The sequence below is a fragment of the Pantoea dispersa genome (assembly GCF_035783935.1).
In the GTDB taxonomy this organism is placed as follows: domain Bacteria; phylum Pseudomonadota; class Gammaproteobacteria; order Enterobacterales; family Enterobacteriaceae; genus Pantoea; species Pantoea dispersa_C.
Genome location: NZ_JALKOV010000002.1, coordinates 228,993 through 283,818, shown reverse-complemented (window position 1 = coordinate 283,818; position 54,826 = coordinate 228,993). Strand labels below are relative to the sequence as shown.

Sequence of the window (54,826 nt, the reverse complement as noted above, 5' to 3'; positions counted from 1 at the left end):
TCGCCACCGATACCACGGTGAAGTAGAGCGTGCGCCCCAGCGAGGTCTGGAAATCCGCATCGGTAATGGCGTAGAGATAGTTTTCCAGGCCGATCCATTGCGGCGCTTCACCGCCGCTGCCAATTAGCGCAGCATCGGTAAAGCTCAGCCAGATAGTGCGCAGCAGCGGCCAGGCGGTGAGTAACAGCATCACCAGTAGCATGGGTGCCAGCAGCACCCACGCCTGCCGTTGTTCGCGTTGACGCAAACTCAGCATACTGACCCCTTAACGCAGACGCGCTGCACTTTTGTCTACCGCCTGCATGGCCGCTTCCGGTGTCGCGCTGCCGACCAGTACCTGTTGCAGCTGCTGCTGCAGGGTGTTGGACAGACGTGAATAATCGGCGGTTTCCGGGCGCGACAGCATGACATTCAGCGATTTGTCAGCCGCAGCGATCAGGCTCTCCTGATTCTTACTGACTGCGGGATCCTGGTAGGAGCTTTTCCAGATCGGCAGACTGAGCGTGGCGTATTTATTCTGTACCGGCTGCGAAGTCATGTAACTGATGTACTGCCACGCCTGTTCCGGATGGCTGCTGCCTTTAGCAATGCCCAGACCCATCGAACCGTTCACCGCGCCGAAACGATTTGGCGCATCGCCAGGTGCCGGCATGATGCCAACCTGGCCGGCGACTTTACTCTGTTTGGCATCGTTGGCCATGTTGTACATGTAGGTCCAGTTGAGCGCGAAAGCCGCATCGCCGTTGGAGAAGGCTTTGCGCACGTCTTCTTCCAGATATTCGCGCGAAGCCGGGTTGGTCAGGCCCTCATCGAGCGAGCTTTTCATCAGCTTCACCGCCTGCAGCGAGGCCGGCGTGGAGAAATCGAGCTTGCCGTTGTTATAGAATTTGCCGCCGAAGCCGGAGACCAGCGTGGTGTAGTCGCACACCAGCGCTTCTGCCTGTGACCAGCTCCACACCAGCGGATAGTTAACGATATTTTTCTGCTTGATGATGCGCGCATCATCCATCACCTGCTGCCAGGTTTGCGGCAAATCTTTAATGCCGGCTTTTTCCAGCATCGCTTTGTTGTAATAGAGATATTTGGTGTCGAGGATCCACGGCATGCCGAGGGTTTTGCCTTTGAACACCACGGTATTCATCGCACCGGGGAAGATCTTCTCTTTTTCATCTGCGCTGATGCGGCTGCTGACGTCCTGCAGCAGGTCAAACTTGCTGAATTCCGCCGGCCAGATGGCATCAAACAGCACCACATCGTAACCGTTACCGCCCGCGCCGCGAGCCGCCACAATTTTGTCGTGCAGCGCTTCATAGGGAACAAACTCCAGGTTGACCTGCACGTCCGGGTGCGCTGTCTGAAACGCCTGCGTCATGGCGCGGATATCATTTTCGCTGTAAGCCGCCTGCGTCATAAACAGCGCGTTGAGCGTGGTGGTGGCCGCTGCCGCGCTGCCCGCGCAGGCGAACAGTACGGCGGCAAAACATCCTTTCATCTGATTTTTCATTGCGTTCTCGCCTTCATGCAGTAGAGGGTGTTTAATTAAATCAATTTGATTGATTTAATATCGCGCACAGATTGCCAGCGCGCAGTGGCTGACAGCAGTGAGCTAAAGCAAGGGACGTGCCAGGGCAGAAAACAACGCAGCCGCTCGACACTACTTTGCACAGATTTTTGCCGCTGTCAGGTAAACAGGTTGTAAAATGTGTGGCCGATCATAGATATTGAGGCGGCGGTCCGCAGCGGATGTAAAAAAGAGGGAAGCGAGCAGGATGAAAACGTCGGGAACCAATCTGGAACATGCGCGCGCGCACAATCGCCGGGTGATTATCGAAGCGATTCGCCTGCACGGCGAGCTGACCCGTGCCGAGCTGGCGCGGCTGACGGCGCTGACACCGCAAACCGTCTCGAATATCGTCGCCGAACTTGAGCAGGCGGAGTTGCTTACCAGCCGCCAGCCGCGTAAGCAGGGCCGCGGTCAGCCGGCGATTCCGGTGACGCTGAATCCGGCCAGCGCGTTTTCCATCGGCATCCATCTTGATCATCAAACGCTACTGATTGTGCTGGTGGACCTCACCGGTGAAATCCATTTTCGCCGCCTTATTATGGTGCAAAAGCCACAGCCGGATGCCACATTAGCGCGCATTGCTGAGGTGCTGGCGGAGATCAAACAGCAGACCGGCGCGCGCTGGCAAAAAGTGCTGGGCATCGGCGTGGTGATGCCGGGGCCGTTTGGCGTGGAAGGTATCTCTTCCATGGGACCGACTACGCTGCACGGCTGGGAAGACGTCGATATCGCGGCGCGCCTCGCTGAGATGAGCGGCCTGCCGGTGACGCTGGAGAACGATGCTACAGTCGCGGCGATTGGTGAACGCTTTCACGGCGTGGCGCGCCATCTTAACTCCTTTATTTATCTGTATATTGGCACCGGACTGGGCGCGGGCATCATCATGGATGGCCATGTGTACAGCGGCCATGCACATAACGCCGGAGAAGTGGGGCACGTGGTGGTTGAACCGGGTGGACGTGAGTGTTACTGCGGTAATCACGGCTGCCTGGAGCGGTATGTCTCGCTACAGGCCGCTTACGAATTCTGCGGGCTCGACCCGATGAGCGCGCTGCCAGAGGATTTACTGCAGGTTGATCCGGCGCTGTTTGATCGCTGGATCGATACCGTGCTCACGCCGCTGCGGCAGGGCATCAATATGCTGGAGTGTATCTTTGATGCCGAGAGCGTGATTATCGGCGGTATGATGCCAGCCGTGTTGCTGGACAAAATTATCCAGCGCCTGCCGCCGTTGTATCAGTCCGTGCGCGGTCGCTATCTGACCGGTACGCGACTCAAAACTGGTATGACCGGCAGCGACACCGCCGCTCTGGGCGCAGCAGCACTGCCAATCTTTGATGAGTTTAATCCGCAGTTCCAGGTGCTGATGAAGTGAAAAACGCGGTCAGCGGTTGTTGCTGGCGCCCGCTATCATCCATGTTGTCTGGTGCCAGCCAGGCGGCGAGTGCCTGATGAACGGCAGGCCATTCGCCGTCAATCATTGAGAGCCAGTCGGTATCGCGATTGCGCTGTTTGCGCGTCATGGCCTGGCGAAAGCGCCCCTCAAAGGTAAAGCCCACGCGCTCGGCCGCGCGGCGTGAAGCCAGGTTTAGCGAATCACAGCGCCATGCAACGCGACGATAGCCCAGCGAGAATGCCTGGCGCAGCAGCAGGAATATGGCTTCTGTACCTATGACATTACGCTGCATAAGCGGTGACCAGGTGACGTGACCGATTTCTATCGCGCCATTTTGCATATCAATACTGGCAAAACAAACCACGCCCACGGCACGCTGATGCCTGTCAATTACGGCATAACTCACCAGCTGGCGATCGCTGATTTTATGCGCTATCCAGCTCTCCATTTCTAAGATCGACTGCGGCCGGCTGGCGCCCAGCCAGGTCCAGTCGCGGTCGTCCGCGGCGAGCGAAAAGGCCGTAAACAGCGCCTGGCTGTGGCTCAACAGCAGCGGCGTAAGCTGGCAAAAGCGTCCTGAAAGATTTTCTGCTGGTGGATAGTTTGCCGGTTGCCACTCCGGCAAGGCAAAACCGATGGGCTGACCATAATGGTTATAACGTGTCACGCTAATTTCCTTCGCCGTGGTGTCTGGCCTGATATCCGATAAATGCAGTCAGATTGTCTGCGGCACCTGCACCTGCGGTTTACCGCATCACAAAGTGTCCGGCGCTGACCTCCTGATAGTGCCGCGTTTCCGGCACAAAACCGTTGGCGCGCACCGGGCTTTTCAGCTCGCTCACCTCCACGTGCCGTTTCAGATGGCGGCGCGCCGGATCGGGCACCGGCACCGATGCGAGCAGTTTACGCGTATACGGGTGCTGCGGATTCTCAAAAATAGCCGCGCGCGGTCCAATCTCAACAATCTCTCCCAGCAGCATCACCGCCACGCGATGGCTGATGCGTTCCACTACCGCCATATCGTGTGAAATAAACAGGTAGGAAAGATTGAGGCTGTGCTGCAGATCAAGCAGCAGATTGATGATCTGCGCTTTCACGGTGACGTCCAGCGCGGAGACCGATTCGTCGGCAATGATCATTTTCGGATCGAGCATCAGCGCCCGGGCGATGCAGATGCGCTGACGCTGACCGCCGGAAAATTCGTGCGGATAGCGTTTCAGCATGGTTGCCGGCAGGCCAACGCGCGTCATCAACCCGGCCGCTTTGTGCTGTGCGTCGGCCTTACTGCCCAGCCGATGCTGTAAGAAAGGCTCGGTGAGGGCTTCGAGTACCGACATGCGCGGATTGAGGCTGGCAAACGGATCCTGAAAGATCATCTGCATGGCACAGCGTAGCTTGCGCAGTTCGCCGGGAGAGAGCGCCAGCACGTCGCTGCCGTCAAAGGCGATCTGCCCCGCAGCAGGCTGCACCAGCCGGGTAATTGAGCGTCCGGTGGTGGATTTACCACAGCCGGATTCACCGACCAGCGACAGCGTTTCTCCTGCCATCAGATCGAACGAAATATTCTCCACGGCGTGCACCGCCCCGGTTTTGCGGCTGAACAGCCCTTCATGAATGCTAAAGCGTGTGCTGAGGTTTTTCACCGATAATAGCGGCATTTGCGCTTGCTGCGGTCGCCGCGCAGGAATCACCGGTGCTTCGCCGTTAAGTGCAAACTGCCGCGGCCCATCGACGCTGCGCATCGCGCCCAGCTGCGGCACGGTCGCAATCAGCGTGCGGGTATACTCTGCCGCCGGGGCTGAAAAGATCGCGGCAGTACTGCCGGTTTCCACCACATCGCCCTGATACATTACCAAAGTACGATCGGCGACTTCTGCTACCACGCCCATATCGTGGGTGATGAACAGCACGGCGGTGCCTTCCTCCTCCTGCAGGGTCTTAATCAGGTCGAGAATTTGTCCCTGAATCGTGACGTCAAGCGCGGTGGTCGGCTCGTCGGCAATCAGCAGTTTTGGCCGCAGCGCCAGCGCCATGGCGATCATCACGCGCTGACGCATGCCGCCGGAAAAGTGGTGCGGATAATCGCTGAAACGTTTGGCGGCGTTGGGAATACGCACTTTCTCCAGCAGCCGGATAGTCTCTTCACGCGCGGCGCGTGGGCTGATTTTGCGATGCGCGATCAGCGCTTCAGCAATCTGGTGCCCAATGGTGAACGACGGATTGAGGCTGGTCATCGGCTCCTGGAAAATCATGGCGATGGCATTGCCGCGAATATCGCGCATCGCCCGCTCGCTCAGCGTGAGCAAATCCACGCCGTTGAGCAGCACCTTGCCGCTGATGCGCGCGTGGCGGTTATTCAGCAGTCGCATGATCGCCATTGAGGTAACGCTTTTGCCGGAGCCGGACTCGCCGACAATCGCCAGCGTTTCACCGGCCTCAAGGGTAAAAGAGACGTTTTTCACCACCTCGCGCCAGCGGTCATCGCGGCGAAACGCCACGGTAAGATTTTCGATGCTCAGCACCGGCGGGTCAGCGCGATTCATTGTGCCGCCACAAAGCGCGCCGAGCGGGTGCTGACCGGCACATAGGTAAAATCGGTATCGAACGGATACGCTGGCTGCAGCTTACGCTTGCGCACCAGCCGTTCAACATACTGATCGACCACACCCTCCGACAGCGCCATCAGGTTGGGATTGGCAATCGGTGCCAGTTCAGGCGACAAATAACCGGATTTCACTACCACAATTTTTGCCTGATGTGGATCGAGGCCGAGCAGGGCGAAATCCGCCAGGTTGTGGTAAGGACGACGACGATCGGCAACCACCACGGTAATGCCCGCGATCTTCAGCAGCGCCTGACGGGCAACCGATCGGGCATCATCGCTTAGCAGCAGCACGTCAAACTCGCCGCTGACTTTGCCGCCGGCAGGATCCAGCGTGGCACCAATAGTCAGGGAGAGCCGGGCGCCGACGCCCGCGGCGAAGGCCGCCTCAGTGGCCGGTTTGTCGGTAATGCCCGCGACGATGACATCCTGCGCCTGCTGCCGCAGCAGTTCGGCCAGCACATCGGCGCGATCGCCCACGCCGCCGCCGGTTGGGTTATCACCGGAGTCAGCGAGAATCACCGGCGCGGTATGACTGGAAATTGCCATGCGCACGCACTCTTCCGTACTGCCGGTCACGCAGCCAAACACAAATTGATCGCGCGCCTGCCAGTAAGCCAGCGCCAGTTTCGCTGCCTGTTCCGACATCACATCGGCATCGGTGCCGGTCATGATCGCGGCCGCCGTGGCGCGCGGTTCATCCGCCCAGACATAGCCCACCATCAGCGACGCATCCCAGATGTGTTCCAGCGCGTTAATGCCGGGCAGGCTGGCATATAGACTTTTGGCGGGTTCATCTTCGGTGCTGGTGCGTTCACCTGGCAGCACCACGGGGATCGGTGCCCACACCACGCCGGGCAGTACGCCGCTTTGCAGGCTATTAACCAGCATTGACACGGAACGACGCATGGTCTCTTCCACATCAATGTGCGGTGCCGTGCGGTAGGTCGAAAACATATCGATCGCGTCGATGATGCGCTGCGTGACATTGCCGTGCAGATCGTAGCTGACGCTAATCGGACAATCGGGCCCGACCAGCTCGCGCGTCGCGCTGATCCAGTCGCCTTCTGCGTCTTCCATGCCTTCGACATAGACCGCGCCGTGCATCGCCAGGTAAACGCCATCCACCGGCAAATACGCTTCGAGCCGACGAAGAAATTCCTGTTTAAAGGCATCATAGGTCACACGTGCCACCGGCCCGCCGGCAATGGCGCGGGCGTGAAAAGTCGGCAGAAATTCAGCCGCGTAATCCTGCAGAAAGGCGAAATAGGGATTCGCCGTCATCGCTTCACCGCGCACGATGCGGAAATCGTCGGCGTAATTGAGCACGGGATTCCAGGTACTGCATTCAGTATGAATTCCACCATAGGCAATGCGCATAACAGACTCCGCTAGTCGGGTAAGTGAACGATAAAACGGTAAGCCGCCACGCTGGCTGCGGCGCGGGCCCAGCTGAACTGATCAATCGCCATGCTGACGATGGGCGTCTTGCCCATGATTGAAGGCAACACGTGGCTATCGATCGCCTGCATCACCACGGTTCTCAGCAGGCCATCAAACGCATCCGGCTGATGGGCAATGACAATCATCTCCGGATCGTTCATCTGAATAATATTGGCGATGGCGAGGCCGAGTGCGTCGCCTGCCTGGTGCAGAAGGGCGATGGCGGCGCTATTGCCTTTCACCGCCAGCGCTTCCAGTCCGGCAACGCTGGTGCACGGCAGGTGTTTTTCGCGCATGCTTTCACGCATCGCGGTGAGCGACGCCAGCGTGTCGAGGCAGCCGCGCTTGCCGCAGCGGCACGGACGCCCGCCGGGCTCGACGGTACAGTGGGCGATTTCACCGGCACCGCCGTGTGCGCCACGGTGCAGCTGTCCCTGAAAGAAGTGCGCGGAGCCAATGCCGTCGCCGTGTGATATCAGGGTAAAATTGCGTGCCTTTTTCGCCACGCCGAAGATCTTTTCGCTGACCGCCAGGGCTTTGGCATCGTTTTCCAGCGACACCTCCAGTCCGGTTTGCGCGTTAAGCAGGGCCGCCAGCGGAACGTTTTTCCAGCCCAGCAGAGCAGACTGGACGCACACTGCCTGGTGCTCATCGACAAAGCCGGAAAGCGTGACGCCCAGACCAATTAGCTGATCGGCGGAAATGCCTTTTTGTGCAATCAGGTCCGGGATAGCGGCAGCCAGCGCGCCAGCCAGTTGCACAGGGTCGGGATTCAGCGGCATGTGGGTGCTGGCCAGGATGCGACCGTGCATATCCGTCAGCACCAGATACACATCGTCACCGAGCAATGACGCACCGAGAAAATAGGCGCTGTCGGCACGCATTTTTAATAATACCGAAGGACGACCCTGACCATTACTTTCCGGAATGCTCTCTTCCAGTAATCCTGCACTGAGCATCTCTTTGATTAATGTGCTGATTGCGGCTTTACTCAGCTTCATTTTTTCCGCAATTGCCGTGCGGCTCATGCCATGCGAAGCAAGTAATAAACGCAGGATTTGTTGCTGATGTGCATTAAGCATCAGAGTTCTCACGGCATAGGCTGTATCCAGCCGACAATAATCAGCGATGAAAATAAATTCAAGGATATTTAGTTAATTTTCTGAATGCAGATCGAGTTATAAGTAAAATATATGAACTAACGTCTTGGCTTTTGTTTGTGGAGTGTGCCTTATATAGCGTCGAGCCCGTTCTTCTGCTGCCGTTAACATGACCAAAGCGTATGGCAGGCGATGGCGCGCATTGACGGTCAGCTGCCTGCCGGGCAATGACTCTTTACTCTTAGTCACTGATTCACTGAGGCCTTCATGCAAAGCACATTTAAGCATTTCAGGGTACTGACGCTTGCCGCGGGAATTCTGGCGTCCTTTTCCAGCGCTTCGGTTTTGGCCGCTCAGCTGGTCATTATGCAAAACGAACCGCCGCGCAGCATGGACCCGGGCAATCAGACCGCGACCTTTACCGGCACGGTGCTGGACCCGATGTATGAAGGCCTGACGCGACTCGGTGACGATGGCAAAATCATGCCGGCACTGGCGCTCTCCTGGCATGCCGATGACAGTGGACTGCACTGGGAATTTACCCTGCGCCCCAACGTTAAATTCCACGATGGCACGCCGTTTAATGCCGATGCGGTAGTGGAAAACTTTCAGCGTCATCTGGATACGAAGCGCGGTCTGGCCGGAAGTGGTAAAATTCGCACCTTTATTCAGGACGTGCAGAAAAAAGATGACTTAACCGTCACCTTTACGCTGAAGAAAATCAATCCGGCTTTTTTAACCGTGCTGGCCTCCGGTCCGGGATTAATGGTGAGTCCGCAAGCTGACAAAGCCGGCACCATCAATAATAAAGCCGACGGTACCGGGCCATATAAACTGGCGCAGTATAAATCCGGTGAATTTGTCCTGGAGCAGAAGAATCCGGACTATTGGGGCAAATCTGCCGGGCCGGACGAAATAAAATGGACGTGGAGCAGTGAGCCGTCCGTCATGAATATGGCGCTGCAATCCGGTCAGGTCGATATTATTAATCCGGTGCCGCCGCAGTTTGCCGGCATGTTAAAAAATAACCCCAACGTGCAGCTGAAACAGTCGCCGGGCGCGGCGGTGTTCTGGATCGATCTCAATACGCAGAGTAAAGCCCTCAGCGATGTCAGAGTGCGCCAGGCGCTCAACTTTGCGACCGACCAGCAGGCGCTGGTAAAAGCGGTGATGTTTGGTTATGCGCAGCCGGCCAATTCCGCGCTGGCACCGGTTGATGCCAACTACGATAAAGCGTTGCATGACTATCCGTACGATGTGCAAAAAGCCAAAGACCTGCTGAAAGCAGCGGGCTATGCCGACGGTTTTGCTATGTCGATTGCCGTGCAGGCACCGGATGCGCGCACCGCACAGGTTCTGCAGGGCATGTGGAGCAAAATTGGCGTCAAACTCAGCGTACGCCAGATGGAGAGCGGCGTGTGGGCCAAAGCGGCATTTGCCGATGCCAAAGAGAAAGCCGCGCAGGGTACGGACGCGGTGCTGGCGTCGTGGTCCTCGGGGCTGTACGGCTCGGATCTGCAGTTGCGTCCGCTGTATCATAGCAGCAGCTTTGCGCCCGGCGGGGCCAACCTCGGCTTCTTCAGCGACAAACGTACCGATGAGCTGATCGACAGCGCCGCCTCCACGCTCGACGATGCCCAGCGCAAAGCGCTCTATTTCCAGGCACAGCAGCGGATCAGCGGACTCGCTCCGCAGGTGCTGCTCTACTATCAGGACGATCTGTATGCGACGCGCAAAAATATCAGCGGCGTGACGATGCAACCGGGCGGCCAGATTGTGGTCCGTGACGCCGTGAAGAAATAGTGCTGATGGCTGATTGATATGAAAGCGTATGTCGCAAAAAAGGTGCTCTCGCTGCCGTTAATTATCTTCGGTGTGTCGATCATCGTGTTTATCGCCATCCGCGCGCTGCCGGGCGATCCGGCACGCCTGATGGCCGGCCCGGAAGCGCCGCAGGAAGCCGTAGACAGCATGCGGGTGCGGCTCGGGCTGGATCAACCTTTGCCGTTGCAATATGTCAGGTTTGCTGGTGAAGCGCTGCAGGGCAATCTCGGGCTGTCACTGCAGTCGCAGCGCCCGGTGATGACCGAGATTGGTGAACGCCTGCCGTACACGCTGTCGCTGGCGGCGCTGGCCTATCTGCTGGCAATTGCCATCGGCGTGCCGGCAGGCATGACCGGTGCCATTTACCGGCAGCGCATTCCCGATCAAATCGTCATGGTACTGACCATTGCCGGTGCCTCGATTGCGAACTTCTGGCTGGCGTTGCTGGCGATGAACTATTTTGCGGTGCAGCTCGGCTGGTTGCCGCTGCTGGGCGCGGATTCGTGGCGCAACTATGTCATGCCGACCGTGACGCTGGCGATTCTGCCGATGGCGATGATCGCGCGGATGACGCGCTCCAGTATGCTGGATGTGCTCAGCCAGGACTACATCCGTACCGCCAGAGCCAAAGGGTTATCCCCGGCCAGCGTTAACTGGAAGCATGCGCTGCGCAACGCGCTGATACCCATCGTCACGATTGTCGCGCTGAATTTTGGCAGCCTGATCGGTGGCGCCGTGGTCACTGAGTCGGTATTTAACTGGCCCGGCATTGGCCGCCTGCTGGTGGATTCGGTGAAATACCGCGACTATCCGGTAATTCAGGGCGTGACGTTAGTGGCGGTAACCGGCGTGGTGTTAATGAATCTGGCGGGTGAGATAGTGATTGGCCTGCTCAACCCGAAAATAAGGTTCGACTGATGAACAGTTGCGACACATCTCTTCAGCCGCCGCCCGCACGCCGGCGCCAGATCGTGAGGTTTCTGCTGGGCAATCCTTCGATCACGACCGGCGGCGGGCTGGTGTTACTGGTGGTGCTGGCTGCGCTTTTCGCACCGCTGATTACCCACTGGGATCCCATCGAACAGGATTTGTTAAACACCCTGCAGGCGCCTTCCGCTGCACACTGGTTCGGCACCGATGATTACGGTCGCGATATTTTTGCCCGCGTCATCTATGGTGCGCGCATCACGCTGTTTGAAGTCAGCCTCAGCGTGGCTATCTCGATGGCGATCGGCATTCCTCTCGGCATCATTTCGGGGCTTGCCGGACGCAAAATTGATGCGCTGATCATGTGGCTGATGGATATTATTTTCGCCTTTCCCGGCATCGTACTGGCGATTCTGATTGTCAGCGTGCTCGGTGAAGGATTAACCAACATGCTGATCGCCATTTCCCTGTTTTCGATTCCGGTGTACGCGCGCCTGAGCCGCAACCTGACGCTGGGACTGAAAAATATGGAATATATCGAGGCGGCGCATATGCTTGGCGTGCGTTATCCGCGCATTATCACGCACTACATTCTGCGTAACGCCATTGGCCCGCTGATTGTGCAGTCGACGCTGACAGCGGGCGCGGTGGTGCTTTCTGCCGCCAGTCTGTCGTTTCTTGGGCTCGGCGTGCAGCCGCCGATGCCGGAGTGGGGCACCATGATGAGCGACGGCCGCAACTTTCTCGGGCTAAATATTTACGTCTCCCTATTTCCCGGACTGGCGATTTTGATTACCGTGCTCGGTTTTAATGTGCTGGGCGACGGCCTGCGCGATGTAATGGATAAACGTTTATGACTCACCCGCACTCAACCGTGATCTGCCTCGATTTGGGCGGTTCCTTTATCAAGCTTGGCGTGATGGATGCGCAGGATCGGCTAACCCTGCTCGATCAGCAAAAAATCCCGGCGACGGACTGGCAGGCATTTTGCGCCAGAGTCAGCGAGATGATCGCCGCACAGCATAACCATTTCAGCAGCCAGGCGGCTGTCGCCATCTCGACGGCGGGCATTGTGGCCCCGCAAACCGGCGAAATGTTTGCCAGCAACATCCCGGCTTTCCATCGACGTAATCTGGCGCGGGAACTGGGTGAGGTGCTGCAGCGGCCGGTGGTCGCGCATAACGATGCTGACTGCTTTGCACTGGCCGAAGCGCTGGCCGGCAGCGGCAAAGGGCACAAAGTGGTGTTTGGCGCGATTCTTGGTTCCGGCGTGGGCGGCGGTCTGGTGGCGGACGGGCGCATTATCACCGGACAAAACGGCCTGACCGGCGAATGGGGACACGGGCCGATTACCCTCACGGAAGTGACGCTGGCGAAAGGACGCGTGCGCGTGCCGCGCCAGGCTTGTCCCTGCGGCCAGACCGGGTGTCTGGACACCTACGGCGGTGCGCGCGGGCTGGAAACGCTGCATCAGGTGCTGCACGCTGAAAGCGCCAGCAGCGTAGAAGTGATTGCCCGCTGGCAGCAGGCTGAAACGCTGGCACAGCAGACGATTGACGCCTGGCTGCAACTGGTGAGCGAGCCGCTCGCCTACACCATTAATATCACCGGCGCGTCGCGGGTGGCGGTCGGCGGCGGACTGGCTTCGGTTACCCCGCTGATAGCGGCGCTTAACGAAGCGGTGCAGCGCTGCGTGCTGCGCAGTACAGCGCATGCGCTGGTGGTGCCGGGTGAGTTTGCCCATCAGGGCGGGATGGTTGGTGCGGCGCTGCTGGCGCGGCAGGCACTCAGCGCCGCCTGAGCTTTTCCGCTTTCGCCCGTTGCTGGCGCTTTTCGGTAACCGTGTCGCGCTCAAGGCTTCGTTGAATCCTATTCAACGTTAAATGCGCTAAGCTTGACGCGCTAAAACCCGCAGCAAAGAGGCTGGTGAGCAGACATGGTCGCCAGCCTCTTTGCTGTTTTTTTCACCTGCGGTACGGAAAAAATATGTCATCAGTACAACCTCAACTCTCTGAACTGCCGGACGAGGCCTCGCTGCCGCGTCACAGCGTGCCAAAAGCGCTGATCGCGCTGGGTACCGGCGGATTTGCCATCGGCACCGGTGAATTTGTCATCATGGGCCTGCTGCCCGACGCGGCGAAAGGCCTGAACGTCACGATTCCTGAGGCGGGCCATCTCATCAGTATTTATGCGCTCGGCGTAGTGATTGGCGCGCCGCTGCTGGCCATTCTCGGCGCGCGGGCTTCACGCCGTAATTTCCTGATGACGCTGATGGGCCTGTTTGCGCTGGGGAATCTGCTGAGCGCTGTCGTGCCGGGCTATCCGGCGATGCTGGTGGCACGCTTTCTGGCCGGCTTTCCCCACGGTACCTTCTTTGGCGTTGCGGCGCTGGTGGCGGCAGGACTGGTTGAGCGCGCGCGCCGCGCGCAGGCGGTGTCGATGGTGCTGCTGGGATTAACCATCGCCAATCTGGTTGGCGTGCCTGCCGTTACCGCCATCGGCCAGTGGTTTGGCTGGCGTGATGCGTTTGCTATCGTCGGCGGACTGGCGCTGCTGACGCTGCTCCTGGTTTGGCTTTGGGTACCCAATGTGGCCGGCGACAAGCAGGCGAGTCCGCTGCGTGAGCTCTCGGCGCTGACGCGCAAGCAGGTGTGGCTGACGCTGGCGATTGGCGCGATTGGCAGCGGCGGAATGTTTTCGGTGTTCAGTTACGTTAAACCCACCATGATGGAACTGGCTCATCTGTCGGAGAATCTGGTACCGGCGATACTGGCGCTGTTTGGTCTTGGCATGATTATCGGCAATCTTGTCGGCGGGCGCCTGGCCGATCGCGGGCTGGAAAAAACCATCCGCATCGTGCTGGTGTGGTCGCTGCTGGTGCTGAGCGCGTTTGTCTTTGCCGCGCATTATGCGCTGGCGGGGGCGCTTAACGTGATGCTGGTCGGTACCATGGTGGCGCTGGGCAGCGTGCTACAGATCCGCCTGATGGACGTGGCCGGGGATGCTCAAACCCTGGCGGCCGCGCTTAATCACTCGGCGTTTAATATTGCCAACGCGCTGGGCGCGTGGCTCGGCGGCATCACCATTTCCGCCGGGCTGGGCTGGCAGTCCACCGGCTGGGTTGGGGCCATTCTGTCGGTACTGGGGCTGCTGATTCATGCTATTGCGGTGCGCGATGCACGCCGCAATCCGGCGGTCGCAATAAAATAATTTTCACCGCGCGGGAATAAACGCCGCGCTGGTTCGTCTTATGCCCACTTTTCCTTACTGAGTTGGCTAAGATGAATCTTAAACCCACGGTCCGACATCTGCCGTTGTTATTGCTGGTCGCCATTGTTCCCGGATTACTGCTGTTGCTGTTTCTGGCTGCAGGCGGCTGGCTGACGCCGCAGCGCCTCAGCGCGCAAAGTCTGGTACAGGCGCTGCAGCAAAACAGCGGCGTACATCCGGGATTCCGCCGCAATCATGCCAAAGGTGTGTGCGTAACCGGCGATTTTACCTCTAATGGCAACGCGGCGTTTCTCTCGCGCGCCAGCGTTTTCCAGCCGGGCACGGTGCCGGTGATTGGCCGCTTTGCCATTGCTGGCGGTAATCCGCATGCGCCGGACTATGGCGTGCCGGTGCGCAGCCTGGCGCTGCAGTTTCAGCTGGCGCACGGTGAGCAGTGGCGCACCGGCATGAATGCGCTGCCGTTTTTCCCGGTCAGCACGCCGCAGGGTTTTTACGACCAGCAGCAGGCCAGCCGACCGCTGCCGCAGACCGGCAAGCCAGATGCGCAAAAGCTGATGGCGTTTACCCTTGCCCATCCTGAAGTTAAACCGTTCTTTGCCTGGGCGAAAACCCATGTGCTGGCCGCCAGCTGGGCGCAGGAGCAGTACAACAGCCTGAATGCTTTCCGCTTTACCAATGGGCAGGGTGAAACGCGCTTTGTGCGCTGGAGCCTGGTGCCGCGTACGCCGTGGCAGCCGATCAGCGCGGCACAGCAGCAGCAGCCGGATTATCTGCAGAGCGACCTGCACAACCGGCTGGCGGCCGCACCGCTGAAGTGGGATCTGGTGATCAGCGTGGCCCAGCCCGGCGATGCGGTGAACGATGCCAGCAAAGCATGGCCGGCCGATCGGCAACAGATCGTCGCCGGTACGCTGACGCTGCGCGACAGCAGCCCGCAACAGGGCGGCAGCTGCAATGACATCAATTACGATCCGCTGATTCTGCCACAGGGCATCAGCGGTTCGGACGATCCGCTGCTCAACGCGCGCTCCGCCGCTTACGCTAAATCCTTTAATCTGCGCACGGCTGAACAGGCGCGTCAGCAGGAGAAAAAATCATGAGCCACCCGACCACCCTGTTTCATCCGCTGCTGCGCATCGTACACTGGCTGATGGCGCTGGCCGTGCTGGCCATGCTATTTATCGGCGTGGCGATGGTGGCGGATATCTCGGCTGCCCATTCACTGCTGCTGGCGATACACAAGCCGCTGGGCGTTTTAATCGCTTTGCTGGTGGTCGTGCGCATCGGGCTGCGGCGTTACTATGGCGTGCCCGCCATGCCCGCGTCGGTGCCCGGCTGGCAGCAAACGGTGGCACATTTGACCCATCTGGCGCTCTATTTACTGATGCTGGCGCAGCCGCTGGTAGGCTGGGCGATGCTGTCGGCAGGCGGTTTTCCGGTGACGATCGGCGAGGGTCTGGTGCTGCCACCGCTGCTGCCGGCTAGCGTGGAAAGTTATGCCGTACTGCGTCCGTTACATACGCTGCTGGCGTTTAGCCTGTTCGCGCTGATTCTGGCCCATCTGGCTGCCGCGCTGCTGCACGGTTTGATTTTACGGGATGGCGTGCTGAGCAGCATGACCGGCCTGCGCCGGATGCGAGAGCAAAAATAATGTCTGCATTGAGCGATGACGAAATCCGCGCGTTACTGCCGCACTTGCAGCGTTTTGCGCTGGGGCTGACGCGTGAGCGCATGGCCGCTGAGGATCTGGTGCAAAACACGCTGGTCAAAGCACTGGACGCAGCGCGCGATGACACGCGCAGTCTGCGTGCGTGGCTGTTTTCCATTCTCTGGCATCAGTTCATTGATGGCGAACGCCGCCGCAAGCGCTGGCAGGCGATTATGACGCTGTTCAGCCGCGCCGAGCCGTTTGCCGAGTCGGCTGAGCATCATGCCATCGCCGATGAGATGCTGGCGCTGTTCGCCCGTCTGCCGGCTGACAGTCGCGCATTGCTGCTTTTAGTCAACGTTGAAGGCATGCGTTATCAGGAAGCGGCTGACACGCTGGAGATTCCGCTGGGCACCGTGATGTCACGGTTGTCGCGGGCGCGAAAACAGTTGCAGCACATGACCGAAGGCCTGCCTGCACCGGTGACGTTGAGGAGATTAAAATGAGTATCCCGCCCGATGAGAACCAGCTGCACGCCTGGCTGGATGGTGAACTGGATAGCGCCAGCCATCAGGCCATCAGCGCCTGGCTGGCGCAGCATCCTGACATTGCCGCTCAGGTAGAGGGCTGGCGTCAGGACAAGCTGCGCTTGCAACAAAGCCTGCAGCGCAACATGGCGCGAACCGCTTTTACGCCACTGCAGCCGGCACAGCTGCGCCAGCAGCGCGCGCGACAGCGTTATCAGCGGCTGGCGCTGGCCTGCTCGCTGGTGCTGGCGTTGGGGATCGGCAGCCTGTCCGGCTGGCAGATGACTGAACGCTTACAGAATCATCCGTTACCGATGGAGGATGCGGTACAGGCTTACCGGCTATTCGGCGATGGCGCGCAGCAGGCGACGATGGACATTAACACCCATCAGACAACACAGCTGGCCAGCTGGCTGGGCCGCTATTTTATCAACGGCCCGCTGCCGCCCAATCTGGAGCGCTTTGGCTATCAGCTCATCGGCGCGCGCCTGATGGCGAATGAGCATGGCGCCTCGGCGCTGGTGCTGTATCAGACCGCCAGCGGCACGCGCGTTGGCTGGTACATTCGCCCGCAAACCGTGCGGCTGGAAAAGGGTTCGCGCCAGGCGGACAATCTGGTGGCGCAGTACTGGAGCGATCGCCACTATAACTATGCGCTGGTCAGCCCGATGAGCGGGGAAGCGGCACCTGCACTGCGTGCTGCGATAGGCAGCGAAGTGGGCTGATCATTTGCCCGCCAGCTTCGCCTGCAGAAACGCCATGAAAACCCGATTGATTTCGCTGCGCTGGCGATGCTGCGGATAGAGTGCATTGAGGTGCAGCGAGGCCGGATGCCAGTCATCCAGTACCGTCACCAGCTCACCGCGCGCCAGCGCCGGAGCCACGATAAACTCCGGCAGCAGGATCAGGCCCAGCCCGGCGACGGCCGCATCACGCAGCATTTCCCCGTTGTTGCTGACCATCGGTCCCTGGACCGCCAGCACTTTGCGCGTGTCGCCCTGAAACAGCTCCCAGCCGGTCTGGCTTTCACGCCCATAGCGCAGACAGAGATGCTGCAGCAGATCCTCCGGCTCACGCGGTGCGCCCGCGCCCTGCAGGTACGCCGGGCTGGCACAAATCACGCGCCTGAATTCGCCCAGCCGTTTGGCGATCAGGCTGGAGTCCGGAAGCGTGCCGATGCGGATCGCCATATCGAAACCTTCTCCCACCATATCCACATGCCGATCGGCCAGTTCCACCTGAAACTGGATGCCGGGATGCTGGCTCAGGAATTCGGCGATATAAGGGGAAAGATGGCTGATGCCAAACGACATCGGCACGCTGAGACGAAAACTGCCGCGCAGCACCTGACGTTTACCTGATACCGCCAGCTCGGCTTCCTGCACATCATCCAGGATACGCTGCGCATGCTGGGCAAACAGCTGGCCGTTGTCGGTCACCGACAGTTTGCGCGTATTGCGATTCAGCAAACGCGCACCCAGCGACTCTTCCAGCGCGGCGATGCGCCGGCTGACGTACTGCTTGGAGAGCATCAGCTGTTCGGCGGCAGCGGTAAAGTTGCCCGCTTTGATTACGGCGACGTAAATCCGGAGATCTTCAATCTGCATATTGTCCACTTATTTGTGACAGTCATTGTCAGTCAGGCGCATTGTTGGGCAAATCAGTTTACGTATACTGGTCAGCAACGGGAAGGGCCTTCGCCCTCCAGTCAACAAATTTTAAGGAGCAGACCATGATTGAACAACGACTGTCCGAACAACGCGGCTTAGGCGATCACGGCTGGCTGCATTCACGCCACACCTTTTCGTTTGCCAGCTACTGGGATCCGCAACACACCGGTTTCTCCGATCTGCTGGTGATTAACGACGATCAAGTGGCACCGGGTCGCGGTTTTGGCGCGCATCCACACAACAACATGGAGATCATCTCTTACGTACTGGAAGGCGCGCTGGAGCATAAAGATTCCATGGGTACCGGTTCGGTTATCGTGCCCGGTGACGTACAGCTGATGAGCGCCGGCAGCGGCGTGACGCACAGCGAGTTTAACCACTCGAAACAGGACAATGTGCATTTTCTGCAGATCTGGATTGTGCCGGCGGAACGCGGTACCGAGCCAGGTTACCAGCAGGTATCGGTGGCAGAAGCCGACAAACGCGGCCAGCTGCGCCTGATTGTTTCGCCGCAGGGCGACAATGGCTCGCTGCGCGTGCGTCAGGATATGCGCATCTACGCAGGCCTGTTTGACGGGGCTGAGCAGCAGACGCTGGAACTGGCGAACGATCGCTACGCCTATATCCACGTGGCGCGCGGCAGCATCGAAGTGAATGGCGTGAGCTTTAAAGCTGGCGACGGTGCGCGCGTCCGTAACGAAACAGCGCTGCAGTTCGCTAACGGTAACAATGCTGAAGTGCTGGTGTTTGATTTACGTCCAGTAGAAGTCAATCATCCGCAGCGTTAATTGACTGCGCGGTAAATCATCGGGGCATGGCGTGAACCTTCACGCCATGCCTTTTTATTTGGCTTAAGGGACGAATAATAACCAGCGCCTGACAGGTCCGGCATAAAATAGGAATTTTTACCTTCCGCAAAAATGCAAAGCCCCTTAAATTTGCCTCCAGGATAAGCACGCTACGCCAGGTATTTGGCGGCTAAACAACAAACAAAGTTAACACTATTACATTCCATTAGAATTAATGGTAATGAGGATTTTGATGGTCTTAAAACGCAGCTTTAATATCGCAGTGGTATTGGTTTTAGCCTTTTCAGTAACGGCTTGTGGCATGTCTCATCGCGGCCGCAACACCGCCATCGGTGCGGGTGTGGGTGCCGTGGGCGGCGCCGTGCTGACCGGCGGCAGCACCTTCGGTACCCTTGGCGGCGCGGCTATCGGCGGCCTGATTGGTCATGAAGTCAGCCGTTAATTTCACCGGTACTCAGGATTTCGCCAGCGGGAATGCTGGCGAAATTTTAAACCATTTCATTTTTAAATTCTTATTCGTCCACTCTTCTTTTTTATCCATCGCCGGATAGCATCGTGGTTTATTTTGCTGCAATGATAAACACACCTAATCGCGATGCGAGATGTAAAACCTCGCCATAAGTATCTGAATCATCAATCAGGCTTAATGATTTATTAAGTGGCGTCAGCATGCCAGGCGAAATTCGATCGCCAAATAACATCACTGCCCGCGCTGAATCATCCTGACGGGATATCCATGAAAGGCCCTGCGCTGATTCGCTCTGATGATGCAGAGCAGCTGCCCAGCGTCGGGTGAGGGGATAGTGATGTTTTTCTGTATCGATAAGCTGCTTACGCGTGATACCTAACTTGCGCAATGCGATGCTGCTGAGGTCGATCAGCAGCATATCTTCATTAACTTTAAGACAGGAGTGAAGTTGATAATGTAATTTGTTCTTATCCAGTGTCTTAAGACCGGGTGCAAAAGGCACGTCATGAAATACCGTTTCCATTAATGCGCAGTCTCTGGTCGAACCGCCGTAAAGGGTCGGTATTGGCTGCCCATGTCTGGTTTTTATCGGACTGAAGCGGGCATTCCCTTTCACTCCGGGATTGAACTGGTTGGCGGCATAACGCGACAGATGGACCCGGTGCAGAATGCTTCCTGCTGAAAGCGTAATAAATGACAGCTGAAGCAAAGCGCCTGGCAATGGCGCACCTTCTCCGGCAGTAATAACAGGCAGAGTTGATAAATCATCAGGTTGCGCCGAAGTGCTGCGCTTATCCATGCGTTATTCCTTCCATTTCATCCAGAGCGGCGTCGATGACGCGTTGCGCTTCGGTTAGCAGTAGATCCTGTGGCCGTTTGCCCGCAAGGAAACTGTTATTCGACAGAAACCACAATGCAATAGCCCAACTGTCTTTGTGTCCGGCAAAAATCCTGAGTATTTGAGCCAGTGGTTTAACCGGGCGAAAGTGCGTGTCGCGATCCAGGCCATAATCGGGGAAATAATCTATCCCATTGTGATTGATGGCAAATATCTGGCCGCTTTTTTTCCATTTATTCGGCTGAGCGCTCGGATTTGTGGAACTCAACCCTGCCAGTTGCGCCACTTCTGCGGCGCTGAGCCAGTTTCCGCTCTCCAGCACGGCATTGCGCGCCTCAAGTAACATCGCCGCTTCTTTGAGTAAATGAGGCGAAGCTGGCACGCGCGGTAACATCGCACTGGCCAGTTGCTCCAGCGATTCCTGCCGCTGCCGCTGTTGAAAAATTGCAAACATGGATGAAGCGATTGCGGAAAGATTTTCTGACAGGTTGCGCAGCGTCAGGGCATCGCCTGGATGATCGAAAGTAATGGCAACAACGTGACTGGCATGTGATTTTGACAGCCGACCCTGAATCTCCTGCGGGGTGCCTGTCAGTGCAGAAACCCCGGTGTGATCTTTATCGCTAACCATCAGTTAACTCCCGCAAGGTTATTTGGGTTATCTGATTTTAAAGATATCCAGAATAACTTGCAATGGCATTGATGGTGCTGCTTTAAGTAAGCAAGAGGCGAGTGGTAAGAGGAAGCACACTGCAGGAAACGGATTGTTAAAAGTGGGAAAAACTAACAATCCGTTAGAGGTTCAGTCGATCGGCAGCTGATGAATCATCAGGGCGGCGCGGGCGGCTTCTTTGCCTTTTTTAATAAAATGTTCGGTATAAAACGATTCGATCACGTCGACCGGCTGAAAATTGTGCGGAGTGAGTGATACCGAAAACACCGGAACATTGGTGGCGAGCTGCACATTCATCAGGCCATCGACGACGGCCTGCGCGACAAAGTCATGGCGATAGATGCCACCGTCGACCACCAGCGCAGCGCAGACAATCGCATCAAATTTGCCGGTTTCGGCCAGGCGCTTGGCCAGCAGCGGCATTTCAAACGCGCCGGGTACGTCATAGCTTTTTACTGTATTTTCGACGCCTTGTTCTGCCAGTTCCTGCTCAAAGCCCACCAGCGCGTTGTTCACGATCGCCTGATGCCATCCTGCTTTAATAAAAGCCACACGAAACTTATTCATAATGCTTCCATGATTAGCTGAAAAATGTATAAGTGAATAATAAAAAAGTCTTTTTTATCATTTACCCGCTATCCGTCTGGTATACCATATGTTGCAATTTTGATCCACAACGCGGGCAGCGCGGTTAACGTGCTGCTTGACGCCAGCCAGCGCCTGCAATACAAATAGACGCGTCGGGGGAGTCTCGCCTGAGAGACTGAGAGGCTAAAAGCGCACTGCGCGGCTTAGCGACCCTTTGAACCTGACCCAGTTGATACTGGCGTAGGAAGACTGACGGCTTGATGTGCAAAGCCGTCTGGCGCAAAGGCGAGCCCGATCGCTGGCGTCGATTCCCTTCTCCTGTATCTGCGGGTCTCAGTTATCACTGAGAGGCCGATGTGAATTCCCCTGATTGTTTACCGGAACGTGATTCATGAGCCGCTGGAGCGTGCTCGGTAGCGGCGTGTCCGGGCTTTGTGTCGCCACGCTGCTGGCTGAGCGCGGCGAAGCCGTCGAGGTCATTGACGATCAAGCGCGTCAGCCTGCCTCGTGGTTTGCCGGTGGCATGCTGGCGCCGTGGTGTGAAGCTGAAAGCGCGCCGGCGGAGGTGATTACCCTCGGCCAGCATGCTGCGGCATGGTGGCAAACGCGCGTCAGCAGCGTGGTGCATCAGGGCACGTTAGTGCTGGCACCGCCGCGTGACAATCCGGAGTTAAACCGCTTCGCGCGCATGACGACTGAGCATCAATGGGTTGATCCGGCGTCGCTCGAACCGTCGCTGGAAAACCGTTTTGCGCGCGGACTGTTTTTCCCGCGCGAAGCGCATCTCGATCCGCGTCGCGCACTGGGTGAAATGCGTGACAAGCTGCTGCAGCGCGGCGTCCGCTTTGATGCGCGCCAGCCAGCGGGCCGGATCATCGACTGTCGCGGCATCCATGCCAGAGCGCAACTCTCCGGTCTGCGCGCGGTGCGCGGAGAAATGCTGATCCTGCAGAGTCATGAGGTGTCATTTTCCCGGCCGATTCGTCTGCTCCATCCACGCTTTCCCTGTTATCTGGTGCCGCGTCGCGACGGCCACTTCATGCTCGGCGCTACCATGATCGAAAGCGACGATGCCAGCGCGATCAGCGCGCGCGCCGTGATGGAACTGCTCAGCGCGGCCTACACCCTGCATCCGGCGCTGGCGGAAGCGCGCGTCATCGAAAGCGGCAGTGGTCTGCGACCGGCATGGCCGGCTAATCTGCCGGAAATCCACTATCACAACGGTATTTTTTATCTTAACGGCATGTATCGTCACGGTTTTCTGCTGGCACCAATGATGGCAGAACAGCTGATGCAGCGCCTGTCCGGGGAGGTTAGCCATGAATATTCAGCTTAACGGCCGCACCATCAGCACCGAGGCCAGCAGCCTCAGCGAATTGCTGATCGAACAGCATATCGACGCGGCCTGTGTTGCCACCGCCTGCAATGGCGATTTTGTGCCGAAAAGTCAGTATGCCAGCCTGCAGTTACAGGAAGGCTGGCAGCTGGAAGTCCTGTCACCGATGCAGGGAGGCTGAGCGATGTTTTACGATTTCACGCCGCAGTCACGCTTGCTGCTCGGCACCGCAGGCTACCCTTCACCGGCGATTTTGCAGCAGGCGATCGCTGCCTCCGGCAGCGAAATTATCACTGTCAGCCTGCGCCGCGAAGGTGCGGCGGGCGCGGCGTTTCGCGAACTGCTGACGGGCCTGGATGTGCGCGTGCTGCCCAATACCGCTGGCTGCCACACGGTTAAAGAGGCGGTCACCACCGCGCACATGGCGCGCGAGCTGTTCAACACGCCTTGGATCAAGCTGGAAGTGATTGGTCATGCCGACACGCTGCAGCCCGATCCGTTCGCGCTGGTCGAAGCGGCACGCATTTTGTGCGCCGATGGCTTCCAGGTATTTCCCTATACGACGGAGGATCTGATTGTCGGTGAAAAACTGCTAGCCGCCGGCTGTGAACTGCTGATGCCGTGGGGCGCGCCTATCGGCTCCGGCCAGGGATTGCGCAACATTGACGGGCTGCGGGCGATGCGAGCCTGGTTCAGCGATGTTCCTCTGATCATTGATGCTGGCATCGGCGCGCCGTCACAGGCGGCGCAGGCGATGGAGATGGGCTTCGATGCCATCCTGCTGAATACCGCCGTGGCCAAAGCGGGCGATCCGGTGGCGATGGCGCGCGCGTTCAGCCAGGCGATTGCTGCCGGGCAGGGCGCGCGCGATGCCGGGCTGATGGAGAAGCGTGATATGGCCGTGGCCTCAACGCCGATCTTCGGCCTGGCCAACCTGAACTAAGGGGCGCGCAATGGAACGCTATCAACGCCAGATGATGCTGCCGGAAATTGGCGTGGTCGGGCAGCAGAAACTGGCTCGCGCTCGCGTGCTGGTCGCCGGTGCCGGTGGGCTGGCTGCCACGCTGCTGCCTCAGCTGACGGGCGCGGGCGTCGGTCAGCTGTGTGTATATGATGACGATCGGGTCGCGCTGCATAACCTGCACCGTCAGACGCTGTTCACCCTGCAGGATGTGGGGCGCGGTAAAGCCGTTGCGGCACAGCAGGCGTTGCAGCAGCGCAATCCTGAAGTGCAGATCGACGCGGTGCCCGAGGCGCTGAGCGCCAGCAATATCACGCAGGCGCTGACCGGGTGCGATCTGGTGATCGATGCAGCGGATAACTTTGCGGTGACCTACCAACTGTCAGATGCCTGCTTTCAGGCTGGCATACCGCTGATCAGCGCCTCAGTGCTGGGACGTCAGGGCTACGTCGGTGGTTTTTGCGGCGGTGCGCCGAGCTATCGTGCGCTGTTTCCACAGCTGCCCACCTCCGCGGCTAACTGCAACACCGCCGGCGTGATGGGTCCGGCGGTGGCAGCGCTGGGGGCAATGCAGGCGCAGATGGCGCTCAGCGTGCTGCTCGGACTGCAACCCTCACCGCTCGGCTGCATGGTCAACTGTGACTTCGTCAGCTGGCACTTTCGTTCATTCCGCTTTGATGTGGCACAGGAACCGGCACAGCCCGGCGTGCCGTTTATCGATGCTCACCTGTTACAGCCCGAAGATTGCATTGTGGAACTGCGCAGCTGTGAAGAGGCGCCGGTCAGCGTGGCGGAACAGGTTGAGCGCGTGCTGCCACATCAACTGGCAGACTGGCAGCCACCGGCGGATCGCCGCATCGTCCTGGTTTGCGCCAGTGGCATGCGGGCGGCGCAGGCGGCCAGCACGCTGGCGCAGCGCGGGTTTAATCAGCTGGCGATTCTGGCGGCGCGGCGGCCATGATGCAGGACATCCGCTTTGACCAGGTAAGTTTTGCCTGGGGCGAAAAACAGCTGTGCGATCGGCTCAACCTGCTACTGCGCGGCGGCAAGACCACGGTGCTGCTGGGCTGCAGCGGTATTGGTAAAAGCACGCTGCTGCGTCTGGTGGCCGGTTTAGTGCAGCCGCAGCAGGGCAGCCTGCACGGTATTGCGCAGCACGTGGCGTGGATGGGGCAGCAGGATTTGCTCTATCCGTGGCTGACGGTGCTGGAGAATGTGATGCTGACGGCGCGTCTGAGCGGTGCGAAGCCGGACCGCGTGCGGGCGCACCATTTGCTGGCACAGGTGGGACTGGAAGACGAAGCGCAAGCCGCGCCGTCGCAGCTCTCGGGTGGCATGCGGCAGCGGGTGGCGCTGGCGCGCACGCTGTATGCGCAGCGCGAGCTGGTGCTGATGGATGAGCCGTTCGCCACGCTAGATGTTATGACCAAACACCAGCTGCAAACGCTGACCGCGACGCTGCTGCGCGGTAAAACGGTGCTGCTGGTGACGCACGATCCGCTGGAAGCCTGCCGCATGGCCGATGACATCCTGCTGTTGCACGGCCAGCCGCTGCAGGTGACGCACTGGCCTGTGCCGACCGGTACGGTGCCGCGCGCGCTTAATGATGCCGGACTGCTGCAGGCGCAGGCCGAACTCTTTTCCCGACTGAATTCCTATGAAAAAACTGAGTAGTGCTGTCTACCTGTTCGCGGTAGTGCTGGGCGTGTGGCTGCTGGCGCGGCACAACGGCGTTCCGGCATTTCTGCTGCCCGCGCCGCAAACGGTGCTGGAGGCTCTGTGGCAAAAGCGCCAACTGCTCGCGCACCACGCGCTGTTCACGCTGGCGGAAATCGTGCTGGCGCTGCTGCTGGGCGTCGGCGGCGGCGTAGTGCTGGCGGTGCTGATGGCCTCCAGCCCGCTATTGCGCCGGGTGCTGTTTCCGCTGGTGACGGCCAGCCAGACCATCCCGGTCTTTGCGCTGGCGCCGCTGCTGGTGCTGTGGCTGGGGTTTGGCATCGCGTCAAAAGTAGTGGTGGCGGCGCTGATTTTGTTTTTCCCGCTGTGCCTGTCGCTGTTCGATGGCTTGTGTCGTACGCCTGCCGGCTGGCTGGAGCTGGCGCAAACGCTGTATCCCTCGCGCTGGCGCATTTTCTGGCGCGTGCGCTGGCCGGCCGCGCTGCCGCAGTTTTTCGCCGGCCTGCAGATGGCGGTGGTGCTGGCACCGATTGGGGTGGTGATCGGCGAGTGGGTCGGTGCCAGCGAAGGGCTGGGCTACCTGATGATGCAATCCAACGCGCGGCTGGAAACGGCCACCAGTTTTGCCGCGCTGCTGCTGTTAATGAGCCTGGCGCTGCTGCTCTCAGCGGCGGTGGCGCTGGTGCGTAAAAAATTTCTCTGGCAATCATACTAAGGATCTTGAGTGAAAATGTTGCGTCGTACTATTACCGTGCTCTTGCTGCTGGTCACCGTTAACGCACAGGCGGCAGAAAAAGTGCGTTTGCTGCTCGACTGGTTCATAAATCCTAACCACGCGGCGATCTTTGCCGCTCAGTACAGCGGGGCGTTTCAACAGCAGGGACTGGATGTCGAGATGATTGCCCCGGCGGACTCCGCGTCAGTGCCGCTGTTGCTGGCGGCAGGTAAGGCGGATCTGGCGATTAGCTATCAGCCGCAGCTGTATACGCTGGTCGACAAACAGGTGCCGGTGATCCGGGTTGGCACGCTGATTAACCAGCCGCTGAACACCCTGACGGCGGTATCTGGCGACATTCACAGCATTAAAGACTTTGCCGGCAAATCGATTGGCTATGCGATCCCCGGCGCGGAAGATGTGGCTATCCGCAACATGCTGAAATCGCAGGGTGTCGACGTTAACAGCGTGAAGCTGGTTAATCTGAATATGGATGCGGTCTCTGCGCTGCTGACGCACAAAATTGACGGCGCGCTGACCATCTTCCGTAACTACGAGCTGCTGGATTTGCAGGACAAGGGCGCAAAGCCGGTGTCGTTTAAACCGGAAGATTACGGCGTGCCGGCCTACGATGAGTTGATTATTCTGGCCAACAGCAACACCGCGGCAAACGATCCTCGCATCCCGGCATTTCTGCGCGGGCTGGATGCGGGTATCGCCTGGCTGCGCACCCATCCGCAACAGGCGTGGCAGGCATTCATCAAGCGTTATCCGGAACTGAATACGCCACTCAATCATCAGGCCTGGCAGGCGACGCTGCCTTATTTTGCAACGCACAGTGCGGAATTTAATCAGGCGCGTTATCAGGCATTTGGTGAATATATGAAAGCCAACGGGCTGATTGCCACCGTGGCGCCGCTGGCGCGCTATTCACTGTAAACCGTGCGCTTGCGCCGTTTTCCCGGGCCGGGAGAACGGCGCGCGTTGACATTGCGTGCGGCCGGGGGACGAACGGAGTCCTGAATCCCCGGTTTTCGGAAAATACTGGATTTCTGTGACTGTTATCACTGCGCGGGTAACGCTAAAATAAATACTTCTCATTTAGCAGAAGGTTTCTCGTCACGATGTTTTCGCGTTTCACACTGGCCACGTTAACGGCCACACTCCTGCTTACCGGCTGCGCGCGTCATGCGGCCAGCGACAGCAGCGCTGATGCCGCCGCCGCAGAAGCCCCGGCTACGGCTTCCGCGCCGATCGAAAACAACGACAGCGCTTCGCCGTTTGCCAGCGGACCGACCGTCATCAATGTCTCCCATCTGGTGACGCGCACCGACGATGGCTCATCCGTGTACGTGACGGTGGATGGCCAGGAAGCCGGACTGCTGCAAAAAGGCGAGAGTAAAGAGCTCCGCGTCCCTGCCGGTAAACACCAGATTGGCGGCTACGTGCAAACACTGTTTGGTTTCGGCAAAGTGACCATCCCTGCGGTTGATGTCACCACAGACACCAATGGCCCGAAAAACGTAGTCTATTCCGTCACGCGGCAAAAACCGCAGTTCAGCGAAAGCGCTGCCACGCCAAACAACTCCTGATTGACTGCGGTGCGGGCCAGATGGCGGCACCGTTGATCGGAGACTGGGGCAGGGCGTAATGCGCTCTGCCTGAACGGTCAGATAATTAAGTCGACATGCTGGCCACCCGGCATCTTGACACCCAGCGTCAGTTCTCCACCCAGCGCCTCAATGTAGCGCTTCAGCGTGGAAATTTTTAACTCTGCGCCACGCGCTTCCATCGCCGCCACAGATGACTGGGCAATGTGCATGGCCTGCGCTTGCTGACGCTGAGTCCGCTGCATCTGCTCACGTAATTGATAAAGCTGGTACTCCAGACGCATCTGGCTGACGCGTTCATCGACCTGATGTTGCTGTTCTGGCGTCAGCGCCGCCAGCATCTCATCCAAGGTTTTCATTATGAGTTTCCCCGATTGCGTTCAGATGATGATGGTATTCGGTTTCGGCAATGCGAAGCATCTGCTGATAGAAACGCTTCTGATTTTTACCTTGTTTGTTGCCGGCACACAGCACAATCGCATGGCGGCGCGGATCGAAAACAAAAAAGCTGCGGATAGGACGACCTTTACTTTGCACGCGTAGCTCTTTCATATTGGGCACCCGCGATAACATCAGGGTATCAACGAAAGGGCGGCCGAGATGCGGACCGTCCTGCGCCAGAAGCTTCAGGGCGGCAAGTACGTCGAGACGCAACGCTTCATCCTGAGCCTGCAACCATTTCCAAAACCGATCTGTTGCTTCAACCTGCCACACGATGCCATCCTTGATAGTCTGTAGTCTATTTTATCGTCTGCAGTCTATCAAGGCTCATGGATTAAAAAATCCGTGACGGGGAATTTATCTCATCTTTAGAGTCTGGCTCGCAAAAAACAGCGGTAAAGCGCAGCGCAATAAGCCATCAGTGCATCAACGCATACACGACATCAATGGCGTTGATGACCAGGAAGAACAGGACAATGTGGGTGAGGGCATTAACGGACATCGCTTTAGGTTGAGACATCATCAGTCCTGAATCATTAACGTGAATACAGTGAAGTAACGTTAAATATTACCTGTTAAGAATAAGATTACTATGCTGTGCCACGGTTATCAGAGGTGCCGGACGGCGAACTTTTTTGCGTTCGCCTCATGACGCGCGCTATGCCTTCACTGATTTATCGCCTGCTTTCATTTTAAAGAAAAATCGCAGACGAACTTACGTTATCGCTGGTCCGGATTGAGTGTCGTTTGCCATGAAACAGAAGTGTCGGGCTTAATTTGCTGGCAGGATTTGCGCCGTCAGACTGCGTAAATGTTCACGCAGTAATTGATGTAAAGCGCGAATCGCCGGCGAGAATTGCTTACGATGCGGGCAGATTAAATGCAGCGGCGTGCTTTCGCCTGGCAGATGCGGCAGCACCCGTTCCAGCCGTCCGTGCCGGATATCGTTGCAGACATCAAGCCATGATTTATAAGCAATCCCCATTCCGGCAATCGCCCAGCGGCGAGCCACTTCAGCGTCGTCGCACAGCAGCCGGCTTTTCACCGTGATTTGCCGCCGCATCCCTTCCTGCGGAAAGGTCCATTTATCGTACACGTGGCCGCCCATGACAAACGGCAGACAGTGATGCTGGGCCAGATCCTCGAGTTTTTCCGGACGGCCATGTCGATCGAGATAATCGGGTGCGGCGACCATCACGCGGCGGTTTTCTTCCGCCAGCGGCAGCGCGACATAGCTGCTGTCCTCCAGCTTACCGTAGCGAATGGCGATATCCACCGGATCGCGGAACACGTCACTCACCTGATCGGAAAACGAGAGACGCAGCCCGAGCGCCGGATGCGCCCGGCAAAAGTCTGTCAGCAGCGGCAGAATAATATGACGACCGATGTCGGACGGCAGGGCGATTTTCAGCTCGCCGCTCAGCGCGTCGTCGTGGCTTTGCAGGCTTTCCGCACCGGCGTGCATCAGCGCCAGCATCTCCTGCGCGAACGGCAGATATTTTTCGCCTTCGGCCGTTAAACGCAGGCTGCGTGTCGAACGCGCAAACAGGCGGCGATCGAGATCGCGCTCCAGCCGCTGAATGGCGGCGCTGACCTGACCGGGCAGCAGGTTGGCTTCGCGCGCCGCGCGGGAAAAGCTGCCCAGCGCGGCAGATCGCACAAACAGGGTGACATCTTCTAAACGAATCATCGACGTTCTCGCCATTATCGGGATTTTCACTCTACGAGTGAAAGTGTTGTCCTGCAACAGGCATTTTTCCCGGCGTCATGACTGGCTATGCTGCTTTCAACACCCTGAAAATATTCACTCACTGGAGCCAGTTGCATGAAAGCGATTGTTTATAGCCAAAACGGTTTACCGATTTCAGATGAAAATGCGTTGTATGAACTGGACGTGGCGAAACCGCAGCCGGGTGCTCGCGATCTGCTGGTTAAAATCAGCGCGATTGCGGTTAACCCGGTCGATACCAAAGTGCGCGCGGGCGCGCCAACCGACACGCCGCGCATTCTCGGCTGGGATGCCGTAGGCGTGGTCGAGGCGGTAGGCAGCGATGTCACGCTGTTTCAGCCCGGCGATGAAGTTTACTACGCTGGCGACATTACGCGCGCCGGCAGCTATGCCGAGTACGGGCTGGTGGATGAACGCATCGCCGGACTCAAGCCGCGCACGCTGAACGACGCCGATGCCGCCGCGCTGCCTCTGACGTCACTCACCGCGTGGGAACTGCTGTTTGATCGCCTGGAAATTGATGCCGCCGATGAAGGCACACTGCTGATCATTGGCGCGGGCGGCGGCGTGGGCTCTATGCTGACGCAGCTGGCACGCAAACTGACCCGTCTGACGGTGATCGGCACCGCCTCTCGCCCGGAAACCGCCGACTGGGTGCGCTCGCTGGGTGCGCATCATGTTATCGATCATCAACGTCCGCTGGGCGAACAGCTGGCGGCGATTGGCCATAAAGAAGTGCGCTACGTCGCATCGCTGACCCATACCGACAGCTACTATCCGCAGCTGATCGATGCGCTGGCGCCGCAGGGCAAACTGGCGCTGATTGACGATCCGGAAACACTGGATGCAGTGCCGCTGAAACGCAAAGCTATCTCGCTGCACTGGGAGCTGATGTTTACCCGCTCGCTGTTCCATACCGCCGATATGCAGCGCCAGCATCAGATTTTGCAGCAGGTCAGTCAGCTGATTGACGATCAAACCCTGCAGACCACCGCTGGTGAACACCACGGCACGATCAATGCGGCCAATCTGCGTAAAGCGCATGCGCTGATTGAGAGCGGTCGTGCGCGCGGCAAGATTGTCCTCAGCGGCTTTTAAGTCATTAAAACACGTAAGGTTAACCGTCCGTCAGCCCGGACGGTTATGGTAGCGACTTTGCTATTTATCTGCGCTCCGGCGCAATCTTCAATCAGGAGACTCTCATGACGCTCAATGATGCCGTTGCCCGTCGTCACACCGTAAAAGCTTTTTCTGCGGGCAAAACGCTGCCGCAGCAGGAGATCGACACGCTGCTTAACCTGCTGCGCAACAGCCCGTCATCGGTCAACTCGCAGCCGTGGCACTTTGTGGTCGCGTCGACTGCAGAAGGGCGGGAAAAGATGGCGCAATCCACCAGCGGCGCGTTCATTTACAACAACCCGAAAGTGCTGAACGCCTCACACGTGATTGCCCTGTGCATGCGCACCGATCTGGATGAAGCGCACCTGCAAAATGTGCTGGCGCAGGAAGAGACCGACGGGCGTTTCGCTAAGCCCGAAGCCAAAGCCGGGCAGGATAAGAGCCGCCGCAGCTACGTGGATATGCACCGTTATGAGCTGCGCGACGTGCCGCAGTGGATGGAAAAACAGGTCTATCTGGCGCTGGGCGGATTGTTGCTGGGTGCCGCGATGCTCGGCATTGATGCCACGCCGATGGAAGGTTTCGATGCGCGCGCGCTCGACCAGGCGCTGGGCCTGCGCGAACAGGGCTTTACCAGCGTGGTGCTGGTTTCGCTTGGCTATCGCAGTGAGGAAGATTTCAACGCTACGCTGCCGAAATCACGTCTGCCGCAGGACGAAATCTTTACCTTTATCTAAAGGGGCTAACCAGGTGCGTGTCTGCGCACCTGCGCGCTTAACGTGGGAACCGCAGGCAAAAACGGGTAATGCCGTGTTCGCTGCTCACCGTGCAACTGCCCTGATGCAGTTGCATGATCCCGCGCACGATCGACAGACCCAGTCCGCTGCCGCCCTGCTGGCGTGACGCATCGGCGCGCCAGAAGCGGTCAAACAGGCGTGCCTGCTGATCCTGACTCAGCGCCGGCCCCGGATTCTCCACCACCAAAAGCACAGCGTCTGGCTGCGTAACGCTGGCGACGTGAATGGTGCCGTCGCGCGTGCCGTAATGCAGCGCGTTAGCGATCAGATTCGCCAGCGCGCGCTGTAACAACTGCGGATCGGCGTGCAATTCGCCGTGCAGCGCAATGGCCAGCTGCATCTGCTGTTCTTCCGCCATGCCCTCAAAATAGTCGTGTAACCGCTCACCCAGCGGCGCCAGATCGATGCGTTGCCTGTTCAGCGCCTGGCTGGCATCTTCGGCTTTGGCGAGAAACAGCATGTTATCAATCATCTTCGCCAGCCGCTCCAGCTCGGCATACTGGGAACCCAGCAGCGATTGATACTCGCTGACGCTGCGCGGCTGGCTCAGCGCCACTTCCGTCTGGCCAAGCAGCGTGCCAATCGGCGTGCGCAGGTCATGTGCCATATCGGCTGAGACCTGGCTAAGTTGCTGATAGCCTTGTTCCAGTCGGCTCAGCATCTGGTTAAGCGCCGCCAGCAGCGGCTGCAGCTCGCCTGGCGCGTTGGTCAGCTCAATGCGGTGCGCCAGCCGCCTCACGTCAATCACCTCCGCTTCCGTCGCCAGCCGGTGCAGCGGCGCCAGTCCCCGGCGCACCAGCAGCACACTGATCGCGGCGACCAGCAGCGCCGCCAGCGCGGTGCACAGGATAATCTGGTGGCGATAGCCAGTGAGGGTTTGCGTGCGGTCGCTCATCAGGCGGCCGGTGATGATTTCAATCTGGCCGCTGCCATCGCGCGTTGGCGTCAACGCGGCGGCGGCGATAAACGGCGTGCCATCCGCCGCCTGCTGATGATGGACCGACTGCAGGGTTAACGGCTGATCGGCGGCGACCGGCGTAATGGCTGGCACCGGACGCGCGCCAGGATTGATCACAATCAGCGGCGGCTGACCGGGAAAGCGCAGCACCAGCAGTGATTCGGTATTGCCCAGCATATTGGCGAACAGGCGTGGCTTCTGCTGAATCAGCGTCAGCGCATCTTCATCGCGCAGCAGGGTGCGCATTTGATCGATGCGCGTCAGCAGAGCTGCGTCATCGCGCACGCCGATCTGCTTCGTCAGGGCGTGATACAGCGCCATGCCGCTGAGCGTAAAGATGATCACCACCGTCACGCTGAGCAGCAGCGAGAGGCGGACGGCGAGCGAGCGGGGTTTCATGTTTCGGCTTCGCAGCGATAACCGACACCGTGCACGGTATGAATTAATGGTCGGGTAAAAGGACCGTCAATTTTCTGCCGCAGCCGTTTTACCGCCACATCCACCACGTTGGTGTCGCTGTCAAAATTCATGTCCCAGACGCGCGATGCAATCACTGTGCGCGTCAGTACCTCGCCGGGATGCAGCAGAAACAGGTGCAGCAGACTGAACTCTTTGTTGGTCAGATCAATACGCTGTCCGGCGCGCTCGACCCGGCGTCGGGCGATATCCAGCTGCAGATCCGCCAGCGTCAGGATATCCGGCAGCTTCTGCTGGCTGCCGCGCCGCAACTGGGTGCGCACCCGCGCCAGCAGTTCGGCAAAGGAGAAGGGCTTGACCAGATAGTCATCAGCACCCAGTTCCAGCCCTTTGATGCGATCTTCCACCGTGCCTTTGGCGGTGAGGAAAATTACCGGCGTGTGCACTTGCTTATCCAGCTGCGCCATCACCTCCCAGCCATTGAGTCCGGGCATCATCACATCCAGCAGAATCAGATCGTAATGGTGCTCCTGCGCATAAAACAGCCCATCCAGACCGTTCTCCGCCACGTCGACGATAAAACCGGCCTCGGTCAATCCTTTGCGCATGTAATCGCGCGCCCCGGCTTCATCTTCTATCACCAAAATTTTCATGCGAACTCCCGGCAGTGGCGGCCGCTTGCTGATGGCGGGCAGTATAACGCGGGTTAGCATAGAAAACCGAGGCTGACAGTGGCATGAGCCGTTGATGACAAAATCATGACAGAGCGTTAAGTAAAACTTAATGGCGCGACAAATTTCGCTAACCCATTAACCTGTATAAGAATTTGCTCTGCATTTTTGCGCACTTTCGATGGTGGCGTCAGCGGCATCGTGTTATTACAAGGTTAAAACCTGAAAGATAGCCTGCCGGAGAACATCATGAAAAAGCGTTGGTCCTTAGCCTTATTGCTGACATTAAGCGGTCTCAGCCAGCTGGCTGCAGCGCAGCAGACGCTGCGTTTTGGCGTCGATCCCACTTTCCCCCCGTTTGAATCCAAAGCCAGCGATGGTTCGCTGCAGGGTTTTGATATCGATCTGGGCAATGCCATCTGTGCACAGGCCAACGTGAAGTGTCAGTGGGTGCAGATTGGCTTCGACGGCAGCATTCCGGCGCTGCAGGCGAAGAAATTTGACGCCATTCTGTCGGCGATGTCGATGACGGAGAAGCGGCGCGAACAGGTGGCGTTCAGTAATATGCTGTACATCACGCCCAGCGCGCTGCTGACGCCAGCCAACAGCACGCTGACCGGGGACATCAGCACGCTGCGCGGTAAGAATATCGGCGTCGCGCAGGGCACCATTCAGGAAACCTACGCTAAAACGAAGTGGGCGCCGCAGGGCGTCAATGTGGTCTCTTATCCGAATCAGATGGAGATCTATCCGGACCTGGTCGCTGGCCGGCTTGATGCCAGCCTGGCGAATGCCGTATCGGCCGAGCAGGGCTTCCTCAACACGCCGGAAGGTAAGGGCTATGTCAACAAAGCCACGCTGGTGGATAAAGCATTATTGGGGAACGGTGTGGGTATCGGGCTGCGTAAAGGCGATACGGCCAATCTTACCTTAATTAACGATGCGCTGGCCGCGCTGCACAGCAATGGCACCTACGACCGGCTTGCGCAGAAGTACTTTAAGGTTAAGGTTTATCCCTAATCGCCGGGCGATTTGCCTTTATAACGCATAGGAAAATCATGTCCTTACTCCCTGATTATACTCAGCAGCGGGCGCGATTCCTGGCGGCCGTTGCGCGCCAGCACGGCGCGCTGACTGCCTATCGCCATCCGCTGACCGCGCCCGACGGTGCAGCCTTGTTCACCGACGTCGCGGTGATCGGCGATCCGGAGGCCCCTAAACGCATGCTGATTCTCTCCGGCACGCACGGTGTGGAAGGCTATTATGGTTCAGACAGCCAGATCGCGTGGCTCGACAGCCTCAAGACCCGCACGTTACCGCCCGACTGCGCCGTTGTGCTGGTCCATCTGCTGAATCCGTGGGGCGCTGCGCATCTGCGGCGCGTCAATGAAGACAATATCGATCTCAACCGGAATTTCATCGATTTCAGCCAGCCCGCACCCGCTAATCCGCACTACGGGTTGTGGCACGATCTGTACCACGGTGAGCGTGCGCATGCCGATCGGCGGCTGGCGGAGACGCTGCAGCAGTCAGGCTGGCCGGCGTTAAAACGGGTGGTGGAAGCGGGGCAATATCAGGCAGCGGATGGCCTGTTTTATGGCGGGCAGCAGCCGACGTGGTCGCACCGCACGCTGCACGCCATCGTCGAACAGCATCTGCGTCAGGCGCAGATTATCCTGAGTTTCGACCTGCATACCGGCGCGGGCGCGTGGGGCCATCCGATGCTGCTGGCGATTGCGGAGCAGCGCTATCCGGCGCATGACTGGGGCAAAAGCTTATACGATGAGTGGCTGACGCTGCTGTTCACCGGCAGCGGGCGCGACAGTGACACTGGCGTCACGGCGACCGCCACCGGCTATGTCTCGCAGTTTCTGCTGACCTCGCTCCCGGATACGCAGCTATTGCCGCTGGTGGTGGAGTGTGGCACTTATCCGGGCGAAGAAATGCACCGCCGGGTGCGCGACGATCACTGGCTGCATCTGCAGGGCGATCCGGCAAGCCACGCCGGACGTGCGCTGAAGCAGCAGCTGGTGGAAGGGTTCTGGCCCGCCGATGAGGACTGGCGCGCCTTAACTGCATTTCGCACCCAACAAATTTTCCTGCGCGGCTGGCGCGGGCTGGTGGCTTACAACCGGCCGTAAAAGGTCATGCGCGCGGTTTCGGACAGCGCGATACCGGGTTGAGTGTTGTAGGCCAGCACCGCCAGCATGCGCGTAACATCGCCTTCGGTGGGCGTCACGCGGTGCAGCGAATTGCGCCCGCGAAACAGCACCAGATCGCCGGCATCGATCTCCAGCGCCTCAACCGGCTGGCGCTGATCGAGCACGGCGGCGACGCCGTCGTAGTTCATCTCGCCGGCATCCGCATCGCGCAGATCTTTCACGTACTGAAACACACCGCCAGCGCGCGGTTTCTGCACCAGCAGCGTGATGGCGAAAGAGGAGTTATCGAAGTGCCAGCCCAGCTCCTGGCCATCAGGTGCGTAATGCAGATTAATCGACGATAGCGGGTCGGCGTACGGATACAGCGCCTCCTCGTTCAGCACATCACACAGAAAGCGTTTAAACAGATCGTCTTTGTAGAGCTGGCGCAGCGGCGATTCGGCCGCAATCACATCGTCGGTGATGCAGCCTTTGGTGCTGATCACATCGCGATTGCGCGGATGATCGGCACGGTACGCGTCGTCCGGCTTGAGCAGATAAACGTTGTGTTTGCTAACGGTGTGGTACGCCAGATGACGCTGGGCCAGCCCGTCGGCCACGATTGCCTGCAGCGCAGCCGGTTGCAGAAACTGACGCAGCACCAGCGCGCCGTGTTGCTCAAGCTGCTGGCGACAGTGCTGACGCCAGTCGGCGTCGGCCAGCGGATGTAAATCAAATCGAATCAAAGCAGACATGGCGTTGGTTCTCGTTTTTGGCAGGTGTAGAGACTGTAACGGCCTGATATGTTGATGCCTAACGATAAATATTTAATACCTTGCTAAGGAAACCTTAATGCCTGCACCCGCGTCGCGTCTGCCGAAAATCAGCGTTATTCAGTCGTTTAAAGTGGCGGCGGAACTCGGAAGCCTGGCGAAAGCCGCTGCGCAGCTGGCGCTGACGCCCGCCGCCGTTAGCCAGCAGATTCGTCAGCTGGAAGAGCAGCTGGGCAGCGCGCTGTTTGTGCGCACCCAGAGCGGGGTAATGCTGACGGAAACCGGTAAAGAGTATCTGCGCTACGTCAGTGAGGCGTTCGATATTCTGCATCTCGGTCAGCAAAATCTGCGCCATGCGGCCAGCATGCCGAAGCTGACGCTTTATTCACTGCCGGCGCTGGCGTCGAAATGGCTGCTGCCGAATATTACCGACTGGCGTGCACATTGTCCGGGATGCGATCTCAGCCTGCACGGCACGCATGCGCCAGTGGATTTCAGCGCCACACCAGCAGATTTTGTCATCTGCTTTGGCGAAGATCGTTATCCGCAGCTGGATAAACAACGGCTGTTTTGTGATGAGGTGCTGCCGGTCGCCAGTCCGGCGCTGATCCAGCGTTATCCGGGCGAATCGTTACTCAGCCAGGCACCATTAATTCATCTGGACTGGGGCAATGAAGGGCGGTTTCTGCCCGACTGGCGCAGCTGGTTTCAGGCCAAAGGCAGCATGGAGCCGGCGGCCCAGCCGGCATTCAGCTTTAATCTCACCTCACTTGCGATCGACGCGGCAGTAGCCGGGGTCGGCGTGCTGCTGGGACAGCGTCGCCTGATTGCCGGCGAACTGGCGCGCGGTGCGCTGCAGGTGGTGGATCCGCTCAGCCTGCCGCTGAGCAAACCCTATTTTCTCGCCTGGCCGCAGCGCTCCCGCAGTCAGCCCGGCAGCGAGGCGCTGATTCAGTGGCTGACGCAGCTGGCGAGTTAGCAAACTGTTAACTGCCGCAGCGTTCTGCGACAGGGATTGCCCTATGCTGATGCGCTTTGTGCGCAGTTGCGAAGAAAGGGAGTTCAGGCACGATGATCGAGTCCTCATTCTGGCTGACCACGCTGGTGGTCAGCATCACAATTTTGCTGTGGGCGCTGGCGCGGTTGCCGGAATACCTTACCGCGCTGCTGTTTTTTGCGGCGGCGATGCTGCTGTCGATTGCACCGGCCAGCAGCGTGTTCAGTGGCTTTACCTCTTCAGCGTTCTGGCTGGTACTGAGCGGTTTTGTGCTGGGCGCGGCGATCCGCAACGTGGGCCTTGCCCAGCGCTGGGCCAACTGGCTGGTGGTGCCGTTCAGCCAGAGCTGGCTGCGGATGGTTGCGGGCACGGTGCTGCTCAGCTATCTGCTGGCGCTGGTGATGCCGTCGAACATGGGGCGGATTGCGCTACTGATGCCGGTGGTACTGGCGCTGGGCGAGCGGGCCGGTATCCGGCCGGGCAGTCGCGGCAGCATCGGGCTGGCGCTGGCGGTGGGCTTCGGCACCTTTCAACTCTCTGCCAGTATTCTGCTCGCCAACGTACCAAACCTGGTGCTGAGCGGCGCGGCAGAAAACGCGTATCAGCTGCATTTGCAATGGCTGCCGTGGTGGCTGCTGCATATGCCGGTGGTGGGGCTGGGCAAAGGTATTCTGCTGGTTGCCTGCATCACGCTGCTGTTTCGCGCGCGGCCGCAGCCGGTGGCGACGCGGGAAGCGTTGCCGGCGCTCAGCGGGCGCGAATGGCGGCTCATTGCCTTGCTGCTGGTGACGCTGCTGTTGTGGATGACCGATAGCCTGCACGGCTTATCCGCTGCGTGGATCGGACTGGCCGCGGCCTGCCTGTGCCTGTTACCACGCGTCGGCTTTCTTTCGGGTGACGATTTTGCCAGCGGCGTCAATTTCCGCACCTGCATCTACATCGCCGGCATTCTCGGTGTCGCCACGGTGGTGGTGGATTCAGGCCTTGGCCGCCTGATCGCCAACGCACTGCTTCATCTGCTACCGCTGCAGGACTCGCCGTCATTCGGTAATTTTGTCGTGCTTAACGGGCTGGTGACGCTGCTGAACTTTGTGCTCACCGCCAACGGCGTGCCGGCGATGGTGACGCCGATGGCGCAGGAGCTGGCCGCTGCGTCGGGTTTTCCGCTGCTCAGCGTGGTGATGCTGCAGGTTTTTGCCTACGCCACGCCGCTGCTGCCGTATCAGGCGTCGCCGATCGTGGTGGCAATGGGGCTGGGGAATGTGCCAGCCAGAGCCGGTCTGCAGCTGTGCCTGCTGGTGTTTGTGCTGAGCGCGCTGCTGCTTTTACCGCTGGATTATCTGTGGTTCCGGCTGCTAGGCTATGCCTGATACGCCGTCAGAGGTCACGAATTCGCTATGTCAGCTACCAAAGATTGGGTTGATTTCCGTCGCGATGAAGAGACGGGCATTGAAAGTGTTAACGCGCACTTCTGCGGCCACGCTTACGATCCGCATGACCACGACGAATTGCTGGTCGGCGTAACGCAGCAGGGGCTGCAGCGCTTCAACTGTCACCGCGCGCTGCACACCAGCACGCCGGGCCGCGCTATTCTGATTGAGCCGGGCGCGGTACATGATGGTCACGCGCCTGATGCCGCCGGTTTCACCTATGTGATGCTTTATTTGCCGCAACGCTGGGTGGCGGAGATGATGCAGCGCCGCGGGCTGGGCGATGTGGCCAATATTCAGGGAGCGTTTCGCTCCACGCTCACCGATGATGCACAGCTGGCCAGCGCGATTCAGCAGGCCTGGTTTGCGGTACATCAGCGGGAAGGGCGGCTGGCGCGCGATCAGAGCCTGGATCACCTGCTTACGCTACTGTCCCGACATCTGGATAACAAACCTCGCGCGCAGCTCAGCGATGCCCAGCGGCAGATGCATTTACTGCGTGACTACCTGCACGATTTCATGGCGCAGGATATCGGGCTGGACGATCTGTCGCGCCTGTCCGGCATCGATCGTTTCCGCCTGACGCGCCAGTTCAAGCAGGCGTTTGGCCAGTCGCCGCACGCTTATCTGGTTCGGCTGCGGCTGCGTAGCGCCCGCGCGCTGCTGGCACAGGGCGTTGAGCCGGTGCAGGTCGCAGCGCAGGTGGGCTTTGCCGACCAAAGCCACCTTGGCCGCTGGTTCCAGCGTGCTTATCGCCTGACGCCCGCTGCCTATCAGCGCCAGTGCACAAACGTTCTATACCGCACGCTGCCTGCTATCCGATGATGAGATTTTTAATCCTCACCGGAGAATCCTGACAGATGTTTGATACCAAAATCGCCCTGATCGTACGTGATGATTTAGCCACCTGGCAGCGCCTGAATGTGGTGGCTTTTCTGGCGACCGGCATCGCTGCGGCGGCGCCAGAAATGATGGGTGAACCTTACGTCGATGCGCACGGTCGTCAGTACGGCAACATGGCCGGCCAGCCAATGCTGGTGTTTGCCGCCGATTTAGCCGGCCTGCAACGTGCGCATCGCCAGGGCGTGGAGCGCGAGCTAACGCTGATTCCTTACGTTGAAGCGATGTTTTCCACCGGCCACGATGCCGCCAACCGCGCGGTGTTTCTGGCCGAGGATGCTGATAATCTCAACCTGGTTGGCATCGCGCTACGCGGCCCGAAAAAGGCGGTGGATAAAGCCATCAAAGGGCTGGCGCTGCATGGTTGAACGGCGGGTGCGCCTGTTCAATCTGTTCTGCCGCCATTAACAGCACATCTTCCCGATCGCGCAGCGCCAGAAGCTCCAGGCCGATGGGTAACCCTTCCGTACTCAGGCCGACCGGAATGCTGATCGCCGGTGCGCCGGTGACGGCTGAAATCAGCGCGTTGCTGCCAGGTTGCAACTCGCCATGCTTCACCGGCGGATGGCGGACTACCGGATAAGCGAGCAGGTCGATCTGCTGCTGCTGAAAAAACTGCGTCAGCTGCTGATACAGCCTCTGCTGGCGCAGCTGCACCTCGCGATAGCCGTCACTGTGCGTGCCGGGATGCTGCGCGCGGGTTTTGAAGGTGGCCTCCAGCTGGGGATGATAGCGCCCCGAGGCGGCAATCGCCGCCAGCGTGCGCAGCGGTGCCTGCGGTTTATCCGCCAGCCAGGCGGCCAGCGCGTCGGCAAATTCATAGGCAATAATATTGGCTTCGGTCGCCAGCGTCTCCAGCTGCGGCCAGCTGAGCATGCGCGGCTGAAACGATGCCACAGCGGCCTGCACCGCCTGGTTAATCTCCGTTTCCTCTGCGGCAAATCCTCCCTGCCAGATACCGATGCGCAACGGCCGAGCGGGACGAGAAAAGCGCTGGCCCGTCAGTATTTCACTGATCAGCCGCAAATCAGCGGCGCAGCGCACCAGCGGTCCGGGGATATCCTGGGTGGGCGACAGCGGCACGATGCCAGCGCTGTTCAGTGCACCGCGCGTCATACGTAAGCCGAACAGGCCATTGAACGCGGCCGGAATGCGCACCGAACCGGCGGTATCGCTGCCTATCGCCAGCGGCACATAGCCTGCGGCGACCGCCACGGCGGAACCGCTGCTCGATCCCCCCGGAGAGCGGCCATGCTGCCAGGCATTATGGGTAAAGCCGCTCAGCGACGAGGCGCCGGTGATGCCTGCCGCCAGTTCATGCATGGTGGTTTTGCCGATGAGGATTGCGCCGGCCTGACGCAGGGCAGTAACCAGCGGCGCATCCTCGCTGGCAATCACGTCGCGCAGCAGCGCCGAACCGGCACTGGTCGGCCAGCCTTTCACTTCAATGTTGTCTTTAATCAGCAGCGGAATACCAGCCAGCGGGCCGACTGGCGCACTCTGCTGCCGTGCGGCATCGCTGGCATCGGCGGCGGCTAAGGCTTCATCGGCAAACAGCCAGCTGATGGCGTTGTAACGCGGCTGATCCACGTCAGCAATGCGCTGCAGCGCAAACGTGGTGAGCTGGCGGGCGCTCACCCGGCGCTCGGCCAGCGCCTGTTGCATATCACCCAGCGATGCGGTGAGGTAATCAGCGTAGTGCATGGTTCAGGCCTCCACAGGAATCCATTGCCGCTCTGGCGAAACCCGGCCGCACGAACTGCCGGCAAAGTGTGAGCTGCACCAGAGTGCCTGATGGCTGACGCACCAGTCTATCAGTAACTGACGTGACGTTACGGCGCGTGGTAAATCCTCACAAAAAACCGAGTTCCATTGCGGGTGTGTAAACTGAACTGGATGATGCATCACATCTCCGCTAAACACCGCGCAGGCACCTTCGCTTTCCAGCACAATCGAGGCGTGATCGATACTGTGACCCGGCGTCGGCATATAGCGCAGCACGCCGGCAAACAGCGGGGAGTGCTGGACGTCAATGGTTTCCAGCTGGCCGCTCGCCAGCAACGGCGCAATGCTGTCGTGATACAGCGCCTGCATCGCTGGCGTGCTGCGGCACTGTGCCAGTTCACGTGCTGAACAGATGTAACGCGCATGGCGAAACATCGGCTGCCAGCGGCCATCGCGCCAGCAGGTATTCCAGCCCACATGGTCGGTGTGAATATGCGTCATCAGCACCAGCGTCACCTCATCAGGATCGACGCCCGCTTCGGCCAGACGCTGCGGCCACGCGGTTTGCAACTGGTGAAACAGCGGCTTGTTATCGCGGTTACGGCCATTGCCGGTTGCGGTATCAATTACGATGGTGTCGCGAGCGGTGCGCACCACCCAGCTATGAATGGATATCTCTGCCGGCTGCTGTGCCAGTGCGTCGCTCATCGTCTCGCGGTGCGCCGGAAACAGCGCAGCGAAGGGGAGTGAGCTGGTCTGCTCGGTCACTTTATCAATGCTGCATTCACCCATACGCAGGGTCATATTGCCTCCTCACAACGTGGTGCCTGTCGGTACTCGCCACTATACTGATGCCATGCGCATTATTTAAATCGATTAAAATCATGAAGTTCATCAATGAGAATGATTTCAGCAAGGTGGATCTCAACCTGCTGATTGTATTGCTGGTGCTGTATGAAGTGCGCAGCGTCACGCAGGCGGCAAACCGGCTTTTTCTTGGTCAGCCCGCGGTGAGTGCGGCGTTGAAAAGGCTGCGGGAGATGTTTAACGATGCGCTGTTCGTGCGTTCCTCGCAGGGCATGACGCCCACGCCGCGCGCAGAGCAGCTGGTGCGCCAGTTCACCCCATTGTTGCAGGGCGTGCATCGCGTGATGTTCACTGCCGATCGCTTTGATGCCGCGCACGATAGCCGCAGTTTTACGCTCGGCATGAGCGACTGGCTGGAGCACTGGCTGATGCCCGATTTACTGCTGCAACTGGCCGACACGGCCCCGAATATGGATATCCGGGTGGTGGCTGCCGATCCGTGGCAGGCGATTCCGTTGATGGAGCAGCAGCAGGCTGATGTGGTGGTCACGGTTGGAGAAGAGACCAGCCGCGATCTCACGCGGGAGCACATTGCGCGCGCCGGCTTCAGCACGGTGTGGCATCCCGGACAGATTGACCTTGCACCACCGCTGACGCTGGCGCAGTTCGTGCAGTATCAGCATGCGCTGGTCTCCTATCGCGGCGTGAGTGAAAGTGCGCTGGACGCCGCGTTAGCCCGCGAGGGACTGACGCGCCGCGTGCGCTATGTTACGCCGCACTTCTCGGTGTTACCGCTGATGTTGCAGCGCCTGCCGCTGTTCGCCATCGTGCCGCAGGGACTGGTGCAGGCATGGCAACAGCGCTATGCGCTAAGCACGGCGGCGGTGCCGATCGACATGCCGGATTATGTGCTGTCGCTGCTGTGGCACAACGCCCGGGCAGAAGATCCGGCACTCCGCTGGCTGCGCGCCACGCTGCGTGAGCTGATCGAACGCAAGCTGGCGTGAAAGGCTTACCACGGCACTACGCGCCCAAGGTAATCGAGATAGTGCAACCCGCCGCGTCCGGTCTGGCTTTCCACCGTGTTGAGCAGATTCGGGATGCTCTCCTCAATGCTCAGCCGCGCCTGCGCGCCGCCCATGTCGGTGCGTACCCAGCCGGGGGCCAGCAGCAATAGCGTGCGCGCGTCGGCGTGACGTGCGGCAAAGCTGCGCATAAACATATTGAGCGCCGCTTTACTGCCGCGATACACCTCGTAGTTGCCATGGGTGTTGTTGGTGATACTGCCCTGGCCGGAGGACATCACCGCCAGCGTGCCGTGGGCGCTAACGTTGTTTCTGAAGGTCTCGAGCACGCGCAGCGGGCTCAGCGCGTTGGTCACCATCACGCGAATAAACTCTTCCGTCGACACATCGGCCAGGGTTTCGCGATCGTCATTTTTCACGCCGGCGTTGACCAGCAGCAGATCGAACTGCTGGCCGCTTAGCCGCAGATGCAGGGCGTTGACCTCTGCTGGCACGGTGATGTCCACGCTTTCCACCGTCAGCTGCTGCGGGTAGCGCTGCGCCAGCTGTTGCAGCGCGTGAAGGGAGTGCGGGCGGCCGGTCGCCACCACCTGATAGCCGCGCTGCAGCATATTCTCCGCCAGCGCGAAGCCGAGGCCACGCGAAGCGCCAATCAATAAAGCACGGGAAGCCCTGTTCATGACTCTCTCCTGGTTTTGGGGTGAGCGAAAAGTCTACCCTTGCGTGACAACAGGCGGAACGCGCAGCATCTGCATAGATAACCTGCAGCAAACGCCTTGCCAGACGGCGCTTAATCGATAAGGATGATGCGATGAATACGGTCGATTTGAATTTACTCCCTGCGCTGGACGCGCTGCTCAGTGAAGGCAGCGTAGTGGGCGCTGCGCGTCGTCTGGGGCTGAGCGAGTCGGCGATGAGCCGCACGCTGGGGCGACTGCGTGCCGCCACCGGCGATGCGCTGCTGGTGCGTGCCGGGCGCGCGATGGTGCTGACGCCGCACGCTGAAGCGCTGCGCAGCCAGGTGCACGCCACTTTGCAGGACACGCAGGCGCTGCTGAGTCCACCCGCGCAACGCTTTGCTGCCGCTGAGCTGCAGCGCCACTTCACGCTGCGTAGCAACGAAGGATTTGTCGAAGCATTTGGCAGCGCGCTGATCGCTGCAGTGCGCGCGCAGGCGCCTGGCGTTCAGCTGCGTTTTATGCCGAAAGCAGAGAAACATGATCGACCGCTGCGCAGCGGCGACGTCGATCTGGAGATTGGCGTACTGGGCAATATGGGGCCGGAGATTCGGCTGCAGGCGCTGTTTCGCGATCGCTTCGTCGGCGTGGTGCGTGCCGGGCATCCGTTACTCGCCGACGTCACGTTGCCGCAGCTGGCCGCGTATGGTCACATCGTGGCGTCAAGACGCGGTGAACTGGGCGGGCCGGTGCATGAGGCGCTGCTCGCCGCCGGTATTACCCGTCAGGTGGCCGCCGTGGTGCCGGCGTTCTCTACCGCCGTGGTGCTTACCTTGCACAGCGACTGGCTGGCGCTGGTGCCGCGTACGCTGTGCCTGCATCACCCGTTAATTAAAGATAATCCGGCGTTTACGATGTTTGAATTACCGTTCGCCACGCCGGAGGTGACGGTGTCACAGCTATGGCATCCACGGCTGGAGCAGGATGCGGCGCATCGCTGGCTGCGTGACACGGTGCGGCAGGTGTGCCGCGCTTAGATTAGCCGCCGCGCACTGAGCCGCGCCATACCACATCGGCCTGATACAGCAGCGTGTCGTGCTGCTGCTCACTCTGCGGCGTAAAGCCACTCTCCGCCTGTTCCGTCTGCGTCAGCCACGCGATGGCGTCGCGGGCAAAGCGCTCCACCGGCTGGGCGAAGGTGGTGAGATTGTAAGAAGACCAGCCAGCCTGCGCGATGTTGTCATAGCCGATCAGGCACAAATCCTCCGGCACGCGCAGCTGGAAACGGTGGCGCGCTTCATCCATGAAACCGCAGGCCATCAGATCGGTGACGCAGAACACCGCGTCCGGGCGCTGATGACGCGTCAGCAGGCGATGCGCCAGAATCTGGCCGCTCTCATACGAGGTGGTGCCGAACCGCTCCACGCTGACCGTCAGTCCGGCGCGCTCCGCCACGGCGATAAACGCCGCTTCGCGTTTTATCAGGCTCGGCGTGCCGGCCAGTGAATTGGCGAACGCCAGCTGACGACAGCCGGCGCGCTGAAATGCCATCACCGCCGTTTCGGCCGCCGCCTGCGCATCAAGATTGATACTGAGCGATCCCGGCAGCGCTTCATCACGGTTGATCAGGATGATGCGCTGACCGTGCTGATAGCACTGGCGGGTAATGGTGCGATCCGGCATGCCGGAAAGGATGATGGAGGCGTCGGCGCGAAAGTTGATCGCCTGCAGCAGCGCGGCGGAGACGCTGTTGTCGGAACGATCGGTATTAATCAGCATCGCCACCTTGCCCGCTTCCTGCAAAAACTGCGTCAGCCAGCGCACCAGACTGGCGCGATAGGGCGTGGCGATTTCGGAAACAATCAGGCAGACAATGCCGCTGCGGTTGCGCACCAGCCCGCGCGCCAGATGATTGACGTGATAGCCCAGCTCCTGCGCCGCTTTCATCACCCGCGCACGCGTCGCTGCAGAAACGCTGGCACCGGGGGTGAAAGCGCGCGACACCGCCGATCGCGACACGCCCGCGCGGTCCGCCACATCCTGCGCGCTCACCCCGGCTTTGTCATTCTGCATCTTCAACTCCTCACAATTACGGCTGAAAAGCAGTCTGCCGCAAATTGCAAAGCTGTGCAATTTGTCTGTGATCACATTTGTTGCATTTTTGTGACATAGCCTGTCAATTGCGGATTGCGCTATTTGACAGGCTATTTTCTGTTCATTACTAATTTGCACACACGTGCAAATAAAAACCTCTGTTAAGCACGGAACCCTGCCAACCAAGGAGAACATCATGCGCTACACCTCACTGGCCATCGCGCTGTCCCTCAGTTGCACTGCGCTGCCGTTTGCCGCTGCGGCCGCCGGCAATCTCAATATGGTCTGCTCGGCGGACGTGGTGGTGTGCGAACACATGACGCGCATCTTCAGCCAGGCACATCCGGATATCAAAGTCAGCATGGTGCGCCTGTCAGCGGGTGAAGCTTATGCCCGCCTGCGCAGCGAAGCGCGTAACCCGCGCACCGACATCTGGTGGGCCGGCACCGGCGATCCGCATATGCAGGCGGCGGAAGAGGGGCTGACGCAGCCGTATAAATCACCGCTGCTTGACCAGCAGCAGGACTGGGCGCAAAAGCAGGCGGAAAACTCAGGTTACCGTACGGTGGGGATTTATGCCGGTGCGCTCGGCTGGGGCTACAACACCAAACTGCTGGCGGATAAAAAGCTCAAAGCGCCGGCCTGCTGGGCCGATTTGCTCGACCCGGCGTTCAAAGGCGAAATTCAGATAGCCAATCCAAACTCGTCCGGCACCGCCTACAACACCCTGGCGACGCTGGTGCAGATCATGGGCGAGGACAAAGCGTTCGATTACCTGAAAAAGCTCAACGCCAACATTTCGCAGTACACCAAATCCGGTTCGGCACCGGTCAAAGCGGCGGCACGCGGCGAAACCACCGTAGGCATCGTGTTTATGCACGATGCGGTGGCAATGGAAGTCGACGGGTTCCCGATCAAAACCGTCGCGCCCTGTGAAGGCACCGGCTACGAGATTGGCTCAATGTCGATCGTCAAAGGCGCCCGCAATCTGGCCAATGCCAAAGTGTGGTACGACTGGGCGCTTAGCGCCGAAGCGCAGTCGCACATGAAAGAGGCCAAATCCTTCCAGCTGCCGTCAAACCGCAGTGCAGAGATCTCTGAATACGCGCCGCGCTTCGAGAATATCAAACTGATCGATTATGACTTCAAAACCTACGGCGATTCCGCCAAACGTAAAGCGCTGCTGAGCCGCTGGGATAAAGAGATCGGCGCCAGCGCGCAGTAATGCCGCATCGCCGGACGCTGCCGCTGGCGGTGGCTTACCGGTTCCGACAGCGCCAGGGATGGCGCGATGATCCCGCATTGAGGTAACACATGAACGCAAATAATCGCCGTCTGACGGGCGCGCTGCTGCTGGGCGCAATCGCGCTGTTGCTGCTGCCGTGGTACAGCCTGGAAGCGGGCTTTTTCGATAGCGGCTGGCTGCTTAACCTGTGGCGTGATGAAGCGAACGCGCCAGCGCTGTGGCAGATCGGCAGCCATCCGTGGCTGGCGATCGGCGTGGCGCTGCTGGCGCTGTGCGCCGCCTGCGGTTTACTGCCCGGCAGCGCGCGCAGCCGGTTGCTGCTGCTGTTCAGCGCGCTGGGCGTGTTCTTCCTGATTGTGGAAGGGCACGCGATTGGCTACAGCGGCTGGAGCTGGCTGTGGCTGGAAAACCGCTTCGGCGCGCTGCCGCAGGGACAGCCAGCGATGGGCGCTGGCGCGCTCCTGCTGCTGACCGTATTTTTGCTGCTGTTCTCGTTTGCGCTGGCCGAACGCGGCGTGCTGAAAGGCGATGCCTTTGTGGTGGCGTCGCTGGTGCTGCTGACTGCGCTGGTCAGCATCTTCGTGCTTTATCCGGTGCTGAGTATGTTTGTGGTGTCGGTGCAGGACGTTGACGGCAGTTTCAAACCGGACGGTTTGATCAGTAATTTGCAGGACCCGTCAATCTGGAGCCTTGCCTGCCTGAAAGGCGGCACCTGCGGCACGGCATGGCGCACGCTGGGACTGGCGCTGATGACCGCCAGCGGGTCGACGCTGCTGGGTCTGGCTTTCGCGCTGGCCGCTACGCGCACGCCGCTGCCCTGCAAGAAAGCGCTGCGCATGCTGACCATCCTGCCAATCATCACGCCGCCGTTTGTCATTGGTCTGGCATTGATCCTGCTGTTCGGCCGCTCGGGCGTGGTGACAGAGTATCTGGCGGCGCTGTTTGGCATCGAGCCCGGCCGCTGGCTGTATGGCCTGACCGGTATCTGGATTGCTCAGGTGCTGTCGTTCACGCCGATTGCCTTTCTGGTGCTGATTGGTGTGGTGGAAGGCGTCAGTCCGTCGCTGGAAGAGGCGTCGCAAACGCTGCGCGCCAATCGCTGGCGCACCTTCAGCCGCGTTTCGCTGCCGCTGATGGCGCCGGGGCTGGCCAATGCTTTTTTGATCAGCTTCATCGAAAGCATGGCCGATTTTGGGAATCCGATGGTGCTGGGCGGCAGTCATGGCGTGCTCTCAACCGAAATTTTCTTCTCGGTGGTGGGCGCGCAGAACGATCCGAGCCGCGCCGCGGTGCTGGCGATGATTCTGCTGTGCTTCACGCTGGCCGCCTTTGTGCTGCAGCGGCTGTGGCTGGGCGGCAAAAACTTCGCCACAGTGACCGGCAAGGGCGACGGCGGCAAACACGGCCAGCTGCCGCGTTTGCTGCGCTACGGCGTGTACGGCATGGTGATCCCGTGGGGTCTTTTTACCCTGGTGATCTACGGCATGATCGTGGTAGGCGGCTTTGTGCAGTCGTGGGGCCTGAACGATGCGCTGACCATCGAGCACTACGTGCGCGCTTTCCGCGTCAGCGTCAGTGACGGCCATCTGCTGTGGAGCGGCGTGGCGTGGAATTCGTTCTGGACCACGCTGGAAATTGCCCTGATTGCCGCACCGCTCACCGCCGTGGTGGGCCTGCTGACGGCCTGGCTGATCGTGCGACAGAAATTTGCCGGTCGCCAGACGTTTGAGTTCCTGCTGATGCTGAGCTTCGCCATTCCCGGCACGGTAATCGGCGTCAGTTACGTGATGGCCTATAACCTGCCGCCGCTGGAGATTACCGGTACGGCGATGATCCTGATTGCCTGCTTTGTGTTCCGCAATATGCCGGTCGGCGTGCGCGGCGGTATCGCGGCGATGAGCCAGCTGGATAAAAGTCTTGATGAGGCGTCGCTGACGCTGGGTGCCAGCAGTTTCCGCACGCTGCGCAAAGTGGTGCTGCCGCTGCTGAAACCGGCGATCAGCGCGGCGCTGGTGTACGCCTTTGTGCGCGCCATCACCTCGATCAGCGCGGTGATCTTCCTCGTCAGCGCGCAGTACAACATGGCGACGTCCTACATCGTCGGGCTGGTGGAGAATGGTGAATATGGCGTTGCCATCGCTTACTCCACGGTGCTGATTGTGGTGATGCTGCTGATCATTGGCGTGTTTCAGTGGCTGGTGGGTGAACGTCGCCTGCGCCGCGTGGCCCGCCCGGTGGATATCGCCACGCCACCTGCTTCCCCTTCGTTAACTCAGGAGAGTGCCGTATGACCACGATAACTGCTGGTTCCGTGGTGTTTGAACACGTCGAAAAACGCTTTGCCGGCTTCACCGCGCTGCCGGATTTATCGCTGACGGTCGAGCCAGGTACGCTGGTGACGCTGCTGGGGCCTTCCGGCTGCGGCAAGACCACTACGCTGCGCCTGCTGGCCGGCCTGGAGCATCCGACTTCGGGGCGCATTTTAATCGGTGGCAAAGACGTGACGCATCTGCCTGCCAACGAACGCGACGTGGCGATGGTGTTTCAATCCTATGCGCTGTTCCCGCACATGAGCGCGCTCGACAACATCATGTACGGCCTGCAATCGTCCGGCATGAACAAAAAGGAGGCGCAGGATCGTGCGCGCGAAGGGCTAAAGCTGGTGGGGCTCGAGAGTCAGGGCCAGCGGCTGCCGTCGGAACTCTCCGGCGGACAGCAGCAGCGTATCGCCGTGGCGCGCGCGCTGGTGCTGGAGCCGCAGGTGCTACTGCTGGATGAGCCGCTCTCCAACCTCGACGAACGCCTGCGCCGTCGGGTGCGCACCGATATTCGTGATTTGCAGCAGCGGCTGGGCTTCACGGCGGTGTATGTCACACACGATCAGGAAGAGGCGCTGGCGGTGTCGGATAAAATTATTGTCATGAAAGAGGGCGATATTGCTCAGCAGGGCGCGCCGGAAAGCCTGTATCACGCGCCCAATTCGGTGTTCATCGCTGATTTTATGGGCGAAGCCAACATTCTGCCGTGCGAAGTTGAACAGGTTGAAGGCAGCGAAGCGCTGGTGCGACTGGGCAGGCAGCGCTATCGCGTGCGCGGTAACGGCGTCACGACCGGTTCCGCGCAGCTGTCGGTCAGACCGCAGTTTATTACCCTGCACAGTGGTGCTGAAGGCGCGCTGCGCGGCGAGGTAACGCATGCCACCTGGCTGGGCGATCACATCGAATATGAGGTCAACACCGAGCTGGGCTCGCTGTTTATCGTCGATGCGCAGATGGAGCAGCAGCTGCCGCTGGCCGCACGGGTGGCGATTGATTTTAAACCTCAGGGGCTGGCCCTGATTGCCAGTTAATTAAGGATAACGCATGAGTGATACGAAAAACGACGCGCTGCAGTCGCGTCTGCTGCTTGCCGAGCGCGTAGCGCGGGCGGGCGGTGAAAAGGCGCTGGCCTATTTCAATCAGCGTGACACGCTGGTGGTGGAGACCAAACACGACCTGCAGGATGTGGTCTCACGCGCTGATCGCGAAGTGGAACAGATGATCGACCAGCAGATTCGCGCCAGTTTTGCCGATGACGGTTTTCTTGGTGAAGAATACGGCCTGCAGCCGGGTACGTCGGGCTATACCTGGGTGGTCGACCCGATTGATGGCACCAGCCCGTTCCTCAACGGTATGCCAAACTGGTGTGTTTCGGTGGCGGTGCTGCATGACGGCGTGCCGGTGATTGGCGTGATCTACGCACCAACTTATCAGGAGTGCTACGTCGCCGCGCTCGGCCAGGGCGCAACGCTGAATGGCCGGCGTTTACAGGTCGATCCGTCACGCACCCTGCAAAATCACGTGACCGGCTTTGGTGCCAATAGCTATGTCAGCCCGGAAGAGGTGGGCCGGCTGCTGGCGTCGCTGCTGGCAGCGGGCGGCAACTTTATTCGTATCGGTTCTGGTGCGCTGATGCTGGCGTGGGTGGCGGCCGGACGCGTGGTGGGCTATTTCGAACCCTACATGCACGCGTGGGATTGCCTGGCCGGTTACTGTCTGGTGAAAGAGGCCGGCGGCTGGTATCACCCGTTTAACACCGAGGGCGACCGGCTGTTGAAAGGCGCGCAGGTGCTGGCGGTGGCGCCGGGCGCGCAGGCGGAACTGCGGCGCATCGCCGGGGTTTGACAGGCGCATTCCAGCGCAGCGCGGCGTTTTCCTGGTCGCCATGGAGGGCGGCCTTACAACGCTTGCGCTGTCGTAACGGGATAATCGGTGATTTTTAACGATTCCGTGGTGACTTAAACCGCCACGAACTCGCGGTATCCCGACCAAATCACATACACCGCGAAATAACAGAAAATCAGCGCTGAGGCGAGATAGGAATATTTCAGCAGGCGTTCGCCCAGCAGCTTGCCGCCCATGCTGCCGATCAGGCAGATCACACAGGTCCACACTACGCCGGCGAGGAAAAACCCGCTGAGAAACCACGAGGTTGCACCGGCATCGCTGTGGCCGATGCGCGCTATCAGCGCGCCGCCCACGCTGGCGAACCACAGAATCGCGGTCGGGGACGACATCGCCAGCACGATGCCGCGTCGGAATTCGCGCAGCAGTGAACGATAAGGCTGGGCTTCAGCCGCGGGAATATCGATTTTTTTGGCCAGCGCGGCGTAAAGCATTTTAGCGGCAAACCACAACAGCAAGATGCCGCCGCCAATCCATAGCAACCAGCGTACCGGCGTAAACTGCAGCACCACCGCCATGCCAGCCATCGCCAGCAAGGCGTAAATTAAATCGCCCACGCAAGTGCCCATGCCCAGCCAGAAACCGTGCAGATAACCGCGCTGCATTGCCAGCGTCAGCATGGCAATGTTGGCGAGTCCGATATCCAGACACAGCGATAAACTCAATAAAAACCCATTAGAAAACGGCAGCATAACGTCGTGACCATCCCTGAGACCGGTAAAGGAAAGATTAAAGCATGCGTGCCGGGGCTTTTTACACTGCTGCCTGCCATCCATAACCAAACGCTATGACCCGGCCGCAAAGGCACAATTAAATAAACCGATTTGTGAAGCCGATCGGCCTGCACAGTTTTGCGCTGAGGGAATCCCACTATATTCGTTAACGAGGCGTTAACAACGCCCGTTTCAACACAAAAAAATCAATCTGGTTGGGGCGCAGGCCCGTGAAAATTCCGATTATGGTGGAAAGACAATGAGTGGATACCCAAAACCGGCAACAGGCGGTTTAGCAACAAACTTAACCGTGGCAATATCACTGGCTCTAATGACGCTGGCGGGGAGTGCTATGGCGCAGAACACGGAACATCATCAAACAGCATTGGTCGGCACCTGGACCAGTATTCCGGATGCCCCTGCGGTGCAAAAGCCGGATCGACCCAGTGAAGGTTTGTATCGCATGCAGGTTAACAGCGACGGGACGCTCAAGCCGCTGGAGGTGATTAAGATGAAAAGCCCGTCGTGGATCGTTAAATCACGCGATGGACACTTTGCTTATACCACCAATGAAGAGAATGCCGGTGCCGTTACCGCGCTGGCGATCGATAAACAGGGCGCAGTGCGGGTGCTGAATCAGGTCGACAGCCACGGTGAGCAGCCCACGCACGCGACGCTCAGTCCGGACGGCAAATTTCTGTTTGTCGCCAACTATTCGGTGGCGAAAGGCGGAGCCGGGATAACGGTGTTTCCCATTGCGTCAGACGGCAAGCTGGGCGAACAGGTGCAGCATTTCGCGTTTAGCGCGGGCAGCGGCGTGGTGAAAGATCGTCAGGATGGCGGCCATGCGCACTCCACCACCTTTACCCACGATGGCCGCTATCTGTATGCCGCCGATCTCGGTGACGACAAACTGCACGCCTATCGCTATCACGCGGATCGGCGAGAGCCGCTGCAGGCGGATACCAGCCGTGACGTGAGCTTTGCGCCAGGTGCGGGTCCGCGTCACATGGTGTTCTCCGCCGACGGTAAACACGCTTACGTGATCACTGAAATGGCCGGCGAAATCGTGGTGTTCCGCGTCACTGACGACCGGCTGGTACGGCAGGCACAGGTGCCGCTGAATACGCAAAACAGCAGCGCCGCTTACAAAAGCGGTGGCGGCATCATTCTCAGCCCACAGGGTAAATTCCTGATTGCCGCCAACCGCGGTTCTGACAATCATCTGCTGGTGTTTAAGATCGCCGCCGATGGCAGCCTGACAGATCCTCAGCGCTATGCCGCCGACGGGATTGAGCCGCGCGCGCTGGCGTTTGATAACAGCGGTAAACATCTTTATGTCACCAACGTGTTTACCAACACCATTACGCTGTTTGATTTTGATGCGCACAGCGGCAAGCTGAGCGCGCGCGGTGTGGCGGCGAAGCTGGCGACGCCAACCGACATCAAATTCTTTAACTAAGCGTCCATTCAGTTATCCGGTGCGCGTGACGGCGCACCGTCTTCCGCCATGGCCGACAGCGCGCTTTCCAGCGAGGCCGGAAACATCTGGCCGTGACTCAGCCCGGGAAACAGCTGATAGCGAGCCGCCAAACCTTTCTCCTGCATGCCGTCGAGGGTGGCGCGAATCCGGCTCAGCGTATCTATGACACCGGGCCGTGACTCGCCGTTGCCCTCCAGCAGCACCAGCTGCTTATGCTTAAACGATGCGGGCGTCACCGCCGCCAGCTGCTGCAACAGCGTGGCGTCACCGCGCAGGGACGGACTGGCGGCAAAATAGCGCTGGAAGAAAGCGGAGGTTAAGTAGCTGTCGAGCACAAACAGTCCGCCATAAGAGTGGCCCCACAGTGCACGTTGCTGTGGATTGATCGGCAGATGCTGTTCGGCACGCGGTGCGATAGTCTGTTCCAGCAGCTGACGGAATGCGGCGCTGCCGCCAGCCGGTCTGCCACGACGATCCTGCACCTGCTGCGGCGGGGTGTAATCCAGCGTGCGCGCAGCGAGATCGAACGGCAGCGGGGTTTGATAGCCTACCGCCACCAGCACCGGCGCATTGCCTGCCGCCAGTTTCTGCAACAGCGCTTCGCTCAGATGGTTCATCACCGCGTTGCCATCCAGCATATACAGCGCCGCGTAACCGGTGGCCGGTGCCGGTATACGTGGCACCGCCGTCCACACCTTGTAGTGGCGCTGGCCGTCAGCGGAATCAAAGGTGTTAACAGTGAAGCGATACCAGGCCGAGCCTTTGTCGGCAATATTGGGTCCGAGCGGCGTCATATCAGGCCGGGCGAAACTGACAGCGGGGCCGAGCAGCAGGCTCAGCAGGGTGAACAGC

Annotated in this window: 56 protein-coding genes, 1 pseudogene and 1 riboswitch (2 of these 58 only partly in view); of the genes and pseudogenes, 35 read left to right on the top strand and 22 right to left on the bottom strand. The window is 59.4% G+C overall.

Annotation, left to right across the window (positions count from 1 at the left end):
• A protein-coding gene (locus tag MXF20_RS06190) for a sugar ABC transporter permease (protein WP_325968259.1) crosses the window boundary here: on the bottom strand, positions 1 to 256 show its 5' end (the start). 656 nt of this gene lie to the left of the window's left edge; the window shows 256 of its 912 coding nt (coding positions 1–256); it begins with the start codon at positions 254 to 256; its stop codon lies off the left edge, out of view.
• 9 nt (positions 257 to 265) lie between these two features.
• Positions 266 to 1,504 carry an extracellular solute-binding protein gene (locus tag MXF20_RS06185; RefSeq protein WP_325968258.1) on the bottom strand — a complete coding sequence of 413 codons (1,239 nt, stop codon included), beginning with the start codon at positions 1,502 to 1,504 and terminating at the stop codon, positions 266 to 268.
• Positions 1,505 to 1,769: 265 nt separating this feature from the next.
• On the opposite strand from MXF20_RS06185, the gene MXF20_RS06180 reads away from it, so the two are divergent.
• Positions 1,770 to 2,939, top strand: coding sequence for an ROK family transcriptional regulator (locus tag MXF20_RS06180; protein ID WP_325968257.1), 1,170 nt, complete (start codon positions 1,770 to 1,772; stop codon positions 2,937 to 2,939).
• Here MXF20_RS06180 and MXF20_RS06175 read toward each other — a convergent pair.
• The 4 genes from MXF20_RS06175 to MXF20_RS06160 form a co-directional block, all read right to left on the bottom strand.
• On the bottom strand, positions 2,908 to 3,627 hold the full coding sequence (locus MXF20_RS06175) for a GNAT family protein (protein ID WP_325968255.1): 720 nt from the start codon (positions 3,625 to 3,627) through the stop codon (positions 2,908 to 2,910). The genes MXF20_RS06180 and MXF20_RS06175 overlap by 32 nt on opposite strands.
• 79 nt (positions 3,628 to 3,706) lie before the next feature.
• Positions 3,707 to 5,503: an ABC transporter ATP-binding protein gene (locus tag MXF20_RS06170; protein WP_325968253.1), complete on the bottom strand. Its 1,797-nt coding sequence runs from the start codon at positions 5,501 to 5,503 to the stop codon at positions 3,707 to 3,709.
• Positions 5,500 to 6,942, bottom strand: a complete 1,443-nt coding sequence (locus MXF20_RS06165) for a M81 family metallopeptidase (protein WP_325968252.1) — start codon at positions 6,940 to 6,942, stop codon at positions 5,500 to 5,502. The genes MXF20_RS06170 and MXF20_RS06165 overlap by 4 nt, the downstream gene beginning before the upstream one ends.
• 11 nt (positions 6,943 to 6,953) lie before the next feature.
• Complete coding sequence (locus MXF20_RS06160; RefSeq protein WP_325968250.1) at positions 6,954 to 8,087, bottom strand: ROK family transcriptional regulator; 1,134 nt, start codon at positions 8,085 to 8,087, stop codon at positions 6,954 to 6,956.
• A 285-nt stretch (positions 8,088 to 8,372) separates the two neighbouring features.
• Between MXF20_RS06160 and MXF20_RS06155 the strand changes: the two genes are divergently transcribed.
• The 9 genes from MXF20_RS06155 to MXF20_RS06115 all read left to right on the top strand — a co-directional run bounded on the left by MXF20_RS06155 (position 8,373) and on the right by MXF20_RS06115 (position 16,987).
• Positions 8,373 to 9,908, top strand: coding sequence for an ABC transporter substrate-binding protein (locus MXF20_RS06155; RefSeq protein WP_325968248.1), 1,536 nt, complete (start codon positions 8,373 to 8,375; stop codon positions 9,906 to 9,908).
• 18 nt (positions 9,909 to 9,926) lie between these two features.
• Positions 9,927 to 10,847, top strand: a complete 921-nt coding sequence (locus MXF20_RS06150; RefSeq protein WP_325968247.1) for an ABC transporter permease — start codon at positions 9,927 to 9,929, stop codon at positions 10,845 to 10,847.
• Positions 10,847 to 11,713, top strand: a complete 867-nt coding sequence (locus MXF20_RS06145; protein WP_325968246.1) for an ABC transporter permease — start codon at positions 10,847 to 10,849, stop codon at positions 11,711 to 11,713. Before MXF20_RS06150 ends, MXF20_RS06145 begins: the two co-directional genes overlap by 1 nt.
• The gene (locus MXF20_RS06140) at positions 11,710 to 12,657 is read left to right on the top strand and encodes an ROK family protein (RefSeq protein ID WP_325968244.1); all 948 of its coding nucleotides are present in this window, start codon (positions 11,710 to 11,712) and stop codon (positions 12,655 to 12,657) included. The genes MXF20_RS06145 and MXF20_RS06140 overlap by 4 nt, the downstream gene beginning before the upstream one ends.
• Positions 12,658 to 12,842: 185 nt before the next feature.
• The gene (locus tag MXF20_RS06135) at positions 12,843 to 14,066 is read left to right on the top strand and encodes an MFS transporter (protein WP_325968243.1); all 1,224 of its coding nucleotides are present in this window, start codon (positions 12,843 to 12,845) and stop codon (positions 14,064 to 14,066) included.
• A gap of 71 nt (positions 14,067 to 14,137) precedes the next feature.
• Entirely contained in the window at positions 14,138 to 15,187 is a 1,050-nt protein-coding gene (locus MXF20_RS06130; RefSeq protein WP_325968242.1) for a catalase family peroxidase, read from the top strand.
• Positions 15,184 to 15,738 carry a cytochrome b gene (locus MXF20_RS06125; RefSeq protein WP_325968241.1) on the top strand — a complete coding sequence of 185 codons (555 nt, stop codon included), beginning with the start codon at positions 15,184 to 15,186 and terminating at the stop codon, positions 15,736 to 15,738. Before MXF20_RS06130 ends, MXF20_RS06125 begins: the two co-directional genes overlap by 4 nt.
• A complete protein-coding gene (locus MXF20_RS06120) occupies positions 15,738 to 16,241 on the top strand; it encodes a sigma-70 family RNA polymerase sigma factor (RefSeq protein ID WP_325968240.1) in 504 nt (167 codons plus the stop codon). The genes MXF20_RS06125 and MXF20_RS06120 overlap by 1 nt, the downstream gene beginning before the upstream one ends.
• Positions 16,238 to 16,987 carry an anti-sigma factor gene (locus tag MXF20_RS06115; protein WP_325968239.1) on the top strand — a complete coding sequence of 250 codons (750 nt, stop codon included), beginning with the start codon at positions 16,238 to 16,240 and terminating at the stop codon, positions 16,985 to 16,987. The genes MXF20_RS06120 and MXF20_RS06115 overlap by 4 nt, the downstream gene beginning before the upstream one ends.
• Here the strand turns inward: MXF20_RS06115 and MXF20_RS06110 are convergent, their stop codons facing one another.
• On the bottom strand, positions 16,988 to 17,869 hold the full coding sequence (locus tag MXF20_RS06110) for a LysR family transcriptional regulator (RefSeq protein WP_325968237.1): 882 nt from the start codon (positions 17,867 to 17,869) through the stop codon (positions 16,988 to 16,990).
• A 125-nt stretch (positions 17,870 to 17,994) separates the two neighbouring features.
• On the opposite strand from MXF20_RS06110, the gene MXF20_RS06105 reads away from it, so the two are divergent.
• Positions 17,995 to 18,720 (top strand): pirin family protein, encoded by a 726-nt coding sequence (locus MXF20_RS06105; protein ID WP_325968235.1) that lies wholly within the window; start codon positions 17,995 to 17,997, stop codon positions 18,718 to 18,720.
• Positions 18,721 to 18,973: 253 nt separating this feature from the next.
• A complete protein-coding gene (locus MXF20_RS06100) occupies positions 18,974 to 19,183 on the top strand; it encodes a glycine zipper 2TM domain-containing protein (RefSeq protein ID WP_031279978.1) in 210 nt (69 codons plus the stop codon).
• A 118-nt stretch (positions 19,184 to 19,301) separates the two neighbouring features.
• Here MXF20_RS06100 and MXF20_RS06095 read toward each other — a convergent pair whose 3' ends face one another.
• The 3 genes from MXF20_RS06095 to MXF20_RS06085 all read right to left on the bottom strand — a co-directional run bounded on the left by MXF20_RS06095 (position 19,302) and on the right by MXF20_RS06085 (position 21,288).
• The gene (locus MXF20_RS06095) at positions 19,302 to 20,009 is read right to left on the bottom strand and encodes an RES family NAD+ phosphorylase (protein ID WP_325968234.1); all 708 of its coding nucleotides are present in this window, start codon (positions 20,007 to 20,009) and stop codon (positions 19,302 to 19,304) included.
• The gene (locus MXF20_RS06090) at positions 20,002 to 20,679 is read right to left on the bottom strand and encodes a hypothetical protein (RefSeq protein ID WP_058776083.1); all 678 of its coding nucleotides are present in this window, start codon (positions 20,677 to 20,679) and stop codon (positions 20,002 to 20,004) included. The genes MXF20_RS06095 and MXF20_RS06090 overlap by 8 nt, the downstream gene beginning before the upstream one ends.
• Positions 20,680 to 20,850: 171 nt before the next feature.
• On the bottom strand, positions 20,851 to 21,288 hold the full coding sequence (locus MXF20_RS06085; protein WP_325968233.1) for a 6,7-dimethyl-8-ribityllumazine synthase: 438 nt from the start codon (positions 21,286 to 21,288) through the stop codon (positions 20,851 to 20,853).
• Between the two features lie 165 nt (positions 21,289 to 21,453).
• Positions 21,454 to 21,573, top strand: a riboswitch (TPP riboswitch).
• A gap of 127 nt (positions 21,574 to 21,700) precedes the next feature.
• Between MXF20_RS06085 and MXF20_RS06080 the strand changes: the two genes are divergently transcribed.
• From MXF20_RS06080 to MXF20_RS06045, 8 genes and pseudogenes are all read left to right on the top strand, one after another.
• On the top strand, positions 21,701 to 22,645 hold the full coding sequence (locus MXF20_RS06080; RefSeq protein ID WP_325968232.1) for an FAD-dependent oxidoreductase: 945 nt from the start codon (positions 21,701 to 21,703) through the stop codon (positions 22,643 to 22,645).
• Positions 22,629 to 22,826 (top strand): sulfur carrier protein ThiS, encoded by a 198-nt coding sequence (thiS, locus tag MXF20_RS06075; protein ID WP_325968231.1) that lies wholly within the window; start codon positions 22,629 to 22,631, stop codon positions 22,824 to 22,826. Before MXF20_RS06080 ends, thiS begins: the two co-directional genes overlap by 17 nt.
• Before the next feature lie 3 nt (positions 22,827 to 22,829).
• Positions 22,830 to 23,588: a thiazole synthase gene (locus MXF20_RS06070; RefSeq protein WP_325968230.1), complete on the top strand. Its 759-nt coding sequence runs from the start codon at positions 22,830 to 22,832 to the stop codon at positions 23,586 to 23,588.
• 10 nt (positions 23,589 to 23,598) lie between these two features.
• A complete protein-coding gene (locus MXF20_RS06065) occupies positions 23,599 to 24,567 on the top strand; it encodes a HesA/MoeB/ThiF family protein (RefSeq protein ID WP_325968229.1) in 969 nt (322 codons plus the stop codon).
• A 77-nt stretch (positions 24,568 to 24,644) separates the two neighbouring features.
• Positions 24,645 to 25,280: pseudogene (locus MXF20_RS06060) on the top strand (ABC transporter ATP-binding protein); the annotation flags it as partial.
• On the top strand, positions 25,264 to 25,998 hold the full coding sequence (locus tag MXF20_RS06055) for an ABC transporter permease (RefSeq protein ID WP_325968226.1): 735 nt from the start codon (positions 25,264 to 25,266) through the stop codon (positions 25,996 to 25,998). The pseudogene MXF20_RS06060 and the gene MXF20_RS06055, both read left to right, overlap by 17 nt.
• Before the next feature lie 15 nt (positions 25,999 to 26,013).
• Positions 26,014 to 26,937, top strand: coding sequence for an ABC transporter substrate-binding protein (locus MXF20_RS06050; protein ID WP_325968225.1), 924 nt, complete (start codon positions 26,014 to 26,016; stop codon positions 26,935 to 26,937).
• Between the two features lie 185 nt (positions 26,938 to 27,122).
• On the top strand, positions 27,123 to 27,590 hold the full coding sequence (locus tag MXF20_RS06045) for a hypothetical protein (RefSeq protein ID WP_325968224.1): 468 nt from the start codon (positions 27,123 to 27,125) through the stop codon (positions 27,588 to 27,590).
• Between the two features lie 77 nt (positions 27,591 to 27,667).
• On the opposite strand, the gene MXF20_RS06040 is transcribed toward MXF20_RS06045, so the two are convergent.
• From MXF20_RS06040 to MXF20_RS06030, 3 genes are all read right to left on the bottom strand, one after another.
• Positions 27,668 to 27,967: a helix-turn-helix domain-containing protein gene (locus tag MXF20_RS06040; RefSeq protein ID WP_021508926.1), complete on the bottom strand. Its 300-nt coding sequence runs from the start codon at positions 27,965 to 27,967 to the stop codon at positions 27,668 to 27,670.
• Positions 27,951 to 28,322, bottom strand: coding sequence for a type II toxin-antitoxin system RelE/ParE family toxin (locus MXF20_RS06035; RefSeq protein WP_058770321.1), 372 nt, complete (start codon positions 28,320 to 28,322; stop codon positions 27,951 to 27,953). The genes MXF20_RS06040 and MXF20_RS06035 overlap by 17 nt, the downstream gene beginning before the upstream one ends.
• Before the next feature lie 499 nt (positions 28,323 to 28,821).
• Positions 28,822 to 29,739 carry a LysR family transcriptional regulator gene (locus MXF20_RS06030; protein WP_325968222.1) on the bottom strand — a complete coding sequence of 306 codons (918 nt, stop codon included), beginning with the start codon at positions 29,737 to 29,739 and terminating at the stop codon, positions 28,822 to 28,824.
• Between the two features lie 135 nt (positions 29,740 to 29,874).
• On the opposite strand from MXF20_RS06030, the gene MXF20_RS06025 reads away from it, so the two are divergent.
• Together MXF20_RS06025 and nfsB are read left to right on the top strand one after the other, a co-directional pair.
• The gene (locus tag MXF20_RS06025) at positions 29,875 to 30,876 is read left to right on the top strand and encodes a zinc-binding alcohol dehydrogenase family protein (protein ID WP_325968221.1); all 1,002 of its coding nucleotides are present in this window, start codon (positions 29,875 to 29,877) and stop codon (positions 30,874 to 30,876) included.
• Positions 30,877 to 30,980: 104 nt separating this feature from the next.
• Positions 30,981 to 31,634, top strand: coding sequence for an oxygen-insensitive NAD(P)H nitroreductase (gene nfsB, locus MXF20_RS06020; RefSeq protein WP_325968220.1), 654 nt, complete (start codon positions 30,981 to 30,983; stop codon positions 31,632 to 31,634).
• Positions 31,635 to 31,671: 37 nt separating this feature from the next.
• Here the strand turns inward: nfsB and MXF20_RS06015 are convergent, their stop codons facing one another.
• Both MXF20_RS06015 and MXF20_RS06010 read right to left on the bottom strand, forming a co-directional pair.
• On the bottom strand, positions 31,672 to 33,051 hold the full coding sequence (locus MXF20_RS06015; protein ID WP_325968219.1) for a heavy metal sensor histidine kinase: 1,380 nt from the start codon (positions 33,049 to 33,051) through the stop codon (positions 31,672 to 31,674).
• Positions 33,048 to 33,722 carry a heavy metal response regulator transcription factor gene (locus MXF20_RS06010; protein ID WP_325968218.1) on the bottom strand — a complete coding sequence of 225 codons (675 nt, stop codon included), beginning with the start codon at positions 33,720 to 33,722 and terminating at the stop codon, positions 33,048 to 33,050. The genes MXF20_RS06015 and MXF20_RS06010 overlap by 4 nt, the downstream gene beginning before the upstream one ends.
• Before the next feature lie 267 nt (positions 33,723 to 33,989).
• On the opposite strand from MXF20_RS06010, the gene MXF20_RS06005 reads away from it, so the two are divergent.
• Entirely contained in the window at positions 33,990 to 34,760 is a 771-nt protein-coding gene (locus MXF20_RS06005; protein ID WP_325968217.1) for a transporter substrate-binding domain-containing protein, read from the top strand.
• A gap of 38 nt (positions 34,761 to 34,798) precedes the next feature.
• Positions 34,799 to 35,881 (top strand): DUF2817 domain-containing protein, encoded by a 1,083-nt coding sequence (locus tag MXF20_RS06000; protein ID WP_325968216.1) that lies wholly within the window; start codon positions 34,799 to 34,801, stop codon positions 35,879 to 35,881.
• On the opposite strand, the gene MXF20_RS05995 is transcribed toward MXF20_RS06000, so the two are convergent.
• Positions 35,866 to 36,636: a 2OG-Fe(II) oxygenase gene (locus tag MXF20_RS05995; protein WP_325968215.1), complete on the bottom strand. Its 771-nt coding sequence runs from the start codon at positions 36,634 to 36,636 to the stop codon at positions 35,866 to 35,868. The genes MXF20_RS06000 and MXF20_RS05995 overlap by 16 nt on opposite strands.
• Before the next feature lie 97 nt (positions 36,637 to 36,733).
• Here MXF20_RS05995 and MXF20_RS05990 point away from each other — a divergent pair, with 97 nt between their 5' ends.
• From MXF20_RS05990 to MXF20_RS05975, 4 genes are all read left to right on the top strand, one after another.
• The gene (locus MXF20_RS05990; RefSeq protein ID WP_325968214.1) at positions 36,734 to 37,633 is read left to right on the top strand and encodes a LysR substrate-binding domain-containing protein; all 900 of its coding nucleotides are present in this window, start codon (positions 36,734 to 36,736) and stop codon (positions 37,631 to 37,633) included.
• A gap of 92 nt (positions 37,634 to 37,725) precedes the next feature.
• Positions 37,726 to 39,021, top strand: a complete 1,296-nt coding sequence (locus tag MXF20_RS05985) for an SLC13 family permease (protein ID WP_325968213.1) — start codon at positions 37,726 to 37,728, stop codon at positions 39,019 to 39,021.
• A gap of 27 nt (positions 39,022 to 39,048) precedes the next feature.
• Positions 39,049 to 39,906: an AraC family transcriptional regulator gene (locus tag MXF20_RS05980; RefSeq protein ID WP_325968212.1), complete on the top strand. Its 858-nt coding sequence runs from the start codon at positions 39,049 to 39,051 to the stop codon at positions 39,904 to 39,906.
• Positions 39,907 to 39,941: 35 nt separating this feature from the next.
• Positions 39,942 to 40,349 (top strand): DUF2000 family protein, encoded by a 408-nt coding sequence (locus MXF20_RS05975; RefSeq protein WP_262258303.1) that lies wholly within the window; start codon positions 39,942 to 39,944, stop codon positions 40,347 to 40,349.
• On the opposite strand, the gene MXF20_RS05970 is transcribed toward MXF20_RS05975, so the two are convergent.
• The gene (locus MXF20_RS05970; protein WP_325968210.1) at positions 40,324 to 41,685 is read right to left on the bottom strand and encodes an amidase; all 1,362 of its coding nucleotides are present in this window, start codon (positions 41,683 to 41,685) and stop codon (positions 40,324 to 40,326) included. The two genes, MXF20_RS05975 and MXF20_RS05970, sit on opposite strands and share 26 nt — an antisense overlap.
• A gap of 3 nt (positions 41,686 to 41,688) precedes the next feature.
• The gene (locus MXF20_RS05965; RefSeq protein ID WP_325968209.1) at positions 41,689 to 42,510 is read right to left on the bottom strand and encodes an MBL fold metallo-hydrolase; all 822 of its coding nucleotides are present in this window, start codon (positions 42,508 to 42,510) and stop codon (positions 41,689 to 41,691) included.
• A gap of 80 nt (positions 42,511 to 42,590) precedes the next feature.
• On the opposite strand from MXF20_RS05965, the gene MXF20_RS05960 reads away from it, so the two are divergent.
• Positions 42,591 to 43,520, top strand: a complete 930-nt coding sequence (locus MXF20_RS05960; RefSeq protein ID WP_325968208.1) for a LysR family transcriptional regulator — start codon at positions 42,591 to 42,593, stop codon at positions 43,518 to 43,520.
• Between the two features lie 5 nt (positions 43,521 to 43,525).
• On the opposite strand, the gene MXF20_RS05955 is transcribed toward MXF20_RS05960, so the two are convergent.
• A complete protein-coding gene (locus MXF20_RS05955) occupies positions 43,526 to 44,218 on the bottom strand; it encodes an SDR family NAD(P)-dependent oxidoreductase (protein ID WP_325968207.1) in 693 nt (230 codons plus the stop codon).
• Between the two features lie 131 nt (positions 44,219 to 44,349).
• Here MXF20_RS05955 and MXF20_RS05950 point away from each other — a divergent pair, with 131 nt between their 5' ends.
• A complete protein-coding gene (locus MXF20_RS05950) occupies positions 44,350 to 45,252 on the top strand; it encodes a LysR family transcriptional regulator (RefSeq protein WP_325968205.1) in 903 nt (300 codons plus the stop codon).
• A gap of 1 nt (position 45,253) precedes the next feature.
• Here MXF20_RS05950 and MXF20_RS05945 read toward each other — a convergent pair whose 3' ends face one another.
• Positions 45,254 to 46,288, bottom strand: coding sequence for a LacI family DNA-binding transcriptional regulator (locus MXF20_RS05945; RefSeq protein WP_325968204.1), 1,035 nt, complete (start codon positions 46,286 to 46,288; stop codon positions 45,254 to 45,256).
• 217 nt (positions 46,289 to 46,505) lie between these two features.
• Here MXF20_RS05945 and MXF20_RS05940 point away from each other — a divergent pair, with 217 nt between their 5' ends.
• From MXF20_RS05940 to MXF20_RS05925, 4 genes are all read left to right on the top strand, one after another.
• Entirely contained in the window at positions 46,506 to 47,534 is a 1,029-nt protein-coding gene (locus MXF20_RS05940) for an ABC transporter substrate-binding protein (RefSeq protein ID WP_325968202.1), read from the top strand.
• Between the two features lie 89 nt (positions 47,535 to 47,623).
• Positions 47,624 to 49,846, top strand: a complete 2,223-nt coding sequence (locus MXF20_RS05935; RefSeq protein WP_325968201.1) for an iron ABC transporter permease — start codon at positions 47,624 to 47,626, stop codon at positions 49,844 to 49,846.
• Entirely contained in the window at positions 49,843 to 50,904 is a 1,062-nt protein-coding gene (locus MXF20_RS05930; RefSeq protein WP_325968200.1) for an ABC transporter ATP-binding protein, read from the top strand. Before MXF20_RS05935 ends, MXF20_RS05930 begins: the two co-directional genes overlap by 4 nt.
• A gap of 13 nt (positions 50,905 to 50,917) precedes the next feature.
• Complete coding sequence (locus MXF20_RS05925; RefSeq protein ID WP_325968199.1) at positions 50,918 to 51,718, top strand: inositol monophosphatase family protein; 801 nt, start codon at positions 50,918 to 50,920, stop codon at positions 51,716 to 51,718.
• A 113-nt stretch (positions 51,719 to 51,831) separates the two neighbouring features.
• On the opposite strand, the gene MXF20_RS05920 is transcribed toward MXF20_RS05925, so the two are convergent.
• Positions 51,832 to 52,470 carry a LysE family translocator gene (locus MXF20_RS05920; protein ID WP_325968198.1) on the bottom strand — a complete coding sequence of 213 codons (639 nt, stop codon included), beginning with the start codon at positions 52,468 to 52,470 and terminating at the stop codon, positions 51,832 to 51,834.
• A 373-nt stretch (positions 52,471 to 52,843) separates the two neighbouring features.
• On the opposite strand from MXF20_RS05920, the gene MXF20_RS05915 reads away from it, so the two are divergent.
• Positions 52,844 to 53,953 (top strand): lactonase family protein, encoded by a 1,110-nt coding sequence (locus MXF20_RS05915; RefSeq protein WP_325968197.1) that lies wholly within the window; start codon positions 52,844 to 52,846, stop codon positions 53,951 to 53,953.
• An 8-nt stretch (positions 53,954 to 53,961) separates the two neighbouring features.
• On the opposite strand, the gene MXF20_RS05910 is transcribed toward MXF20_RS05915, so the two are convergent.
• On the bottom strand, positions 53,962 to 54,826 hold the 3' portion of the coding sequence (locus tag MXF20_RS05910) for an alpha/beta hydrolase (protein ID WP_325968196.1). It continues 23 nt past the right edge of the window; 865 of the gene's 888 nt are visible here — the last part of the coding sequence; its start codon lies off the right edge, out of view; it ends in the stop codon at positions 53,962 to 53,964.

What these genes read in the sequence shown, in the direction of transcription:
- MXF20_RS06185 (WP_325968258.1), bottom strand. Translation starts at nt 1,504, where the DNA reads ATGAAAAATCAGATGAAAGGATGTTTTGCCGCCGTACTGTTCGCCTGC.
- MXF20_RS06180 (WP_325968257.1), top strand. Translation starts at nt 1,770, where the DNA reads ATGAAAACGTCGGGAACCAATCTGGAACATGCGCGCGCGCACAATCGC.
- MXF20_RS06170 (WP_325968253.1), bottom strand. Translation starts at nt 5,503, where the DNA reads ATGAATCGCGCTGACCCGCCGGTGCTGAGCATCGAAAATCTTACCGTG.
- MXF20_RS06165 (WP_325968252.1), bottom strand. Translation starts at nt 6,942, where the DNA reads ATGCGCATTGCCTATGGTGGAATTCATACTGAATGCAGTACCTGGAAT.
- MXF20_RS06160 (WP_325968250.1), bottom strand. Translation starts at nt 8,087, where the DNA reads ATGCTTAATGCACATCAGCAACAAATCCTGCGTTTATTACTTGCTTCG.
- MXF20_RS06155 (WP_325968248.1), top strand. Translation starts at nt 8,373, where the DNA reads ATGCAAAGCACATTTAAGCATTTCAGGGTACTGACGCTTGCCGCGGGA.
- MXF20_RS06150 (WP_325968247.1), top strand. Translation starts at nt 9,927, where the DNA reads ATGAAAGCGTATGTCGCAAAAAAGGTGCTCTCGCTGCCGTTAATTATC.
- MXF20_RS06145 (WP_325968246.1), top strand. Translation starts at nt 10,847, where the DNA reads ATGAACAGTTGCGACACATCTCTTCAGCCGCCGCCCGCACGCCGGCGC.
- MXF20_RS06140 (WP_325968244.1), top strand. Translation starts at nt 11,710, where the DNA reads ATGACTCACCCGCACTCAACCGTGATCTGCCTCGATTTGGGCGGTTCC.
- MXF20_RS06135 (WP_325968243.1), top strand. Translation starts at nt 12,843, where the DNA reads ATGTCATCAGTACAACCTCAACTCTCTGAACTGCCGGACGAGGCCTCG.
- MXF20_RS06130 (WP_325968242.1), top strand. Translation starts at nt 14,138, where the DNA reads ATGAATCTTAAACCCACGGTCCGACATCTGCCGTTGTTATTGCTGGTC.
- MXF20_RS06125 (WP_325968241.1), top strand. Translation starts at nt 15,184, where the DNA reads ATGAGCCACCCGACCACCCTGTTTCATCCGCTGCTGCGCATCGTACAC.
- MXF20_RS06120 (WP_325968240.1), top strand. Translation starts at nt 15,738, where the DNA reads ATGTCTGCATTGAGCGATGACGAAATCCGCGCGTTACTGCCGCACTTG.
- MXF20_RS06115 (WP_325968239.1), top strand. Translation starts at nt 16,238, where the DNA reads ATGAGTATCCCGCCCGATGAGAACCAGCTGCACGCCTGGCTGGATGGT.
- MXF20_RS06110 (WP_325968237.1), bottom strand. Translation starts at nt 17,869, where the DNA reads ATGCAGATTGAAGATCTCCGGATTTACGTCGCCGTAATCAAAGCGGGC.
- MXF20_RS06105 (WP_325968235.1), top strand. Translation starts at nt 17,995, where the DNA reads ATGATTGAACAACGACTGTCCGAACAACGCGGCTTAGGCGATCACGGC.
- MXF20_RS06100 (WP_031279978.1), top strand. Translation starts at nt 18,974, where the DNA reads ATGGTCTTAAAACGCAGCTTTAATATCGCAGTGGTATTGGTTTTAGCC.
- MXF20_RS06095 (WP_325968234.1), bottom strand. Translation starts at nt 20,009, where the DNA reads ATGGATAAGCGCAGCACTTCGGCGCAACCTGATGATTTATCAACTCTG.
- MXF20_RS06090 (WP_058776083.1), bottom strand. Translation starts at nt 20,679, where the DNA reads ATGGTTAGCGATAAAGATCACACCGGGGTTTCTGCACTGACAGGCACC.
- MXF20_RS06085 (WP_325968233.1), bottom strand. Translation starts at nt 21,288, where the DNA reads ATGAATAAGTTTCGTGTGGCTTTTATTAAAGCAGGATGGCATCAGGCG.
- MXF20_RS06080 (WP_325968232.1), top strand. Translation starts at nt 21,701, where the DNA reads ATGAGCCGCTGGAGCGTGCTCGGTAGCGGCGTGTCCGGGCTTTGTGTC.
- thiS (WP_325968231.1), top strand. Translation starts at nt 22,629, where the DNA reads ATGAATATTCAGCTTAACGGCCGCACCATCAGCACCGAGGCCAGCAGC.
- MXF20_RS06070 (WP_325968230.1), top strand. Translation starts at nt 22,830, where the DNA reads ATGTTTTACGATTTCACGCCGCAGTCACGCTTGCTGCTCGGCACCGCA.
- MXF20_RS06065 (WP_325968229.1), top strand. Translation starts at nt 23,599, where the DNA reads ATGGAACGCTATCAACGCCAGATGATGCTGCCGGAAATTGGCGTGGTC.
- MXF20_RS06055 (WP_325968226.1), top strand. Translation starts at nt 25,264, where the DNA reads ATGAAAAAACTGAGTAGTGCTGTCTACCTGTTCGCGGTAGTGCTGGGC.
- MXF20_RS06050 (WP_325968225.1), top strand. Translation starts at nt 26,014, where the DNA reads ATGTTGCGTCGTACTATTACCGTGCTCTTGCTGCTGGTCACCGTTAAC.
- MXF20_RS06045 (WP_325968224.1), top strand. Translation starts at nt 27,123, where the DNA reads ATGTTTTCGCGTTTCACACTGGCCACGTTAACGGCCACACTCCTGCTT.
- MXF20_RS06040 (WP_021508926.1), bottom strand. Translation starts at nt 27,967, where the DNA reads ATGAAAACCTTGGATGAGATGCTGGCGGCGCTGACGCCAGAACAGCAA.
- MXF20_RS06030 (WP_325968222.1), bottom strand. Translation starts at nt 29,739, where the DNA reads ATGATTCGTTTAGAAGATGTCACCCTGTTTGTGCGATCTGCCGCGCTG.
- MXF20_RS06025 (WP_325968221.1), top strand. Translation starts at nt 29,875, where the DNA reads ATGAAAGCGATTGTTTATAGCCAAAACGGTTTACCGATTTCAGATGAA.
- nfsB (WP_325968220.1), top strand. Translation starts at nt 30,981, where the DNA reads ATGACGCTCAATGATGCCGTTGCCCGTCGTCACACCGTAAAAGCTTTT.
- MXF20_RS06015 (WP_325968219.1), bottom strand. Translation starts at nt 33,051, where the DNA reads ATGAAACCCCGCTCGCTCGCCGTCCGCCTCTCGCTGCTGCTCAGCGTG.
- MXF20_RS06010 (WP_325968218.1), bottom strand. Translation starts at nt 33,722, where the DNA reads ATGAAAATTTTGGTGATAGAAGATGAAGCCGGGGCGCGCGATTACATG.
- MXF20_RS06005 (WP_325968217.1), top strand. Translation starts at nt 33,990, where the DNA reads ATGAAAAAGCGTTGGTCCTTAGCCTTATTGCTGACATTAAGCGGTCTC.
- MXF20_RS06000 (WP_325968216.1), top strand. Translation starts at nt 34,799, where the DNA reads ATGTCCTTACTCCCTGATTATACTCAGCAGCGGGCGCGATTCCTGGCG.
- MXF20_RS05995 (WP_325968215.1), bottom strand. Translation starts at nt 36,636, where the DNA reads ATGTCTGCTTTGATTCGATTTGATTTACATCCGCTGGCCGACGCCGAC.
- MXF20_RS05990 (WP_325968214.1), top strand. Translation starts at nt 36,734, where the DNA reads ATGCCTGCACCCGCGTCGCGTCTGCCGAAAATCAGCGTTATTCAGTCG.
- MXF20_RS05985 (WP_325968213.1), top strand. Translation starts at nt 37,726, where the DNA reads ATGATCGAGTCCTCATTCTGGCTGACCACGCTGGTGGTCAGCATCACA.
- MXF20_RS05980 (WP_325968212.1), top strand. Translation starts at nt 39,049, where the DNA reads ATGTCAGCTACCAAAGATTGGGTTGATTTCCGTCGCGATGAAGAGACG.
- MXF20_RS05975 (WP_262258303.1), top strand. Translation starts at nt 39,942, where the DNA reads ATGTTTGATACCAAAATCGCCCTGATCGTACGTGATGATTTAGCCACC.
- MXF20_RS05970 (WP_325968210.1), bottom strand. Translation starts at nt 41,685, where the DNA reads ATGCACTACGCTGATTACCTCACCGCATCGCTGGGTGATATGCAACAG.
- MXF20_RS05965 (WP_325968209.1), bottom strand. Translation starts at nt 42,510, where the DNA reads ATGACCCTGCGTATGGGTGAATGCAGCATTGATAAAGTGACCGAGCAG.
- MXF20_RS05960 (WP_325968208.1), top strand. Translation starts at nt 42,591, where the DNA reads ATGAAGTTCATCAATGAGAATGATTTCAGCAAGGTGGATCTCAACCTG.
- MXF20_RS05955 (WP_325968207.1), bottom strand. Translation starts at nt 44,218, where the DNA reads ATGAACAGGGCTTCCCGTGCTTTATTGATTGGCGCTTCGCGTGGCCTC.
- MXF20_RS05950 (WP_325968205.1), top strand. Translation starts at nt 44,350, where the DNA reads ATGAATACGGTCGATTTGAATTTACTCCCTGCGCTGGACGCGCTGCTC.
- MXF20_RS05945 (WP_325968204.1), bottom strand. Translation starts at nt 46,288, where the DNA reads ATGCAGAATGACAAAGCCGGGGTGAGCGCGCAGGATGTGGCGGACCGC.
- MXF20_RS05940 (WP_325968202.1), top strand. Translation starts at nt 46,506, where the DNA reads ATGCGCTACACCTCACTGGCCATCGCGCTGTCCCTCAGTTGCACTGCG.
- MXF20_RS05935 (WP_325968201.1), top strand. Translation starts at nt 47,624, where the DNA reads ATGAACGCAAATAATCGCCGTCTGACGGGCGCGCTGCTGCTGGGCGCA.
- MXF20_RS05930 (WP_325968200.1), top strand. Translation starts at nt 49,843, where the DNA reads ATGACCACGATAACTGCTGGTTCCGTGGTGTTTGAACACGTCGAAAAA.
- MXF20_RS05925 (WP_325968199.1), top strand. Translation starts at nt 50,918, where the DNA reads ATGAGTGATACGAAAAACGACGCGCTGCAGTCGCGTCTGCTGCTTGCC.
- MXF20_RS05920 (WP_325968198.1), bottom strand. Translation starts at nt 52,470, where the DNA reads ATGCTGCCGTTTTCTAATGGGTTTTTATTGAGTTTATCGCTGTGTCTG.
- MXF20_RS05915 (WP_325968197.1), top strand. Translation starts at nt 52,844, where the DNA reads ATGGCGCAGAACACGGAACATCATCAAACAGCATTGGTCGGCACCTGG.